47 protein-coding genes (1 of these 47 running past the window's edge) are annotated in these 57,671 nt (G+C 58.3%); 21 read left to right on the top strand and 26 right to left on the bottom strand.

Annotated features, from left to right (window positions below; translation table 11 throughout):
* Positions 1–146: 146 nt before the first annotated feature.
* Together JN279_RS22830 and JN279_RS22825 are read right to left on the bottom strand one after the other, a co-directional pair.
* Positions 147–899, bottom strand: a complete 753-nt coding sequence (locus JN279_RS22830; protein ID WP_202350320.1) for an SDR family NAD(P)-dependent oxidoreductase — start codon at positions 897–899, stop codon at positions 147–149.
* 303 nt (positions 900–1,202) lie between these two features.
* Entirely contained in the window at positions 1,203–1,850 is a 648-nt protein-coding gene (locus JN279_RS22825) for a BON domain-containing protein (protein ID WP_202350319.1), read from the bottom strand.
* 243 nt (positions 1,851–2,093) lie between these two features.
* Between JN279_RS22825 and JN279_RS22820 the strand changes: the two genes are divergently transcribed.
* The gene (locus tag JN279_RS22820) at positions 2,094–2,630 is read left to right on the top strand and encodes a host attachment protein (RefSeq protein WP_202350318.1); all 537 of its coding nucleotides are present in this window, start codon (positions 2,094–2,096) and stop codon (positions 2,628–2,630) included.
* Between the two features lie 3 nt (positions 2,631–2,633).
* Here the strand turns inward: JN279_RS22820 and JN279_RS22815 are convergent, their stop codons facing one another.
* On the bottom strand, positions 2,634–3,131 hold the full coding sequence (locus JN279_RS22815) for a CDP-archaeol synthase (protein WP_244734101.1): 498 nt from the start codon (positions 3,129–3,131) through the stop codon (positions 2,634–2,636).
* Between the two features lie 99 nt (positions 3,132–3,230).
* Here JN279_RS22815 and JN279_RS22810 point away from each other — a divergent pair, with 99 nt between their 5' ends.
* Positions 3,231–3,677, top strand: coding sequence for a pyridoxamine 5'-phosphate oxidase family protein (locus tag JN279_RS22810; RefSeq protein ID WP_202350317.1), 447 nt, complete (start codon positions 3,231–3,233; stop codon positions 3,675–3,677).
* 150 nt (positions 3,678–3,827) lie between these two features.
* Here JN279_RS22810 and JN279_RS22805 read toward each other — a convergent pair whose 3' ends face one another.
* Positions 3,828–4,379: a nitroreductase family protein gene (locus tag JN279_RS22805; RefSeq protein ID WP_202350316.1), complete on the bottom strand. Its 552-nt coding sequence runs from the start codon at positions 4,377–4,379 to the stop codon at positions 3,828–3,830.
* A 359-nt stretch (positions 4,380–4,738) separates the two neighbouring features.
* Here JN279_RS22805 and JN279_RS22800 point away from each other — a divergent pair, with 359 nt between their 5' ends.
* A complete protein-coding gene (locus JN279_RS22800) occupies positions 4,739–5,701 on the top strand; it encodes an LOG family protein (RefSeq protein WP_446720357.1) in 963 nt (320 codons plus the stop codon).
* A 74-nt stretch (positions 5,702–5,775) separates the two neighbouring features.
* Here the strand turns inward: JN279_RS22800 and JN279_RS22795 are convergent, their stop codons facing one another.
* The 3 genes from JN279_RS22795 to ftsH all read right to left on the bottom strand — a co-directional run bounded on the left by JN279_RS22795 (position 5,776) and on the right by ftsH (position 9,163).
* Entirely contained in the window at positions 5,776–6,315 is a 540-nt protein-coding gene (locus JN279_RS22795) for a nitroreductase family protein (protein WP_202350314.1), read from the bottom strand.
* Between the two features lie 198 nt (positions 6,316–6,513).
* Positions 6,514–7,161 (bottom strand): BON domain-containing protein, encoded by a 648-nt coding sequence (locus JN279_RS22790; protein WP_202350313.1) that lies wholly within the window; start codon positions 7,159–7,161, stop codon positions 6,514–6,516.
* Positions 7,162–7,342: 181 nt separating this feature from the next.
* The gene (ftsH, locus tag JN279_RS22785) at positions 7,343–9,163 is read right to left on the bottom strand and encodes an ATP-dependent zinc metalloprotease FtsH (protein ID WP_202350312.1); all 1,821 of its coding nucleotides are present in this window, start codon (positions 9,161–9,163) and stop codon (positions 7,343–7,345) included.
* Positions 9,164–9,346: 183 nt separating this feature from the next.
* Between ftsH and JN279_RS22780 the strand changes: the two genes are divergently transcribed.
* The 6 genes from JN279_RS22780 to JN279_RS22755 all read left to right on the top strand — a co-directional run bounded on the left by JN279_RS22780 (position 9,347) and on the right by JN279_RS22755 (position 15,934).
* The gene (locus tag JN279_RS22780) at positions 9,347–10,054 is read left to right on the top strand and encodes a CBS domain-containing protein (RefSeq protein WP_202350311.1); all 708 of its coding nucleotides are present in this window, start codon (positions 9,347–9,349) and stop codon (positions 10,052–10,054) included.
* Positions 10,055–10,197: 143 nt separating this feature from the next.
* On the top strand, positions 10,198–11,469 hold the full coding sequence (locus JN279_RS22775; protein ID WP_202350310.1) for an efflux RND transporter periplasmic adaptor subunit: 1,272 nt from the start codon (positions 10,198–10,200) through the stop codon (positions 11,467–11,469).
* A complete protein-coding gene (locus JN279_RS22770; protein WP_202350309.1) occupies positions 11,466–12,692 on the top strand; it encodes an FtsX-like permease family protein in 1,227 nt (408 codons plus the stop codon). The genes JN279_RS22775 and JN279_RS22770 overlap by 4 nt, the downstream gene beginning before the upstream one ends.
* A complete protein-coding gene (locus JN279_RS22765) occupies positions 12,685–13,398 on the top strand; it encodes an ABC transporter ATP-binding protein (protein ID WP_202350308.1) in 714 nt (237 codons plus the stop codon). Before JN279_RS22770 ends, JN279_RS22765 begins: the two co-directional genes overlap by 8 nt.
* Before the next feature lie 594 nt (positions 13,399–13,992).
* Positions 13,993–14,532, top strand: a complete 540-nt coding sequence (locus JN279_RS22760) for an Hsp20/alpha crystallin family protein (protein ID WP_202350307.1) — start codon at positions 13,993–13,995, stop codon at positions 14,530–14,532.
* A 136-nt stretch (positions 14,533–14,668) separates the two neighbouring features.
* Positions 14,669–15,934 (top strand): MFS transporter, encoded by a 1,266-nt coding sequence (locus JN279_RS22755; RefSeq protein ID WP_202350306.1) that lies wholly within the window; start codon positions 14,669–14,671, stop codon positions 15,932–15,934.
* Between the two features lie 169 nt (positions 15,935–16,103).
* On the opposite strand, the gene JN279_RS22750 is transcribed toward JN279_RS22755, so the two are convergent.
* Both JN279_RS22750 and ppsA read right to left on the bottom strand, forming a co-directional pair.
* The gene (locus JN279_RS22750) at positions 16,104–16,796 is read right to left on the bottom strand and encodes a CBS domain-containing protein (protein ID WP_202350305.1); all 693 of its coding nucleotides are present in this window, start codon (positions 16,794–16,796) and stop codon (positions 16,104–16,106) included.
* Positions 16,793–19,210 (bottom strand): phosphoenolpyruvate synthase, encoded by a 2,418-nt coding sequence (gene ppsA, locus JN279_RS22745; protein ID WP_244734098.1) that lies wholly within the window; start codon positions 19,208–19,210, stop codon positions 16,793–16,795. The genes JN279_RS22750 and ppsA overlap by 4 nt, the downstream gene beginning before the upstream one ends.
* 191 nt (positions 19,211–19,401) lie before the next feature.
* On the opposite strand from ppsA, the gene JN279_RS22740 reads away from it, so the two are divergent.
* Positions 19,402–20,319: a 1-phosphofructokinase family hexose kinase gene (locus JN279_RS22740; protein WP_202350303.1), complete on the top strand. Its 918-nt coding sequence runs from the start codon at positions 19,402–19,404 to the stop codon at positions 20,317–20,319.
* A 51-nt stretch (positions 20,320–20,370) separates the two neighbouring features.
* On the opposite strand, the gene glk is transcribed toward JN279_RS22740, so the two are convergent.
* Both glk and JN279_RS22730 read right to left on the bottom strand, forming a co-directional pair.
* Positions 20,371–21,423 carry a glucokinase gene (gene glk / locus JN279_RS22735; RefSeq protein WP_202350302.1) on the bottom strand — a complete coding sequence of 351 codons (1,053 nt, stop codon included), beginning with the start codon at positions 21,421–21,423 and terminating at the stop codon, positions 20,371–20,373.
* Between the two features lie 297 nt (positions 21,424–21,720).
* Positions 21,721–22,398, bottom strand: coding sequence for a phosphoribosyltransferase (locus tag JN279_RS22730; protein WP_038647147.1), 678 nt, complete (start codon positions 22,396–22,398; stop codon positions 21,721–21,723).
* A 285-nt stretch (positions 22,399–22,683) separates the two neighbouring features.
* On the opposite strand from JN279_RS22730, the gene JN279_RS22725 reads away from it, so the two are divergent.
* A complete protein-coding gene (locus tag JN279_RS22725; RefSeq protein ID WP_244734749.1) occupies positions 22,684–23,751 on the top strand; it encodes a hypothetical protein in 1,068 nt (355 codons plus the stop codon).
* Here the strand turns inward: JN279_RS22725 and JN279_RS22720 are convergent.
* A complete protein-coding gene (locus tag JN279_RS22720; protein WP_202350300.1) occupies positions 23,696–24,676 on the bottom strand; it encodes a ribose-phosphate diphosphokinase in 981 nt (326 codons plus the stop codon). The genes JN279_RS22725 and JN279_RS22720 overlap by 56 nt on opposite strands.
* A gap of 370 nt (positions 24,677–25,046) precedes the next feature.
* On the opposite strand from JN279_RS22720, the gene JN279_RS22715 reads away from it, so the two are divergent.
* Positions 25,047–25,472: a DUF2267 domain-containing protein gene (locus JN279_RS22715; protein ID WP_202350299.1), complete on the top strand. Its 426-nt coding sequence runs from the start codon at positions 25,047–25,049 to the stop codon at positions 25,470–25,472.
* A gap of 2,114 nt (positions 25,473–27,586) precedes the next feature.
* Here JN279_RS22715 and JN279_RS22710 read toward each other — a convergent pair.
* Entirely contained in the window at positions 27,587–28,996 is a 1,410-nt protein-coding gene (locus JN279_RS22710; RefSeq protein ID WP_202350298.1) for a hypothetical protein, read from the bottom strand.
* On the bottom strand, positions 28,959–29,966 hold the full coding sequence (locus JN279_RS22705) for a hypothetical protein (RefSeq protein ID WP_202350297.1): 1,008 nt from the start codon (positions 29,964–29,966) through the stop codon (positions 28,959–28,961). The genes JN279_RS22710 and JN279_RS22705 overlap by 38 nt, the downstream gene beginning before the upstream one ends.
* A gap of 1,532 nt (positions 29,967–31,498) precedes the next feature.
* Between JN279_RS22705 and JN279_RS22700 the strand changes: the two genes are divergently transcribed.
* Complete coding sequence (locus JN279_RS22700; RefSeq protein ID WP_202350296.1) at positions 31,499–31,960, top strand: hypothetical protein; 462 nt, start codon at positions 31,499–31,501, stop codon at positions 31,958–31,960.
* Between the two features lie 650 nt (positions 31,961–32,610).
* On the opposite strand, the gene istB is transcribed toward JN279_RS22700, so the two are convergent.
* The gene (gene istB / locus JN279_RS22695) at positions 32,611–33,351 is read right to left on the bottom strand and encodes an IS21-like element helper ATPase IstB (RefSeq protein WP_202295168.1); all 741 of its coding nucleotides are present in this window, start codon (positions 33,349–33,351) and stop codon (positions 32,611–32,613) included.
* A 10-nt stretch (positions 33,352–33,361) separates the two neighbouring features.
* Positions 33,362–34,888, bottom strand: a complete 1,527-nt coding sequence (istA, locus tag JN279_RS22690; RefSeq protein WP_202350295.1) for an IS21 family transposase — start codon at positions 34,886–34,888, stop codon at positions 33,362–33,364.
* Between the two features lie 185 nt (positions 34,889–35,073).
* Here istA and JN279_RS22685 point away from each other — a divergent pair, with 185 nt between their 5' ends.
* Complete coding sequence (locus JN279_RS22685; RefSeq protein ID WP_202350294.1) at positions 35,074–35,460, top strand: hypothetical protein; 387 nt, start codon at positions 35,074–35,076, stop codon at positions 35,458–35,460.
* A gap of 332 nt (positions 35,461–35,792) precedes the next feature.
* Here the strand turns inward: JN279_RS22685 and JN279_RS22680 are convergent, their stop codons facing one another.
* The 4 genes from JN279_RS22680 to JN279_RS22665 form a co-directional block, all read right to left on the bottom strand.
* Positions 35,793–36,761, bottom strand: coding sequence for a hypothetical protein (locus JN279_RS22680; protein WP_202350293.1), 969 nt, complete (start codon positions 36,759–36,761; stop codon positions 35,793–35,795).
* A gap of 506 nt (positions 36,762–37,267) precedes the next feature.
* Positions 37,268–38,221 carry an alkaline phosphatase family protein gene (locus tag JN279_RS22675; RefSeq protein WP_202350292.1) on the bottom strand — a complete coding sequence of 318 codons (954 nt, stop codon included), beginning with the start codon at positions 38,219–38,221 and terminating at the stop codon, positions 37,268–37,270.
* A 275-nt stretch (positions 38,222–38,496) separates the two neighbouring features.
* Positions 38,497–39,576 carry a glycoside hydrolase family 19 protein gene (locus JN279_RS22670; protein ID WP_202350291.1) on the bottom strand — a complete coding sequence of 360 codons (1,080 nt, stop codon included), beginning with the start codon at positions 39,574–39,576 and terminating at the stop codon, positions 38,497–38,499.
* A gap of 146 nt (positions 39,577–39,722) precedes the next feature.
* Positions 39,723–42,368: a lipase family protein gene (locus JN279_RS22665; protein WP_274608579.1), complete on the bottom strand. Its 2,646-nt coding sequence runs from the start codon at positions 42,366–42,368 to the stop codon at positions 39,723–39,725.
* A 735-nt stretch (positions 42,369–43,103) separates the two neighbouring features.
* Between JN279_RS22665 and JN279_RS22660 the strand changes: the two genes are divergently transcribed.
* The 4 genes from JN279_RS22660 (at position 43,104) to JN279_RS38955 (ending at position 45,245) form a co-directional block, all read left to right on the top strand.
* Positions 43,104–43,463: a hypothetical protein gene (locus tag JN279_RS22660; protein WP_202350289.1), complete on the top strand. Its 360-nt coding sequence runs from the start codon at positions 43,104–43,106 to the stop codon at positions 43,461–43,463.
* Positions 43,464–43,865: 402 nt separating this feature from the next.
* Positions 43,866–44,405, top strand: coding sequence for a hypothetical protein (locus tag JN279_RS22655; protein ID WP_202350288.1), 540 nt, complete (start codon positions 43,866–43,868; stop codon positions 44,403–44,405).
* 134 nt (positions 44,406–44,539) lie between these two features.
* Positions 44,540–44,746: a hypothetical protein gene (locus JN279_RS22650; protein ID WP_202350287.1), complete on the top strand. Its 207-nt coding sequence runs from the start codon at positions 44,540–44,542 to the stop codon at positions 44,744–44,746.
* A 160-nt stretch (positions 44,747–44,906) separates the two neighbouring features.
* Positions 44,907–45,245, top strand: coding sequence for a DNA cytosine methyltransferase (locus JN279_RS38955; RefSeq protein WP_202350286.1), 339 nt, complete (start codon positions 44,907–44,909; stop codon positions 45,243–45,245).
* A 182-nt stretch (positions 45,246–45,427) separates the two neighbouring features.
* Here JN279_RS38955 and JN279_RS22640 read toward each other — a convergent pair whose 3' ends face one another.
* The gene (locus JN279_RS22640) at positions 45,428–46,255 is read right to left on the bottom strand and encodes a hypothetical protein (RefSeq protein ID WP_202350285.1); all 828 of its coding nucleotides are present in this window, start codon (positions 46,253–46,255) and stop codon (positions 45,428–45,430) included.
* Positions 46,256–46,326: 71 nt separating this feature from the next.
* Between JN279_RS22640 and JN279_RS22635 the strand changes: the two genes are divergently transcribed.
* From JN279_RS22635 to tnpC, 3 genes are all read left to right on the top strand, one after another.
* Positions 46,327–46,671, top strand: a complete 345-nt coding sequence (locus JN279_RS22635; protein ID WP_244734095.1) for a transposase — start codon at positions 46,327–46,329, stop codon at positions 46,669–46,671.
* A complete protein-coding gene (gene tnpB, locus JN279_RS38950; protein WP_202350284.1) occupies positions 46,668–47,012 on the top strand; it encodes an IS66 family insertion sequence element accessory protein TnpB in 345 nt (114 codons plus the stop codon). The genes JN279_RS22635 and tnpB overlap by 4 nt, the downstream gene beginning before the upstream one ends.
* A 74-nt stretch (positions 47,013–47,086) precedes the next feature.
* Positions 47,087–48,733 (top strand): IS66 family transposase, encoded by a 1,647-nt coding sequence (gene tnpC, locus JN279_RS22625; protein WP_446720356.1) that lies wholly within the window; start codon positions 47,087–47,089, stop codon positions 48,731–48,733.
* Positions 48,734–49,223: 490 nt separating this feature from the next.
* Here the strand turns inward: tnpC and JN279_RS22620 are convergent, their stop codons facing one another.
* The 5 genes from JN279_RS22620 to JN279_RS22600 form a co-directional block, all read right to left on the bottom strand.
* The gene (locus JN279_RS22620; RefSeq protein ID WP_202350282.1) at positions 49,224–50,510 is read right to left on the bottom strand and encodes a hypothetical protein; all 1,287 of its coding nucleotides are present in this window, start codon (positions 50,508–50,510) and stop codon (positions 49,224–49,226) included.
* Positions 50,507–51,256, bottom strand: coding sequence for a hypothetical protein (locus JN279_RS22615; protein ID WP_202350281.1), 750 nt, complete (start codon positions 51,254–51,256; stop codon positions 50,507–50,509). Before JN279_RS22615 ends, JN279_RS22620 begins: the two co-directional genes overlap by 4 nt.
* A gap of 1,673 nt (positions 51,257–52,929) precedes the next feature.
* On the bottom strand, positions 52,930–54,258 hold the full coding sequence (locus JN279_RS22610; RefSeq protein WP_202350280.1) for a glucosaminidase domain-containing protein: 1,329 nt from the start codon (positions 54,256–54,258) through the stop codon (positions 52,930–52,932).
* Between the two features lie 773 nt (positions 54,259–55,031).
* A complete protein-coding gene (locus tag JN279_RS22605) occupies positions 55,032–56,501 on the bottom strand; it encodes an HlyD family type I secretion periplasmic adaptor subunit (RefSeq protein ID WP_244734091.1) in 1,470 nt (489 codons plus the stop codon).
* A gap of 1 nt (position 56,502) precedes the next feature.
* Positions 56,503–57,671, bottom strand: partial view of a type I secretion system permease/ATPase gene (locus JN279_RS22600; protein WP_202350279.1) — the 3' portion only. The gene runs 979 nt beyond the window's last position; only the last 1,169 of its 2,148 coding nucleotides appear in the window; its start codon lies off the right edge, out of view; it ends in the stop codon at positions 56,503–56,505.

Here is a 57,671-nt window from a genome sequence, read left to right as displayed (position 1 = left end):
TGCCATGACTTGCGCGAACGCTGCTGCCAAGTCAGCCGCGCGACTGCCCCCCATCAACAGCGAGAGGGAAGCGATATGCATCGCACCTCCCATTCGGATATAGATCTTAGTACGACTGCAGTGGGCATTTTTCAGTGGCAACTGAATCATTTGGCGGTGTACCCACCATCCACCAGATGGTAGCTGCCGGTGATGAAGCTGGCGTTGGCGGACAACAGGAAGCACGTCAGCGCCGAGACTTCCTCCGATGTCCCCAGGCGACCTACTGGATGCAAGGCCGCCAATTGTCCGATCGTTTCGGCATCGAGGTTTTTCGTCAGCAATGGCGTATCGATGAAGGCGGGACCAACGGCGTTGATGCGAATATTGTCGCCGGCATATTCCATGGCGGCCGTCCTTGTCAGCCCGATGAGCGCGTGCTTGGTCGAGACATAGGCACAGGCATTCTCCCAACCAACCGAGCCTAAAATAGACGACATATTGACGATCGCGCCTCCGCGCGATTTCAGCATGGCGGCGACCTCGTATTTCAGACCGTAGAAAACGCCGTTGAGATTGACATCGATAATCTTGCGCCAGTCATCAAGGGGATAATTGGCCGTCGTCTCGCTTGGCCCGCCGATGCCGGCATTGTTTACGGCGAGTTGGAGCCCGCCAAATGTCTCGACCGCGAACGCCACCATTTGCTCGACCGAGCCCGGATCGGCGACATCGACCCGAAAGGCACGCGCATTGCCAAGCGTCGAAGCAATTTTCGTCACCGTTGTTTCTGCAGCCACTAAATCAATGTCTGCGGCAATGACATGCGCACCGCGTGCCGCCAGTTCAATTGCAATTGCCGCGCCGATGCCTGATCCGGCCCCGGTCACGATCGCGGTCTTCCCTTTGAAATCTCTCATGATGTCACTCCACTACATGTCACTCTAGCGGCAGGCGTGAGAAGAGACTTGATCGTCGTCAAGCTGCGGTCGCGAAGGAACGCCAACGGCCCCGAATCCGAGCCGATAAGATTCTCCGCTCGCGAAACCAGCGGTGGAACACGACGTTGACTTCGATCGTGCCAATCCAGGACTTGGATCGAGGCTGTCGGTTGGCTTCAAGGTTGTGCCGACCTTTCGAGTGGCGACGCTCCACACTGCCGTCAGGCCTGCAAAAGAATAAGGGAAGCGGCATGTTTCGCTTCCCTTAACATCCAAATCACTTCACGCGATCATAATGCGGTCTTCGACCAGGTGAACCCCGGGCGCGGCCCAGGCGGCCCTTACCGTCGCACTCCGCTCGGCCCAGGTATGCACCTTGCCGTCGAGCCGGACTTTGCCGTCGGACACGGTTACATTTATTGCCTTCGCCTCGACTTCGGCATTGCGCTTCAGTGCATCTTCGATGCGCTTCTTGACATCAGACACTGACGCGTGGGGTTTCACCTCGATGTTGTTGTAGACACCGAGTACGCCCGCCAAATATTGAATGGCGTTGGCAGCGCCGGCTTTCTGGTATTGCCAGTCGACCTTTCCAGTCAGGGTTACCCAGCCATTCTGGACCTTGACCTGAACAGCTCCTTCGGGAATTACCGTGTTCCAGGAGATGGTGTGGAGAGCACGCTTGGCGATCTCCTCGTCTGTGGTGACATTTGAACCGTAAGGCCGCACTTCGATTTCCTGCGCAAGGCCCTTCACACCCTTGACGGAAAGTGCCGCATTTTCCGCGGTAGCCTTCTGGGCGAAGGTCGAAACATGACCGGTTAGCGTGACCACGCCGTTGTCGACGGCGACGCCGATATTGGCCGCGTCGATGCTGGGCTCAAACTCCAATTCATCGATAATGTTCTGCCGTAAGATATTGTCGTTCATTGTCGCACCTTTCCAGAACGAAAGCCCTCCGGTTTCAGACTGCCTGGATGAGCTGGTTGTGGCCTTGATGAGGATCAAACAGGCTGACCTGCTCGCGCGCGGATCGAACACGCATGAACGCCCCAACTGCCAAAGCCCGAACCCGACGCAAGCTGCCGTGCGCCTGGGCGAGGCTCGACCTGGCATCGGCTAGAGCCGCTTGGGACGACGCATCAGCGTCAAGAATGCAAGGCGGCATTGACCTTGATCAACAACGAAAGCCTTGGTCACGCTATGATTATGATGGCTGGTTTTCGAACGAGGCTATCCATGAGACGGCAGAGGATCTGGGTTTTGGTCGCGGATGGAGCACGCGCGCGAATACTGCGCGATGTCTTGTCGGCGGGGGAATCGTCAGGCGACGGTGACGATCTGGTTTTTAAGGCGCAGCGACGGCAATTGCGCGAAATCATGGCCGACAAGCCCGGTCGCAGCTTCGCCTCAGTCGGGACGCGCCGATCGGCGATGGAGTACCATTCAGAGCCCGTGCGCGAGGAGGATCGAGCCTTTGCGTCAACGTTGGCCGACACGCTGCAAAATCATCATCTTGCGAAGGATTTTGACCGACTCGTTGTCGTTGCGGCTCCCCAGATGTTAGGCGACCTTCGTCAGGCATTTCCGGAAAGCCTCCGCAAAGTCATCGCCGCAGAGATAGCCAAGGACTTCACCAAGTTGTCGGCGCTCGAGCTTCGCGATGCGATCCGCAAGCTCGAAATCAACCGCCTATCCACCAGCGAGTGAGAACTAATACGGTCTGTCTCTGACATGCAGCATGTAGAGGAACCGGGATACCAGCAGTTCCCCGATCCAAAACACTCCAACACCGATCAGGATGTCCCAGGCCGAAAATCCAACAAGGTTCCTGGCTACTAGGAAAGGCAACAGGGATTCCGGTACTTGATCAAAACCAGAGGCCTGGGCACTGGGAGCCAATCTCAGGCGGCGTTTGAGGAAGCTGGAGAACATGTCGCCGACCATGGCGGTGAAACCCACGAGCATCCCAGTTTCGATGTCGAGCCCGATCATGGGAGCGCCTATCGTCGTTGCGAGAATTGCCAGGACCAATCCGCGAACCGTCTTTGACCGCCCCAGAAGTGGTTGCCCGTCCCAGAAAAGCCAACCGCCATCAATTGGCCAGGCAAGCCAGTCGCCAAGCATTCTCTTGGCGATCACGGGCACGCCGTTCGCGAGGGTCAGCAAAACAAGGAACTGGGCAATTGGCCAGAGGCTAAGCTGTGACACGGTCTCTCCCTCTCAGACGCTTGAAAGGCAGAGCCTGCCGGGACCAAGGCGTCTGTTGACGGTCAAATCCCTCGGTTTTCAACCGTTCTGGAGACAGCAATGTTGATACGCACCCTGAGCAGGAGCGAATGCAGCGAAGTGCTGGCCGGGCATCATCTGGCCCGCTTGGCTTGCGCCAAGGACAGGCGTCCCTATGTCGTGCCGATCTACTATGCCTACGCCGATGACGCATTTTACGCATTCTCCATTCCAGGCAAGAAGATCGACTGGATGCGCACCAATCCGCAAGTGTCGGTGCTTGTCGAGAGTCCGCTACCAGGACGTCAGTGGAAGAGCGTCGTCGCGGATGGACGCTACGAAGAGTTGCCCGAGAGGATCGGTCACAAGCGCCAGCGGGATCGTGCCTGGTCATTGCTGAGTACCCATACCAGCTGGTGGGATCCGGGCGCTCTGAAACCACTTGCACCTCCCCTGGCTGACGATGCCCGGCACATATTCTTCCGGATAGCTATCGAGGATATCTCGGGGCGAGAAGCCAGGCAGTAGGATTCATATTAGCAAGGCTTCAGCGCCCGCGACCGCAGCTGTAGTTCGCCCTGTAAGCCTCAGGTTATAGCGCAACAGGCGCAGAAGCGCCGATTTGGGCAATGCGTTCACATCCCGCTCCGTTCTATTGACCCGTACTGTGCATATGGATCACCGGCTCCATATGATCTTGGCCTTCTGGCGTGGCGTCGGTGATGGAAGCGACCTGCGATGACCCAGAATGATCGGCGCGACGGCGTGCCACTTTGCCGGAATGCCGAGTTCCGCCTTGACTGCCGGATCGTTGAGCCACGGTCGCGACAGACCGATCCAGCATGTCCCGAGACCCTTCGCATGCGCCGCAAGCATGAAATTCTGCCCGGCCAGACAGCAGTCCTCGAATGACTGGCTCTCACCATCAGCAGCGCAGATGATTACGAGTGCGGCCGCGCCGTGAAAAATCTCGAAAGCCGGGTCGGCTGCATGCACCGCCAGCGGGGATCCGGCGGGCAGGTGCAGCTGCAGATAGTGCTTGGCTTCCACCGAAAGTCTGCGCAGACGCTCGGCTCCGAGCACCACCACGAAGCCCCATGGCTGACGGTTGATGGCGCTCGGCGCCAAGATGGCCGCTCCAATCAGATCTTCCACTGCGGTTTGATCCACTGGGTCGTCCGTGAATTCCCGCACGGCACGGCGAGTGCGCAACGCTTCCATAAGTTCCATGACATGCTCCAAAGCTGACTTGCCGCCAATCTAGGAGCCAATACAGGTCGCGCTTTGATGCATCTCAAAGCTTTATCGTCCGCTTTCCCGATGCTGGCCAAGAAAGTGAGCGGAGAGAAATAGCCGCAGAAGGCGGGGAAACCTGCGAAGAGGCACAAGGCCATGGACGGCTTACCGATCAAGGATCTGATCGCCCTGGGGTCGCGATCCAATACGGCTCAGAGCGAGGCTCAATGTGTTGGCGCCTCCAAGGTGCTCGATGGGTCGACGCTGGGGATGCGCTGTTCAGTCTGAATAGGAGAGCCATCAAGATGGCCCGATCCGAGGTTGGAAAATCGAGACGCAGGCCGGAGGCGACCTTGGATGCCATCTCTGTCCCCGCGCCACCCCACCCGCTGCAGCGGCAGCTGCCGTTGCCTGGGCAGACCCGCAAAACTCCGGCAGACGACCCTGGGGCGGCTGGCCGGATTGAGGCCATACTGGCCAGCCCCAGTTATCGATTGCCAGTCGAAGATCCCGCCTTTCTCGAAAACGATGATACGCGTGGGCCGCGACTCGAGATTGACTACCTCAAGCCAGAGATGTTGCTGCGTCAGCACCGCATTCGCGGAACGATTGTTGTCTTCGGCAGTACGCGCATCTGCGAACCAGTTGCGGCCCGGCGCAACCTTCGAGCACTTCGGAAGACGGAGTTGGTGCAACCGCCCGCTGACGTGACCTTGCGTCTCAGGGCGGCCGAACGAATCGTATCTAAGGCCCGCTACTACGATGTAGCACGTCAATTTGGCAGATTGGTCAGCGGCGCCAATCACGATCAGCGGGATAACCAAATCGTCATCATGACCGGTTCAGGTCCCGGGATCATGGAGGCTGCCAACCGCGGCGCTTTCGATCTATCCATGCCTTCGGTAGGGCTCAACATCAGCTTGCCGAATGAGCAATACCCCAATCCGTATGTCAGCCCGGAACTTTGTTTTCAGGTGCACTATTTTGCCATCCGCAAACTTCATTTCCTGCTGCGCGCGAAGGCCCTTGTCGCGTTCCCAGGTGGGTTCGGAACGCTGGACGAGCTGTTCGAAACCCTGACCCTTGTCCAGACCCGCAAGATCAAGCCAATTCCAATCGTCCTGGTCGGCAAGGAGTTCTGGCGCCGTGCGATCGACATGGACTTCCTAGTGGAGGAAGGCGTTATCGATCCGGAGGATCGCGACCTCTTCTGGTTTGCCGAAACGGCGGAGGAAATATGGGAGGGTATACTGAATTGGCATGCCGCGGCCGGAGAGGCGCTCTATCCTGCGCCAACGGCTTCTCATCCGCCGTGACACCCCCATCAGGAGCCCAAGAAAGCGCTTCGGCCGACCGGGCGGCACACTGAGTCAAAATCGAACCGCTACGCTTAGACCGCAGGCTTCGGATATCCGACGGGTTGGACAAACGTGACGATCTGGGACTTGGGCAGCTTGAGAAGTTGGGCCAAACCTCGTTTGTCGACGCTGCTCACCAGGCAAGTGCCAAGACCGACAGAGGCGCAATAGAGATAGACATTCTGTGCCACGATGGCTGTGTCGACGTGCGCAGCCTGGATCTGCTCCTCGGCGCTTGCTTTGTACATTCGAGCGCGGTCGGCGACATAGATCAGCACAACAGGCGCGGTTCCAACGAAGGGCTCGGCACCTGTCCTCATGCGAATATCTTCCGCAAGCACGATGGGAGCCGCCTGGATCATTGGATCGAATTGGCGCACTCCCTGTCCGTCCGCCACGTAGATCACGGTCTCCATCGAGCCGTGCCATGACGGCGCCGTATGACCGCCGGTAGCGGGCCTGTTCAGACCAAAAGCGCACCAAAGCAAGGTCGAAAGGTCCCCCTCTTCGATCGACTTGTCGTCAAAGAGCCGGATCGAGCGCCTAAGGGACAAGGCCTCGAGCAGGGGCATTCCTCCGAACCTCATTGCCTCCGGAAGGGCCGTGGGGCTATCGGCGGATGCCGCCCGGCATGCCAACGCAACGGGAAGCGCAGCCGCTGTGAGAAAGAGACGTCTCGTAAATCGGCGCATGGTTCCGTCGTTTTCTCGATCGACGCCACGTTGAACCGCGGCGACCACTCGGGCCGCCGCTTCAGCCAGGTCGAGCCATCAGACAATCGCAATCCGGTCTTCCACCACCCGGACGCCCGGCGACGACCAGGCGGCGCGTTCCGCTGCCTGGCGCTCGGACCAGGCCTTGACCTTGCCCTCAAGTGTCACCCTGCCATCCTGCACGTTGACGCGGATCGCCTGGGCTTCGATTTCCGCATCACGCTTCAGCGCATCCTCGATGCGCTTCTTGACGTCGGGCACCGAGGCACGTGGGGTGATTTCGATCTGATTGGCAACGCCGACGACGCCGGCCAGCCCGCGCACGGCCTCGGCCGCCGCGTTCTTCTGGTATTGCCATTCAACTTTCCCGGTCAGCGTGATCCAGCCGTCCTGGACCTTGACCTGCACCTTGTCCCTCGGGATGGAGACATTCCAGGTGACCGCATTGACCGCACGCCTGGCGATCTCGTCGTCCGCGGTCCCCTTCTGTCCAACCAGCCGGACTTCGATTTCCTCGGCGATACCCTTCACGCCCTTGACCCGCTTGACCACATTTTCGGCGGTGGTCTTTTCCCAATAGGAAGAAACATGTCCGGTAAGGGTGACGATGCCGTCTTCCACGGCGACGCCGATGTGGGCAGCGTCGATGCTCGGCTCGAACTCCAACTCATCGAGAATATTCTGACGCAATGTTAAATCCATCATTGGTCTGTCTCCTGTTTGTTGAAGCGGACTTCTCGCCCGCAGCGACAACAAAAGCATCCTTGGCGCCCTTGCTCATTGATCTGGCTCAACAGTGGCCGACTTTCGCTCGCCCTGCTGCCCGCAAGGAGGCATTGGGCAGCTGGTATGCTCAGAGGTGACGGGCTTCTGGCTCGCTTCGCCTTCACGCCGCCGGGGCCAGCACCGCGGTTCGCCGCAACGGAGCGAAGTCGTCAGGCGTCAGCGTTTCTTTCTCGAGCAGCATCTTTGCGCCGGCGCGCAGGTCGGTGATCCTTTCGCGAAGCACATCCCTGGCACTGGCAAAGGCCTCATCGATCATGCCGCGGACTGCCAGGTCGACCTCACGCGCCGTGGCCTCCGAATAGTCCTTCTTGTTCGGCTGACCAGGGCCGTCGCCCAGCCATTGCAGGCGCTGTTCTTCGAGCACTGCCTGCCCTACCGTCGGGTCCATGCCGAAACGGGTGACACATTGACGGGCAATGTCCGTGACCTTGGCGAGGTCGTCGGCCGCCCCGGTCGAAACTTCGCCGAATATGACTTCCTCGGCCGCGCGGCCGCCCATGAGGACCACCATGCGGTCCTTCAATTCACTGACCGTGATCAGGAACCGATCCTCGGTCGGACGCTGCATCGTGAAACCGAGAGCGCCGATCGAGCGGGGGATGATGGACACCTTGTGCACCGGATCGGCGCTTCGTGTCGTGACCGCCACCAGGGCATGCCCCATTTCGTGAAAGGCGACACGCTCACGCTCCTGCGGTTTCAGCAATCGGCTTTTGCGTTCTGAACCCGCGACGATTCGTTCGACCGCATTGGTAAAGTCATCCATAGTCACCTTGTCGGCGCCTCGCCGCGTGGCGACGATGGCCGCCTCGTTGACCAGATTGGCAAGATCGGCACCGGTAAAACCTGGCGTTATCGCGGCAATCTCGTCCGCGCTGACGCCAGGCGCGATTGAGACTTTCTCGATGTGAACCTTGACGATTGCCTCCCGGCCCTTGCGGTCGGGCCGGTCCAGCACGACCTGCCGGTCGAAGCGTCCGGCGCGCAGCAGGGCCGGATCCAGGATTTCGGGCCGATTGGTGGCAGCGAGTAGCACGATACCAACACGCGGATCGAAACCGTCGAGTTCCGACAGCAATTGGTTCAATGTCTGCTCTTTCTCGTCACCGCCACCGTAACCCGCGAACGGGCTGCGGGCACGTCCCAGCGCGTCGAGCTCATCGATGAAGATGATGCAGGGCGCAGCCTGCCGGGCCTGCTCGAACAGGTCCCGCACCCGCGCTGCCCCAACGCCGACGAACATCTCGACGAATTCCGAACCGGAGATGGAGAAGAAGGGCACCCCCGCCTCGCCAGCAACGGCGCGCGCCATCAGCGTCTTACCGGTCCCAGGCGGCCCGACCAGCAGGATGCCTTTCGGGATACGCGCGCCGAGGCGGCCGTATTTGTCCTTGTCCTTGAGGAAGGAAACGATTTCCTGCAGTTCGGCCTTGGCTTCGTCGACGCCCGCCACGTCTTCAAAAGTCACTCCGGTCTTGCGCTCCAGATAGACCTTCGCCTTCGACTTGCCGATATTGATCAGGCCGCCCATGCCTTGCCTGTCGGCGAAGCCGCGGAAAAAGAACATCCAGATGCCGACGAAGATCAGCGCGGGCAGAATCCAGGAGAGAATTGTCGTCAGCCAATTACTGTCGGAAGCGCCGCTGATCTTGACGCCGGCCTTCTCGAAAACCGCGACTGCCGCAGGGTCGACGCGATTGGCAAGGAATGTCGTCTTGCCATCCTGCGGCGCCTTGAACGCACCTTCGATCATGGTCTCGGTGAGCGTCACGGACGCAACCTTGCCCTCCTGCGTGAGGCGGATCACGTCGCTGTAGGAAAGCTGTGCGGTATCGCGATAAGCGAGCCAGGACTGAAGCAATCCAATCGCCAGGAACGCGGCCATGACGTAGCCGATGTTGAATTTATGCTTGTTGTCCATCGCTAAGCACTCGAACCAGGTCTCGCAGGATTGAAGTTACAACTTGGAACCTCGGTGGGGCCCCTGCCTTGACGTCGGTCAAAGCGCGCGCCTGCCCAGGGAATAAGATGAGGCCAATTATTCCATGCTGTCGTGGTCGCTCGGCGGCAAGCCGAACAAGTGTAGATTTCGAAGGAGACGAACGTGCAAGCCTCATCGATAATGACCTCCCCCGTCATTGCCGTCGAACCTTCAGCATCGATCGCCGACGCGGCCGGGTTGATGCTGTCGCGGAAGATCAGCGGCCTTCCCGTCATCAGCCGCGATGGCGTGCTGGTCGGGATTGTCAGCGAAGGCGATTTTCTGCGCCGCCGCGAGCTGGGCACGAAACGCAAGCGCGCTCGCTGGCTGGAGTTTCTCGTCAGCCCAGGACGTGTCGCCGAGGAGTATGTCCATGCCAACGGCCGTCGGGTCGACGAGGTGATGTCCGAAAACGTCGTCACGACATCCCCTGAAAGCGCATTGGAGGACGTCGTCGAACTCATGACGCGCCACCAGGTCAAACGCATTCCGGTGGTCGAGGGCGGAAAAGTTGTCGGCATCGTCACACGTTCCGATCTTCTGCGCGCATTGCTTCGCTCTCTTCCAAAGGGCGACTCGACGTTGGCAACCGACGAACAGATCCGTCAGAACATCGTTGCGGAACTTGCCGCCCAGCCATGGGCTGGAACAGACATGATCCATGTCAGGGTCGACAAGGGGATTGCCGAACTGAATGGCGCGATCCTCGACGAGCGCGAGCGCCAGGCCGCGCTTGTCGCGGCAGAAAACGTCGCCGGCGTAAAGGCCGTGACCGACCACCTGTACTGGGTCGAGCCACTGTCCGGGATCGTGGTCGACCCGCCAGCTTGAGAAATCACTGCCTACCTGCCCTTGGCAAGAATGAGTGTCGCGCGACTTGGCGACGGTGATCGAAGGCCCGAGTTGATCTGGCACAAGGTGGCAAGCGCGGCGCCGCCCTAATGAGTTCGGAGATTCCAGTATTCGAGGCCGCCATGCTGCAGATCAACACCGATTTACATCCGGACATCACTCACAAGCGCAGCTTGGCGACTGCACGACATTTCATCTGGCTCCACAAATGGCTGCTTGGCGGGCTGGCCTTGTTGGCGGTCGCTCTTGCTCTGGCGCTGGCGCGCTGGCTTGTTGGCCCCGAAGTCGTCGTCTATCGCGTGATCCGCGGCGATCTCACAAGGACCGTCGTGGCGAGCGGCCACGTCGAGACGCCCTATCGCGTGAATATCGGAACGCAGTACACCGGCACGGTCGCGGAGGTGCTGGTCGAGGAGGGCCAGACCGTCAAACGGGGCCAGCCGCTCATTGTCCTGGAATCCACTGAACTGAAATCCGCGGTCGTCCAGGCGCAGGGCGCCGCCGCGCAGGCGGAGGCGCGGATGCGGCAGCTGCGGGAGTTCACGCTGCCGGCCGCGCAGCAGGCGCTCAAGCAGGCCCAGGCAACGCTGGTCAATGCCCAGGCGGCCTACCACAGAGCTGAACAGCTTTCCAAGGCGGGCTTCGGCACCCGTGAGACGCTCGACGCCGCCACCAGGGATCTTGACGTCGCGCGCACCCAGGTCCGCACGGCCGAGCTTTCGGTCTACACCGCACAGCCCGGCGGCAGTGACTACGTGATGGCGCTGACCCAGCTCAATCAGGCACAGGCCAATGTCGCGACTTCGCAAGCGCGCCTTGGCTATGCGACCATCGCCGCGCCGCGAGACGGCATTCTCATCACCCGCAATGTCGAACGTGGCGCCATTGTTCAGCCAGGAAACGCCCTCCTCGTGCTGGCGCCCGCCGGTGATGTCCAGTTGGTGTTGCAGATCGACGAGAAAAACCTCGGTCTTCTTCGGGTAGGTCAGGACGCACTGGTTTCAGCCGACGCCTATCCAGACCAGCGCTTCGACGCCAAGGTGTCGTACATCAACCCGTCCGTCGACATCACGCGCGCGTCGGTGGAGGTGAAGCTCACCGCAACAGCTCCCCCGCCCTATCTGCGCCAGGACATGACCGTCTCCGTGGACATAGAGATCAACAAGCGCGCCTCGACGCTGGTCGTTCCGGCGCGCGCGGTGCATGACCCGACATCCGCTTCGCCTTGGGTTCTCGTCGTTCGCAACGGCCGCCCACGCGAGCAGGCGGTCAGGCTCGGCCTGCGCACGAGCGACCAGATAGAGGTCCTGGAAGGACTTGCGCAGGATGATCTGGTCGTTCCGGTCGCCGCCGGCGTCAGGGCCGGCCAGCGCATCAGGCCGGTGGCGTCATGAAACCCTGGCTGACATTTGCCTGGATCGCGGCACTGCGGTTTCTCGCCGAAGGCCGCATGCAGTCGGGATTCATCCTCAGCGGCATCGCCATCGGCGTCGGTGTCATCGTGTTCATGTCGGCGATGCTGACCAGCGTGCAGACCAACTTCACCAATCGCGTGCTCACTTCTCAGCCGCAGATCCAGCTCATGGCGCCACAGGAAGTCGCCCGACCGCTGAGATGGCATGATGGGGTGATCGAGGCCGCGATCGTCCAGCAGCCGACGCAGCGTATCCTTTCCATCGATCAGTGGCAGACGATCCTCGCCGCGATGCGCGCTCGGCCGGATGTGGTGATCGCAACGCCGACCGTATCCGGTTCAGCACTTGCCGTACGCGGCGATGCCAGCCGCAGCATCGGCATCTTTGGAATGCAGGCCGACGACTATTTCCGCATCGTTCGTGTGCCGAACTACATCGTCGCCGGCAATTCAGAGCTTGGCTCCGACGACATCCTCGTCGGCCTCGAACTCGCCAAGGATATCGGCGCGACGATCGGCGACAAGATCAACGTAACGACCGCCATTGGCGGCAGCCGCACACTGACAATCAAGGGAATATTCGATCTCGGCAACAAGGGCGCGAACGCGCGCAACGCCTATGTCGCTCTGCGGACGGCTCAGAGCCTGCTCGGGCTGCTCGGCGGCGTGACGACGATCGACCTCACTGTCACCGACGTCTATGCGGCGGAAACCATTGCTCAGGACATTCAGGCGACGCTACCGGTGGAGGCCGACAGCTGGATCAAGACGAACGCCCAGATATTCACTGCGATCCGGGCCCAAAACCTCTCCAGTGCCCTGATCCGCATCTTTGTCGGCCTGTCCGTGGCGTTCGGCATTGCGGCCGTGCTGGTGGTGTCCGTGCTTCAGCGTTCTAAGGACATCGGCATATTGCGCGCCATGGGTTGCGCGCGCGGACAAATCCTGAGGGTCTTCCTGATCCAGGGCGGCGTGCTCGGTTTTGTCGGCTCGTTGGCCGGAGCGCTGGTCGGCGCCGCCGCTCTCATGGTGTGGCACCGCTACGCACGACAGGCCGATGGCTCCGAACTGTTCCCCCTCTATATCCAACCGAGCCTGTTCGTATCTTCGGCGGCCCTTGCCACCATTACCGGGGTGATAGCCGGCATCGTGCCGGCGCTGCGCGCCGCAAGCCTCGATCCGGTGGATGCCATCCATGGCTGATCTGCTCGCTCTCGAAGGCATTCGCAAATCCTACAATGTCGGCACCCCGGTCGAGACCGAAGTGCTGCACGGCATAGACGTCACCATCCACCCGCGCGAATTCGTCGCCCTGATGGGGCCATCCGGATCAGGCAAGAGCACGCTGCTCAATATCATTGGCCTGCTCGATCGCCCGACCTCCGGGCGGCTATCGATCCATGGCGAGGACACGACTCAATTGTCGGAAGCCGCCTTGACCAGCCTGCGCGGCCACACGATCGGTTTCGTGTTCCAGTACCATTATCTGATCTCTGCTTTCACCGCGCGAGAGAATGTCATGATGCCGATGCTGCTGGATCGTGGCCGACCGGACGCCACGATGGAACGGCGCGCCGACGAGCTCCTGGACTGGGTCGACCTCGGAAAGTGGCGCAACAATCGGGCGCTGAACATGTCGGGCGGCCAGCAGCAGCGCGTCGCCATAGCCCGCGCCTTGGCGATGGATCCGTTGCTGGTGCTCGCCGATGAGCCGACCGGCAATCTCGACACGGCCTCAGCCGATGCTGTTTTCGAATTGATGCGGCGCTTCAACAGGCAGCGCGGCACGACCTTTCTGATCGTCACGCACAACCATGATCTCGCCGACCGCTGCGACCGGATCATCCAGGTCGTGGACGGCAGGATTACCGAGGACCGTATCAATGTGCTGGAACGCAATTCGCAGTGATGCTGCAAGCGCGGCTGGTATCTGGGGACTGATCGAGCAAGGATCCGGTCACCCAACCTAACCGCCTCCGATACTTCCGACGCTCGGTCCGCCGCGATCCTGGAGGATCATGCCAACGACCCGGTTCTTGAAGAACAGCAGTCGCTGATTTCCGAGCTTTCGTCCGACGCCATTGCCCGGGGACCATCTTGCCGATCGACTGTCCGCACTCGGTACTCCTGCGCCGGACTTGAGCGCAAGCACCTTTGATCATCGGACTGCCGTGCGGTGCCGAGGGATGGCGTTTCAAATCACCGCGCTATCCTTTGGTGGTCGCGCCTCTCAATTCGAGTTCCGGCGAGCGGCTTTTTCTCGCGCCATTGATCCCGATCAATGAGCGGCCACTCCACAACTGCTTTGATGCAGCTCATGTCAGGCTGGATGTGGCCACGCGGGGCGGTAACGACCCGAGATCGGGAAGTGGTTGGGCGCGTAGCTCCCTCTTACAGCACCTGACAAGCGGGCCCGCTTCTCTCACCGGCTCCCAGGGAAACCTGAGGCGAAAGGGTCGAGACGGCGGGCTCGCATTCAACCCCAAATGCTAGGAGAAGAACCATGGCTGAAGCTGCCACCAAACTCCCCGTCAAGACAGAGAAAGGCACTGCCCCTGCCCGGTCCGACAACTGGACGGCACCGTTCGAAAGCCTGCGTCGCGAAATTGACCGGCTGTTCGACGACTTCCACGCTTTCGATTTCCGGCTGCCCTCGACCCGCTCCCTTTTCGGTCGAGAACTGCCGTCGCTACGCAGCGCGGATTGGCCGGTGGCGCCGGCGATGGACCTCGTCGAAAAGGACAAGGAGTATGAGATCACGGCCGAACTGCCCGGCATCGACGAGAAGAATGTCGAGATCAAGCTCTCCAACAACACGCTGACGATCAAGGGCGAAAAGAAGGAAGAAAAGGAAGAGAAGGACAAGGACTATTATCTGTCCGAGCGCCGCTACGGCTCCTTCCAGCGTTCGTTCCAGCTGCCTGAAGGCGTCGACGCCGACAAGATCGATGCAAGCTTCACCAAGGGCGTGCTGACGGTGAAACTGCCCAAGACCGCCGAAGCCCAGAAGGCCGAGAAGAAGATCACGGTCAAGGCCGCCTGATTGCCGTGGCTAGAGAACCTCAGCGCGCCTGACCGGCGCGCTCTTGGCCTCAGCGTAGCGATTGAAGATGGCGATTGCTTGCGAGCCTGTTGGCAACGGGGGAGGTCCCAGTATCGAGTTGGTGAGATAGGGAGCAATGGAACACCCTGCGACATCAGAATGTGCTCGCACAGGCCTTCGGACCATCTCCTCGGAAATCTGGGCGCTAGGTTTCGTGTCATTGCTGATGGACGTCTCCTCGGAGATGGTCCACGCTTTGCTGCCAATCTATCTCGTGACCGTCATGGGGGCATCGATGGTGGCGATCGGGACGATAGAAGGCGTTGCCGAAGCGACTGCTGCCATTACCAAAGTCTTCTCCGGTGCGCTGTCTGATTGGCTGGGAAAACGCAAGCTACTGGCCATCATCGGCTACGCTCTGGCGGCCGTCACCAAGCCGGTGTTCCCGCTGGCTTCGTCAGTTGGATGGGTTATGGCAGCACGCTTTGTCGACCGGATCGGCAAAGGAATCCGAGACGCCCCCCGTGATGCTCTGATTGCCGATATCGCTCCGCCAGACCTGCGAGGCGCGAGTTTTGGTCTTCGTCAATCTCTCGACACGGTAGGCGCATTTGTCGGGCCGCTCCTGGCAATTGGCTTGATGTGGCTGACCTCCAATCAGTTTCGGATCGTGTTCTGGGTCGCCGTTCTTCCCGGCGCACTCGCGGTTGGCGTCCTTGCTCTTGCCGTTCGTGAGCCGGTTCGACCTGCAGACTTGCGTCAGGTGCGGGCTCCCCTGAGCATGCCAGAGCTGCGACGGCTGGGTTCGTCCTTCTGGCTTGTTGTCTGTGTCGCAACCGTGTTCACCTTGGCCAGGTTCAGTCAGGCCTTTCTCCTAGTGCGCGCACAAGGCATGGGTTTGCCAACAGTTCTCATCCCACTGATATTTGTGGTCATGAATGTAATCTACGCGCTCGCAGCCTATCCGGCGGGCGCGCTCTCAGACCGCGTCAATCGCCTGACAATGATAATTGTCGGCTTCTCGATCCTCATTGCTGCAGACCTTGTGCTGGCGCGCGCCGGAAGCCTTCCCGGTGTTGCGCTCGGCGTGGCCCTCTGGGGTTTGCATCTGGGGTTCACGGAAGGGCTTCTGGCAACGCTCGTCAGTGATACTGCGCCGCCGGAACTCAGAGGCACTGCCTTCGGCATGTTCAACCTTGCGGGTGGCTTCGCGTTGCTGGCGGCGAGCCTGCTGGCAGGCATGCTTTGGGAAATCTTTGGACCGCAAATGACCTTTTTGACGGGCGCAGGTCTTACAGCGCTGGCGCTCGCTGGTCTTGGAGTGGTTCGCTGGCGCGTTCCCACTCTTGGGGGCAATCAAAAAACCCAGACCGAAGAGGATGCAATGTCCAGCCAATCCTAAATGCGGCCAAAGCCATATTGCGGCGGGAGCGCCGACGAAAATCCTCGGCAGCGTTATCGAGATATTAGGTGGCGATCATCAAAACGAAGCTCGTCACTTGATCCAATCAGACGTTCGCATGCGGATCAATTCTGTCTACAAGCCATTTCATTGCACCCCCAAGGAACACTCAAGTATCGTCCGCGGCGGGGGTAACAACGCGGATATTGTCGACGACGCGGACGGCGCCCGACGTGTTTTCGGCTGCGACGCGTATCGCGGCGCGCACATTTTCATCAGCGACCGTACCATTAAGATGGACGACACCGTCGTGAACGACGACGTCGATCGCGACGTCAAGCATCCAGGCCTTGTTTTCAACTTCCTCCATAATGCGCTTGCGGATTTCCAAGTCGCTGACGACCGATAAAGGGATTTCACCAGCATGGCGCGACAGCGCCGACAATAGGTTGGAGCGGCTGACTATGCCGATCACCTTGCCATCGCTGACGACCGGCAGCCGCTTGATGCCACGCTTTTCCATCAGGTCGACGATCTCGCCGACCGGCGCATCCGGGCCGACGCTTGCGACGTCGCGGCTCATGACGTGCTCGACCTCACGCCCATGCTCCTGAGCATACTCTCGCGCGAGCTGACTCCTATTCAGCCAGATCTCCAGCCATCGCGGGCGATGGCGCGCGGTTCCGATCTCCTCCCGACGCAACAGGTCGCGCTCGGTAACGATGCCGAGCAGCTTTCCTTGTGCGTTTACGACCGGCAGGCCGCTGATGCGGTGCTCAAGCATGACGCGCGCCGCATGCTCGATCGTGGTGTCGGGGCGGACCGTGGTCGCCCCCATGGTCATGATGTCGCGGGCTCTCATTGTCTTGCCTCACTTTTTTTGGTCGCAGTTTCCGCCATGGCGACCTTTCGCTTCACCGCGATGAAGCTGTCTGGACTGACCGAGATCGAGTCGATACCGCAGTCGACGAGGAACGTCGCGAATTCGGGATGATCGCTCGGCGCTTGCCCGCAGAGACCGATCTTGGCGCCAGACTTGCGGGCCGCATTGATGACGTTCGAGATCATCCATTTCACCGCCGCATCCTGTTCGTCGAAGAGGTTCGCGAGCTCGGCAGAGTCACGATCGACCCCAAGAGTAAGCTGTGTGAGATCATTCGATCCGATCGAGAAGCCGTCGAAGCGTTTTGCGAATTCCGCCGCTAGAATGACGTTGGACGGGATTTCGCACATGACGAAAACCTGCAGGTCATCTTCGCCGCGCCTTAGTCCGTTCGCCGCCATGACCTCGAGCACCTGGTCGGCCTCATGCGTCGAGCGGCAAAACGGAATCATCACGATGACATTTCGAAATCCCATTTCGTTCCGCAGCCGGCGGATGGCTCGGCACTCAAGCGCGAAGCCCTCTCGGTAAAGCGGGGAGTAATACCGGGATGCGCCCCGGAACCCGATCATCGGGTTTTCCTCTTTTGGCTCGAACTGGGCGCCCCCTATCAGTCCGGCATATTCATTGGTCTTGAAATCGCTCATGCGCACAATGACGGGCTTTGGGTACAGCGCCGCGGCGATGCGCGACAGCCCTCGCGCCAACCTGTCGACAAAATACTCCGTCTTGTCCGCATAGCCGACCGTCAATTCTGTGATTTCGCGCTTGGCAGCTTCGTCCTTGAGCTGGTCGTAGTGCACCAGCGCCATCGGATGAATGCGGATATGGTTGCTTACCACGAACTCCATGCGGGCAAGACCAACCCCGTCGGCTGGAAGACGCCACCAGTGCAGCGCGGCGGCAGGGTTCGCGAGATTGAGCATAATCTCGGTGTGCGTTTGTGGAAGGTTGGTCATGTCGACGATTTCGGTGTCGAAGTCGGCCGTCCCTTCATAGACAAATCCCTGATCGCCTTCGGCGCAGGACACAGTTACGGTCTGCTCACCGTGCAACAATTCGGTCGCGTTGCCGGTGCCGACAATTGCTGGCAAGCCGAGTTCGCGGCTGACAATGGCAGCGTGCGAGGTGCGCCCGCCGTGGTCGGTGACGATCGCTGCCGCCCGCTTCATGATTGGTACCCAGTCAGGGTCGGTGGTTCCCGTGACGAGAATTGCACCGTCGACGAAGTTGGCGATGTCGCGGGCATTTTCGATCAGGCAGACGCGGCCCGTGACGACCGCATCGCCGATCGCAAGTCCTGCGATGAGCTTTCTCCCCTTTCGCGTGATCGTGTAAGATCGGAAAGCTGCCGCTTCGCGACGGGATTGGACCGTCTCTGGCCGAGCCTGGACGATGAAGATATCGCCTGTCTCCCCATCCTTTGCCCATTCCATGTCCATGGGACAGCGGTAGTGGGCCTCGATCGCAGTTGCCCACCTGGCGAGCAACAGGATCTCATGATCTTCAAGCACGAAAGCCGTCCGCTCTATCTTCGAGGTTGGAACGTTTCGGGTTGGGTTGTCGCCGGCGGCATAGATCATCTTCTGCGCCTTGGCGCCGCACTTCTTGCCGATGATGGGCACAAGAGCGGGTGCGGAGAGCAGAGGTTTGAAGACCTGGTATTCGTCGGGATCGACGGCCCCCTGCACAACATTTTCGCCCAGCCCCCAGGCGGCATCGATCACGACGACATCCTTGAAGCCGGTTTCCGTGTCGATCGAGAACATGACGCCCGATCCGCCAAGATCCGAACGGACCATCTGCTGCACGCCAATTGAAAGTGCGACACTCATGTGATCGAACCCTTTTGCCTTGCGATAGCTGATGGCTCGGTCGGTAAAGAGCGATGCGTAGCAACGGCGGCATGCCACCAACAGAGCATTCTCACCACGAATGTTCAGGAAGGTTTCCTGCTGACCGGCGAAGCTCGCGTCGGGCAAATCCTCGGCGGTCGCGCTCGAACGCACGGCGACATCGACCTCTGCTTTTCCAATGCTCCGGCAAAGCGCGCGATAGGCGATCTTGATCTCGGTCGCGGTTTCCTCGGGCCAGTCGCCATGCAGAAACAATTCCCGAATGGCCTTGCCCGTCTCGGCAAGGGATGCCTTTCCAGCAATCATTTCGCCAAGCTGTGCTTGGATCCGCTCTTCCAGGCGGTTCGCGTGCACAAAGTCCCGATAGGCCTTGGCCGTCGTCGCAAAACCAGGCGGTACACGGATGCCTTTTGGTGCCAAGACCTGCACCATCTCGCCCAGCGAAGCATTCTTGCCTCCGACATGGCCGACATCGCCGCGTCCGACCTCGTCAAATCGGGCCGTAAGCCTATCTACAAGTGCAGACCTTGCTTTCACCGGACTCTCCCTACGCATCGGGACACTCTGCGGAATTCATCTGCATAAGCCTTGATCCCAATCAAGAATTTGAGCCGAGTGCGATATCTTTGAGCCACGTCAAAGCGCCGACCGACCAGTTGCGCAACCTGCTTCAGCGCATCGACTTACGTGATTAGGCGTCGGTGGCTGGGTGAGGAAGATCTGGCGAAGTGACACAAATCCTGACCATTACGCTGAACCCAGCGGTCGACATGTCAAGCGAAACGGAAACTGTGCATCCCACTCGCAAGGTGCGAACCACCGACACAAGATTTGATCCCGGCGGTGGTGGCATCAATGTCGCCCGCGTGATCACGGCCTTAGGAGGAGAAGCCGAAGCCTACTTCCTTGCAGGAGGAGAGACAGGCTCGCTACTGGCTCGCCTGCTGCAAAAGGAAGGAGTCCTCGGTCGTCTTGTGCCAATCAAGGGCGATACCAGGATCAGCTTCATGGTTCGCGAGCGCAGCACGGGCCTCGAATATCGCTTTGTTCCCGAAGGGCCTTCGGTGCGCCTCGGAGAATTGAAGCCGTGTCTGGATATAATTTCATCTCACGCAGGGCAGTACGTTATCGCGAGCGGAAGTCTCCCCAAAAACACAGCTTCCGACATTTACGGCCGAATGGCCAAGTTGGCAGCAGCGCGTGGTGCAAGATTTGTTCTCGACAGTTCTGGCACCGGTCTCGGGACGACACTCATGCATTCTCGTGTCTTCCTGGTGAAACCGAGCCTTGGGGAGTTGGAGCAGTTCGTCGGCCACAAACTTGATGAACTGGGTGTCCGCCAAGCAGCGTCCGACATCGTCGCCCGTGGCGCGGCAGAACTGGTCGCGGTTACCATGGGGGCGGACGGCGCACTCCTTGCCAGCGCCCAAGGTGTACTCCGCGTACCTGCGATCAAGGTGCGCGCGCGTTCTACCGTCGGCGCGGGAGACAGCTTCCTAGGAGCGATGATCTGGGCACTTTCGGAAGGTAGGGCCCCTGAGGACGCCCTCAGATTGGGTGTTGCAGCCGGTGCGGCTGCAATTATGAGACCCGGCTTTGAGCTTTGCCGTCGAAAAGATGTGTTCGACCTCAGCGTGGCTGCATAGTCAAAATAGTGGCTGCCACCACCGAACAAAGCTGCCGGATGTCGAGGCCTGTTAGCCAGGCTGTCGAACAAGATCTGACGCGGACCTACCGCCCGAAGCACTGCTAATGCCTTCTGACAGAAATTCGGCTTGAGACAGCGCCACTGCCGCGCCTCGCAATCCTGCATCCAGCGCCTTGATCACAAAGATCGGGATCGGTTCAAGAAATGACGACAGGCGCCCCTTGTATTGAAACTCCCTATGGAAAAATGCCAAACGGAAAGCGGTGGCTTCTGAAGGGTCGAAAACCCTCGCGGGGATGCCTCCGCCAAGATAGACGCCGCCCCGGGCACCGTAGACAAGGGCCATGTCTCCGGCGAAACGGCCGAGCCATCTCTCAAGATATCCGAGAGCCTCAAGGGCGAGACGATTCTCGGCGTGCAGTGCTTGCTCCACGATCTCAGGTGCCGAGGCCAGTACCGCTGCCTCCTCCTGCGTCTCGGCCAGCGCCTTATAGATCTGCACGAGCCCTGGACCCGAAATCAGACGCTCTGCCGACACGTGCTTCTCGTTTTTTGCGATGCGCTTGATGAGTGAGAGCTCATCCGCATCTTCGGCCGCGAAGGAAATGTGGCCTCCTTCGCTGGCAATTGGGATCCATCCTGACGGAGACGGGACAAGACCGGCGACGCCCAGACCCGTGCCAGGTCCAAGCACCACCTTCGGCGCGCGATCCACTGGCTCTCTTCCGCCGATCTTGTGGAGGTCGTGTGGGCCCAAGAAGGGCAGAGACAGGGCGAGCGCCTCGAAATCATTGACCAAATGAACATACTTGGCGCCGCTTGCCGAGCACAGATCCTTGCGCGAGAAGGACCATGGAAGATTTGTCATGCGGACGGTCTCTTCCGCAACGGGACCGGCAATCGCAAAACCAGCGATCGAGGGCCGATGCGGGATGCAATCCATGTAGGCTTTGACCGCGGCCTGGAGCGATGGGAACAGGTCGCACTGGAAACTGGCGAAATGTTTGATTGTGAGCTCATCGATGTCCGCAATCGCGAACCGCGCGTTGGTCCCGCCTATGTCAGCCACAAGAGCGGTGCGAGATTTATCGGGTAGCGTCATGTCTCCAACACTCACTTCAAATGAATAGGCTCAAAGGCAACGCACAACGACGCCGCCACCAAACACCTAACAGTATGAATGTTAGCACAGGCACCCAAAGCCATTTTGATTCACGTCAACGGGCAACCCGTGCCGCTGCTTGAGCTTCAATGATGAGCGCCTCTGGAAAAACGCATGGCCCTCGAAGCATTCAACACAAATGCAGTCGTTAGGCATGCCGATTTTGAAGTCCAAATCGGCCGCTTTCAGCGATGATTGCAATCATGGGCGCTGTCCACCCATCGGGGAGCTGAAGCATTATTCGTCGACCGACGACGAGCGTCCCGCAGATGCCCTGCCCTGTGCAGCGCCCATCAAGGCGATCACGTCCTCGTCTCTCAATTGATGGAAATCGCGATAATAAAGGCCGATTGCCTGGAAAAATTCGGGCTCTTCAAGGCAGATGACATCGTCGGCCTCTTTCCTCAGTTCCTCGATCGTTTCAGGCGGGGCGACAGGAACGGCCACTACGATGCTACAGGGCTTGCGCCGTCGTAGGCCGCGGATCGCAGCCCGAACGGTTGCGCCCGTTGCGATCCCGTCGTCGACTATGATTGCTATCCTGCTCTTGACATCGACATGATGGCGATTGCCGACGTAGAGACGACGTCGGCGCTCGATCTCGGCGAGTTCCCTTTCGCATGACTTGTCAAACTCTGCCGCGGAAACCCAGGCAAGGCGAATGACATCTTCGTTGCGCACAACGATGGGATCATCGCCGTCGATGATCGCGCCCATGGCAAGTTCGGGGTGGGTTGGTACTCCAATCTTACGCACCAGAAGCAGGTCGAGAGGAGCCTTCAGATGGGAGGCGACCTCTGCCGCCACCGGGACGCCGCCGCGGGGCAAGGCCAGTACCACGACATTATCGCCTCGATAGCGATCAAGGGCCTTGCCAAGCCGTTTTCCTGCCTCGGAGCGATCTGCGAACAGCATGGGATCAAGCCTCTCTCGCATTGCGGGCGGCCGCCCGCCACGTCTTCAAAAGTCAGTCCGGTCTTGCCTGCAGATAGACCTACGCTTTCGACTTGCCGATATTGATCAGGCCATGCCTTGCCGGCGAACCCGCGGAAAAACGCCATCCAGATACAGACAAAGATCGACGATGGTGTTGCGCTCCATGACATGCAGCCGGAATTGCACCCAAAATGTCACGGCCAGCGGGCACGTCCTTGACACGCGTCAAAGTACGGATCGCTTCTGGCCACCATTGTGCCGACGATGATGATGATGGGACATCGGCAATTTGCGGAGTTGGCGGCGAAGGTGCGCTTTCTCAGCGATCCGGCGGCATACGGGGTTGGAACGACACATGTGGATGTCCGCGAGACGCATATGTCCTGGGTCTTCCTCACGGACGATCTGGTCTACAAGCTCAAGAAGCCGGTCAGGCATGCGTTCCTCGACTTCAGCACCATCACGAAGCGGCACTTCTACTGTGGCGAGGAATTGCGGCTGAACGCTCGCCTAGCCGCCGAAACCTATCGGCGGGTCGTTCCTCTTCGCCGCGACCTATCAGGCCGACTAACCCTCGGCGGTGGTGGCCGCGTCGTAGACTGGCTGGTCGAAATGAAGCGCCTGCCGCACGGCGACATGCTGGACGAGCGCATCGCCCTCGGACGCCTGGCGGCGACTGAGATAGACGACGTCGCCAAAGCGCTGGCGGCCTTTTATGCGCAACGCCAAGCTGAAATTGACGGCGGCGGCGCCTATCTGCGCCACCTTACTGAAGAGCAGCGCATCAACCGCGCCATTCTGCTCCGGCCCGAATTCGCGTTGGTGGAAATGGTGTCCGGCACTTTGGACACAGTAGACAGTCTGCTGCAGCGATTAAGGTCTCGGATCGAAGCACGAATCTTTCGCGGCGCCATCGTCGAGGGGCATGGTGACCTGCGCCCCGAACACGTCTGCATTGGTCAGCCACCCCAAATCATCGACTGCCTCGAGTTCAACCGATCGATGCGCATCGTCGATCCCTATGACGAGATCAACTATCTCGGCTTGGAATGCGAGATGCTTGGCGCGCCATGGATTCGGCCGCTCCTGGTCAAGGCTCTGGAGGGCCGGCTGCCGGACCGCCCTGATGCCGAATTGCTGGCGCTCTATGGCGGTTTCCGAGCGTTGCTAAAGGCCCGTTTGGGGCTCGCGCATCTCCTTGAGACACCTATCCGTCATCCAGAAAAATGGCGTCCGCTGGCGATCCGCTACATCAGGCAGGCAGACCGCGAGATTTTCAGTCATCAATCCCGATCAGGTCGGAAATCGATCCGGGCGTGTGGAGACGCCTGATCGCCTTGCCGATCAGGCGACCGATCGGCAGAATGTCCAGGGGCGCCTGCGGGTGACGGGCTTTGGCTAGTGCGGCCGAGTCCACGCTGTCAGTGACGGTGATGCGGTCTATCGCCTGGCTGCCGAACAGCATTTCGGCACCTTTGCCAAACAATCCGTGCGTGGCGATCGCATGAACGGTCCGGGCGCCGCGTTCACGACAGGCAAGTGCTGCGCGCAGCATGGTGCCACCGGTGCTAATCATATCGTCGACGATGAAGACGGCATTGTCGACGACGTCGCCAGCGAACAGTTCGCCGGAAACCACGTTCCGGCTGCGGCGCTTTTCCATGAAGCCGAATCCGATTTCTTTATCGCTCTCTGCCTCCAGAACCTCTTTGAGCAGTTGCGCGCGTTTCACGCCACCGCCATCGGGTGAGAAGATGGTCACCGGCAGGTCGCCGGCCAGCTTGCCTATCAGCGGAGCAAACAACTTTCGCGTATCGAGATGCACGCTCTCGCATCGAAAGGCATTCTGGAAAGCCGCGAAATTGTGGACGTCGAGCGTGACAATCCGGTCGGTGCCCATAGCCTCGAAGAGTTGCGCGACATAGCGCGTGGTGACGGGATCGCGCGCCTTGGTTTGCCGGTCCTTGCGCGCATAGGCGAGATAGGGAACGACCGCCGTTGCACGCGCAGCACCGTTCTCCTTGCATGTCGCCAGGAAGAAAAGGAGCTTGCACAGTCTGTCGTTGGCAGAGGCGCTGCCACTTCCAGCGAGACTGTGCAGCACATAGACATCCCTGCCGCGCACGCTGACCAGCGGGCGAGCCTTGTGTTCCCCATCCTCGAAATCTCTCTCTTCATGAGGGTCGAGTTCGATCGAAAGCACTTGCGCTACGGCCGCGCCAAGTTGTTCCGAACCTTTGAGAGCGAAGAAACGCATGTTTCCTTCTAACCGGTTTGGAGAACTGATGGATTGACGCGCGTCAAGGATGCGAGCCGCCGCATGGCCTCGGAATGACTATCGACCATCTTCAACACTTGCGTAGGGGAGAACCGTGCCGGAGCCGCGGCAAAATCGTGAGACCAAGTCCGGGCGTCAGGCCAATGAAATGGCAGACCTTGCAGAGCCTGGCAGCCCAACATCGGGAACTCGCAGCTGATTACTCGGAAGGCATTGTCGTGCCCGGCATGCAGGACCCGCCAGCCCGGCCCGCTCGCCTGGCATGGTCACCACGATGGTTTGATCCGGCTCAATGCGAACATCTCGCTTCATGCGCCAGAATGAGAAGATAAATTGAAGGAGCGATCGTATGACACACACTTCAGTTACGGGTTTTACCCACGCCGCCGAGCAGGCCCAGCAATGGGTGAACGAGTTGGCCCGAGATTTGGGCTGGAGCGAACAAAATACATACCGATTTCTGAAATCCGTCCTGCACGCATTGCGAGACTGGCTCTCGCCAGCGGAGATGGCTGATCTCTCAGCTCAGTTGCCCACACTCATCAGAGGCATGTATTTCGAAGGTTGGAAACCGGACAGCCCGACATGGGAAAGGAAGAAGAGCGACTTCGTTATTTGCGTCAGGAGCAACTTCGGGGACGAGATCGACATCGATATCGATCAGGCGATCAGAGCCGTTTTCAAATTACTCGACCGCCACATATCCCATTGCGAAATCGTCCAGGTTCGGAACTCGATGAAGAAATCGCTCCGTCAACTCTGGCCGGTGGATTGATCCATATTCCGGGATCAACAAGGAGGTGGGAAAAAGGCGTGACGTCGAGGTCGTGAAACTCTGTCTGTATCAGCCGACCGTATTTGCGCAGCCGCGAGGTGATGTCCTTGGCGCGCCGGGTGCTATAATCCAACCAGAATAGTTTGGGCGATCGGCAGCCGTTCGATTGGATTGTGCCCCGGCATCAGAACCGCTCGCCGACCATGCTTCGTTCTGTGCCCACACGGTGGCAACATGTCCAGGAAGATGACGATTTTAGATGTTCTCTATACGGGAGTGCATTTTCGATAATGATCGAAGCCTTGGACCACAAACGGCATTCCCAAGCGGAGGTAAATCGGGTTCAGGCTCAACATGACCCAATACGACCTGACCGACCTCGGGTGGCACGTGAACGAACTGCACCTACCACGGCAGTCTCATCGACTTCCGCTTGGTGTTTGGGTGGGCGGGCTTGGCCGGGGGCTCGCGCCCGGCCCGCCTGGTTCCACAAGGGGTTAACTCCCCGGTGTGGATAGTCCGAAAGGTTTAATCGCGCGATTGCCAATCAGCGATGGCTGGTGCGGGTCCCGCCCCCGCCGGCCTGCCGTGCAGGCCATTCCGCCATCGGCTTGCATCAAGCTGCCTAAGTGGGCATGCCTCTCGAATAGCTTGAGCTTTTCAGGGTAGCCAATTCTGATCGTGCGCCCGCAACCTTCGCATCGATATTTGGACACGACGCGGAACCAACTTCCACGCTTGACGAGAGGGAATTGGCAGCCCGGACATTGGTAGGTCAGATCGACAGAAGTTAAGCTCTCAGAAAGTGTCATCTTCGACCTCTCAGACCAAGCAGCAATCATTCAACTGAGGCAGCAACGATAAATCGCGCAACCATCGACACGCTTGACTCAGATCAACCCGGGTCGATGCGTGCGAAGATAGGCTTCCTCGAAAAGGAGGCCTCTAATGTTGCACGAGCCGTTGCATTTTAGGTTTGCCAGGTCGGTCAACATCCAGTGGCATAGCGAAAACCTGGCGCCACGGGAGCCGACTTCCAACGACGGCCTATCTTGGCATTTGAGGCATGCTATCCGCTGCAATTGCTATCGCCTTCCCGGGGAAGTCGCGCGGGAACTGGAGCGGCGCCAAATCTTCGCCTATATCTCCGACCCTGACTGAGTGCTATGTCAGCAGCCATGGCACGGTCGAAGGCAGCTTTGATCCATAAAGCGAACATCGCCCATTACTGGCGAAGATTGATGGCTGTACAATTAGATCCCCTTAAGCGTCGGCAGATTTCCCGTTTGCTGGATGCGGAATACAAGAGGCTCCAACGAGCCCAACGGGTGGATGGCGCACGTCGCCAAAATAGCAGGATGCCGTCTGGAGGGATTGGTGCTTCAGCGGCAGCAACGGCGGTGGATTCCGCCTCTACGCAGCATCACTCCAGAGCTTGAGAGGGCGCTCCGAGCCTAGCGGCCGCGCAGGAGTTGTCGTAATATGCCTTGACGGTCCCATTATCGCGGGCATCTGGGAAATCTTCAACTTGCAGTGGCCCCTTGCCCCGCTTCTCAAAATCCTGCTTGAGGTCGGCCTTCTTTGGCGCGCGTTCTTTAGCGGGCCAAGATCAACACGCTGAGCAGTCGCGAGCAACCACGCTCCTCAGCCCTGTGGTTGGATGTCGGCTTTGGGGAAGCGGCAAAACTAATCTAAACGTCTGAATTGAGGCGCGAAGCTGCCGTTCAAAACATGATACTTGGAAGTCGTGCCGTCGCGCTTTCGGACGCAACGTGGTCTATCCCTTCCAGAGCCATGCAAAAGCCGAATCTAGTATCCTACTTTGTCCATGAGCACCCGCAATTCGGACTGCGGAGTGACCCAGAAAGTTCGAAAAGCTTCCAGGAACCCCAGGGGAACTGAAGGCCGCATCGGACACTGCGGTGCCACGGAAATCGTGGCGAACGTCTGCGACGAAGCGGCCAATATCGTCGGCAAAAGAGCATCCGAATAGGATTGTCGGCGGCTCTGTCGTGGGAACGAAAAAAGAAGAGAAGCAGAACTTTTGTGTGCGATTTTTGCACACGGCCTCCCACAACTATCTGATATTACTTATCTATCTGCCCCATCCATCATCAAGGTTGCGTACCTGACTTTGTAGAGGGTGACGTCGGAGCATTTTGCACCGGCGGCTGAGCACTCAGAGTGTTGTGCCATCCAGTTTGTGCTCCCGGTTGTTCAATCATGACCTGAAGGGCCAGCCAACCCAGTGCACAAGCTATGAGTACGGCGATGGCGCCAACGAAGTGGTAGGGGCGAGCAGCGGAACGCGTTGGCTTCGTGACCATCCCTTCGTAATCCTCGGCCGGGATAAAGCGATAGAATCTAGTTCGCCATTGCTGACGCAATTGGTTTTGCAAATGGAGATAGGCCCATCCGCTCCCCGCCACAACGATCAAGTATCCAGCAACGACGGCGGCCACAAGCGCCAGCACCCACGGCTGGACAGTAGCGGTCGACCTGGCCGCCACCAAGGTGATCGCCGTGGCGATTGCAACCGCGACGGCGCCCGCCAAAGTACGAGTGCCTTCAGCAGCCTTGGCTGTGTCATCAGCAATGGATTTGCGCAAATCTCCCTGAGCTTTGATGGCTTCGCGACTGAGATCCGACTGGCTCAACTGAAACGCCAGTCTTGCCCCCTCCAGGATATCGCGGCCGGCATCTCGAAAGGCAGCGGCCACCGTCTCCGTACGGGTGACTGATCTAGCGAACTCGGCTGCGAACAGCGCATGCCTTTGCTCTGCTGAAGCGGAATCCTCGAATACCCAAGCCGCTGCGGCCGAGAGATCCTTGAATCCAACATAACCAAGATCATCCACCAGGCGGTCGAATGCCACCACCATGTTTAGCCGTGGTGGGCCCAGAAAAACTACGCTGCCTTGACCCACCACTTCGGATGCCAGGCTCCGGATCAGCGCCGGCGCACTCGCGGCGGCGAAAGCCTTGAAGGCCGTATCATTCCAAATTGCTTCAGTCAGGTCGCCCCGCAGCAGCCATTTGCGAATGTCCGCAGGAACCAAACGCTGTCCGCTTCCCTCACGGACCACGTCGAGCGGGCTCTTCGTTGGCGAGGCAGGCGCGAACACCTCGCCACGGCCCCAAGGATTGAAAGATATCGTACCCGACGCGAAACCTTCCCTGGCGCAAGCTATTTGCCAAATTCCCTGCACTTCCGGTTCAGAAATGGCCTGTCTCAGACCTTCCAGCGTCAGGATGCGCCTGTCGGCGCCCTCGGATGCTTTCTTGATTGTCGCCACGAACGGTCCGAAGTCATCATGAATTTCTTCCGACCGGATCGGCTCCCCGGCCCCATCATGCAGGTCGCAGGTCCACCCAACTCGCAGGACCGCAGCCGCCAGTTTTTGAACGTTGGCGCCGCCAAGGCGGCTTACGGTGACCGCCGATGGTGTCTCCACGACGTTGGCCCAGCGAGAAGCGACCCAGCCGTCAAGCAGGGCGCCGAGTTCGATCGGAGTTGACGTCATCTGTGTAGCCTTGCGTCGTCACGACGAATCTGGTGCGGCCGTCTTCCAGCTTCTCTTCCACAACGGACTGGCCTTCAAGGGCCGTGTTATACTCGAGTCTGACACCTTCCTCGGTCATGATCGTGCGTCTGACGGCCTTTGGCAGCACCGAGGACGCCGGTGCAAATGCCAGTCCGGCGAGCTTCTTTTTGCGCACCAGGCGGTCTACCGAGTTGTCAAAGCGCCCCTTGGTTTCATCATCCGTGGGCTGGCCGGCGCCGACCCAAACAGCTTGCCGGATTACGTGCTCGTTGATTTCGGGCGCGTTGCGCAGCACACCATTGGCGCGCGAGACACACGACGCCATTCCCCCTTTCGGGAGGTATTCCTTGTGATCCGACAGAGCAGTCCGCACGACCTCTCTCACGTCTAAGGTCAATTCCTCATCGCTTCTGTCGCGTGTGACTTGGAGGTACTCACGGAAAAAATCGGTGAGGACCGGAGCAGGCCTTCCCATCCGATCTCTTGTCGACAGGGCTGGCTCAGCACGCCCGCGGCGTGTTCGTATCATCGCTGATTTCTGAATCGCCGATCTATTGCTGACGAAGGCTTCCACGATTCGCCGAAGTCCGGTGGCGCCCTGCCTGTGTACGATCTCGAGCGCTTGGCTGTAGTCGTACTTCACCAGCGCATAAATCTTTACGTCCGCTTCGTCCACGCCAAGCTCGAATACAAAGAAGGCGCCGTCCTTTACGCCGCCGCGGTGTAGCCGGCAGAAATCCGAAGCCAATGCCTGTGCACCCTCTTGGAAACCGACTTGTCTAGTCGAAATAGCCTCGACATTGGATCGAGTTGTCGAAATCTCGGCAAAGCGGTAGACAGCATCCGACGAAATATCTCGCAGGATCTGGAGCAGGAAATCGTCGTGCTCGACTGACAGCTCTGGTTGTGGCTCAAAATCCTCATCACCGCCAACGATGTGAAGACTCATTCTTGCCAGACGCAACGTACTGGACTCTAGGTCCGTAAGAAAGCTCATAATTCTGCCCCCGAATAACGCTTAGCACAATTCATATTTTTCTATCGCACGTCAATATTGATACTTCTGACTTCCGACCTCTTGGACCAGCGCTCGAAAAGGAGGAAGACGATCGAGGTCATCCTCCCTCGCGATCTGTGGCGCGGTAGATGCCATAGCCAACCTTGATGAGTAATCCTTCGTCGCATATGCGGGCCAGATAGCATCGGGGAATTCCGATTCCCGTCAGCTCGCGCGTTCGTACTTCACTCTTTTCGCGGGCAAATGCGACCGCGCGTTCTCGGAGAGATGGTTGAGGCCCGCCGGCCAATTGGATGCGCTTCGCGCGATCGCGGTCGCGCTTGCGAATCCTGACAGGAGGCTCCGGCGTAGTTTCGAGGGAGATCGGCAGCTCGTAGTTCGCGGTTTCTTCGGCCCGGGGAGCCAACATTTTCAAAGACTTAGCCGATCCTGGCAAGCTCCGGAAAACGGCTGATCCACAGCATATCTACAGAATCTGGTTTCGCTATGGGCCTGTTCTGATGATTGCCGCGTTCAGCATGACGGAAGGCTTTGGACGAACTTCACTATCGCCCAACGCCCTTTCACGGCCGTAACAGGGGTTCGATTCCCCTTGGGCGTACCATCTTTTCGCATCCCTCCTATCATTTCAGTCGGAGCCATTGGGTTAAGGTCGCCGCACAGCCCCGATGGCCCACAAGCCCGGCAACTTCTGCCCTAGAGTTCCGCCGTCTGGCGCCGCCAGCCACCTCCGCATGGACCCTCACCACCAAGCCCGCGAATGCACCGCGCTGCTCGGACGGATCTAAACTCACTTGCATCCCCACCCAAGCACCTTGCTTGACTGCGGACTGCCGCCAACACTAACATCCAGTATGCGTGGCAAATCCGTGATTTGCCCGCCCCTTAAATCCATTTCCCCGAAATGCTGCCTCGTCTCAAAAATGAGGGTTGTTGCAGCAGCAAACTTCAGATCGTTAATCGGCTCAGTGAAGCTAAGAGGCCTTTGACTCGCGGCGTAATAGGCCCCTCGCGACCAACTTAGGACAGCCAGCCTCGCTCCAACGTTAGTTGGCTCGGCAAACGCAACGCTAGCTCCTAGCGGCTTCCATGCGATCGCACGATAGAACTCGTTGGCGTCAGGCTCCTTAATAAACGTATCGACTTTGACGGTGCCATTTCTTGAACGGGGAACCGTTGGGACAAAGTAAAATGCTCCATACGGTGGACGACGGGCTCACCGTCGAGGTATTGAAGAAGCTGCTGCAGTAGAGCGGGGTTGCCCTTCAATTGGCTACGCTGCGGGAGCGGCCTCCTTGCCGCACGATGGCGACACGGTGCAGGCAAATGCGAAACGACTAGCCAAGAAGACGTTGATGCAAAAGAATACGGTGTTGCGTCGACGCTCAAAAAATTCCCCCGATCAACACGCCAGTTGACGCAGTTAGGGCAGCTATCGTGGCGGTGCAAAAGAGGTTGGATGTATGAATAACTTCGATCTTTGGTTCCAACGTTTGTATTGGTTATCCCAAATTGCCTTACCCATTGTTGCTGTCGTGACGGGGTGGATCGTCTGGACGCAATACCGTACGGCCAAGATTTTCGAAATGATTAAGCACCTAGAAGACCCCGCAATTCGAGAAGCACGCCGCATCTTATATAAAGGGATTATTGCTAGCTCACCCCCGAGGGATTGGTGGAACCGCGACGACGAACTTGAAAATGTAGCGGCCACAGTGTGCGCTCGCTATGCCGTCGTCGGCGTTATCACCGATACCGATAAATGGGTTCGGACGTTTGTGGCCCGGGAATGGGCAGATAATATTTGTTGGACCCACGAAGCTCTCGCCGATTACCTCGAACATCGTCGCCACAGTAGTCCCGGAGCTTATTTAGGGTACACCCGTCTTTACGACGCAGCCAAGCCCTTCCGTAAATCAAATTAGGACGCTACCCAGAAGCGCGCACATCTCGACTGCAGGCGCTAGATAGAAGTTCGAAAAGCTTCCAAGAACCCCAAGGGTGCCACGCCCTTTGGGTCGCAAGCCACGCCAGACATTTCAGAACCTTTAAACGCAAAACCGGCTCGGTTGGACCGAGACAGTTAGCGTACTATGAGAGAACTGATTGCTGGGAATGGCAGCGAGGATATCGAGCAGCATCGCCTTGATGGCATTGAACATATGCTCGGTGAAGGGCCCACGGCCTTCAGCAGCATGCGCGAGGTCGGCAAGTCCGGCGCCACGGCCTTGCCCTCCGATCCTCGAGCCCACACCCAAAAGAGACTCGGTGACCGGACGTTTCAACACAACGCCATGGCAGAGCCTTTAATCAGCAGACTACCCCTGAGGAGGACGATCCAATGAGAGAAGACGAGCGCATTTCTATCGTTAAGGAACTTCTCTTTGCCTACGTGAAGAGCCCGTCCTTGCGCCACATCCGCGACCCCTATTCGCTGATCAGATTGGCGCAGGAGTGCGGATTCCGACGATGGCGCGCATGTATTCCGATCTGATGCCGCGCAGCGTTCCGATCTGATCGCGCGCAGGTGGAGCACCTGATCGTCGGGGAAGATGTCACTGCATTTGCGGTTCGGTCAAGCGGCAGCGGAGATGATGGATCTGCGCATGGATTCGCCGTTGAGTTCGAGCCGGTGAGCGTTGTGTACGAGGCGGTCGAGGATGGCATCGGCGTAGGTGGGATCTCCGATCAGATCGAACCAGCGGGCCACCGGGAGTTGGCTGGTCACCAGCGTTGAGCGACGCCCGTACCGGTCTTCGAGGATTTCGAGCAGGTGGTGACGGGCATTGCCGTCGAGCGGTTCGAGGCCCCAATCGTCGAGGATAAGGAGATCGACCCTGGCCAGGCTTTTCATGCGCGCGGCGATGCGGCCGTCGCCCTTGGCCAGGGACAGGTCATCGATGAGCCGCGGCAGTCGGGTGTAGAGGACCGAACGGTTGTCACGGCAGGCCTTGTGACCGATGGCGCAGGCCAACCAGCTCTTCCCGACCCCGGCCGGCCCGACGATGGCCAAGCTCTCATGGGCGGCGATCCAGTCGCCCTTGAGCAGCTTGTCGAACAGCCGGCGATCGAGACCGCGCGCAGCACGGTAATCGACATCCTCGGGCACGGCATGGTGGCGTAGCCGCGCATGACGAAGGCGGAGCGCAAGGCGCCGGTCATTACGGTATGTCGCCTCGTGATCGAGCAGCAGGGCAAGCCATTCGGCGTGGCTGAGGTTGTCGGCATCGCTGTTGCTTTCCAATTCGATGAACGCATGGGCCATGCCGGCCAGGCCGAGTTGCCCCAGCAGTTCGAGTGTCGGATGTTTGAGCATTGTAGTCCTTTCAGTTGTAATATCCGGAGCCCCGGATGTTGGTGTGGAAGATCGGCGTGTGGTCCGAGGCTTCGCGCGCCGGAACCTTGTCGAGCCCCTTCTCGAGGATCGATTTGACCGAGGGATAGTTGCGCGCCTGGATCTCCAGCGCGCGCCGCGCGGCCGCTTCCAGGCGTTCGGCGCCGAAGCGCTTCGCTAGCCCGATGATGCCGAGGCATGAACGGTAACCCTGCTCGGGATGCGGCCGATCCTCGATGATCTTTTCAACCAGCAACGACAGCATCGGCCCGATCCGCGCCGCTTCCTCCCGGATCTTCACGGGCGTCCATTCACGGTAGCGCCGATGGCTCGAGGGCATATGTTCGGGGATCGTCGTATGCCGCCCGTTGCCGCTGCCACGCATGTGCGCGGCGATGCGTTCGCCATCGAGGAAGATTTCGACGGTGCGTGTGGTAATTCGAGCCTCGACCTCGCGGCGGGCGAAGCGCCAGGGCACCGAGTAATGGTGGTGCTCAATCGCGATGTGATAATCGAGTCCGACTCGGCAACGCTTCCACTCAGCGTGGACCCACCGTTCCGCCGGCAGCGGCTTGAGGTTCGGCGCGTCGATCTCCTCGAACAGCTGGCGCCGCGTTTTGCTGAACTGGCGAAGCACCCGTGTGTCGTTGAGATCGGTGATGCATTCGGCGACCGCCGCGTTCACCTCGGCCAGGCTGTAGAAGATCCGGTTGCGCAAGCGGCCCAGGACCCAGCGTTCGACAATGCCGACACAGGCCTCGACTTTCGCCTTATCGCGTGGCTTCCTCGGTCTTGCCGGGAGCACCGCCGTGCCGTAATGACGCGCCATGTCGGTGTAGCTGCGGTTGACCATCGGATCGAAGTGACACGCCTTAATCACCGCGACCTTCGCGTTGTCCGGGACCAGAAGATGGGCCACGCCGCCGAAGAAGGCGAAGGCGCCATTGTGCGCCTCGATCCAGTCCGCGAACTGCTCGGTCCACGTCGCGCAGGCAAATGACAAGCTCGATCCGCCGAGCACCGCCACAAACAGATGGGCATCGCGCACCTCACCGGTCCGGCGGTCGACCACAACCGGCACCGTGTCGCCGGCGTAATCGACAAACATCTTCTCACCGCCCGCGTGGCTCTGCCGCATCGTCAGAGGCAGGCGGCCCTCCCAGCGCCGGAACAGGTCACACCAACGGCTGTAGCGATAGCCATCCGGGTGGGCGGCGACATACTCTTCCCACAGAACCTGCAGCGTCACATGCTTGCGCTTCAGCTCACGTGCTACCGCCGACCAGTCCGGTTCCGGCTGTTTGCGCCGGCCGGGCTTCATCCCAGGTAAGCCGTATAGGCAAGCTTCCAGGTCGGCATCGCTCATCTCGGCCGGGACCGGCCAGTTCAGCCCGGAGCGTGCAAACCGCTTCAGCATATCCCGGACCGTCGTCGGCCCGACCCCGGCACGCTCGCCAGCCATCCGCGTCGATAGCCCCGCTTCCAAGCTCAGACGTAAAATCTCGCGCACGTGGCGCATCCTAACCCTCCTCGTCGGCATCCATTCCTCCGGTCGTTGCCCGACCGGAACATGCCCCAAGGATCACGTTCTCCTAACTCCGAACTGCGCGCGATCGTGTCGGAATCCCGCGCGGGTAATTCTCGGAATGCTGCGCGCCATCAGTTCGGAATGCCGCGCGCGATCAAATCGGAACGGTGCGCGCGATGATCTCGGAATCCGCAGCGCAGGAGATCGTTAGCAGCGTTGACCGGGGTAATTCGATCTGGAGGAAGAGGGACGGGCAACGCGAAGTCCTTCTCGAATCCGCCCTGGGTTGCTGGATACCAGTCGAGGCTCTGCGCGATTTCATCAATGAGATGCCGGGGCCACAGGTTACGACGACAGATGTCAGCCAACGTCTGAGAGCGTTTGAGGACGATGAATACTTCTCATACCCAAAAGAGGAGCTTCGCCCCGGGTGTCTAACCCTCTGCGGGAAAGAAAGGGCCGAGGGTACAGAGCTCCCGGCCATCATCGGCCTGCTCAGGGACCACGTGGAACGAGAAGAGGAGCGGCTTCGGGTTGAGCAGGAGGAACACCATAAGCGATAGCGTGAAGAGGACCGAGTGGCTCGCGAACAGCGGCTCCTGTCAGGCGCTGACTGCAAGTGGACGGCGCTCCAGAAGTCTTCTCATTGGTATTGCCGCGCCAACGGCAGGACGTACCGTCTCTCACCAACGAAGGACAAAATGTGGAACCTCTACCGAGTTGATTCGGTCTCGGAGGAAGACGAGAGAGCCTTGATCGGGAAGTACCGAGGGCGTGGCGACGCGACGAAAGTGGTTTCCCAGACGGCCTACCAGCCAGAGCCAAAGTGGTAACTGGGCAGGAACGGAAACGATATGACCTTTCCGGCGGCTCACACTGAATTCCTCTATGCGGATCAGACTTTGGGTTTGCGAATCTTGCGACCCATTTTCTCCACAATGGGAATTGGGCCCAACAGCTTCCCTGGCGCTACGGAATAGTGCACGTCGAGGTAGGGGCGGTCATCGTGGGTGAAACCTGCTACGACCTGTCCGTCGTCCACGGCTAGCTCAAGGCGTTGAAGCACGCCGCCTATGCTGCCGAAGAACTCGGATTCGATTTCCTCGAGCATTTGCTCTTCGGTTGATTTTCGTTCCGCGAGATCGTGGCGCGCCAGTTCAAGAGTGCGGTCGAAGGCCCCGTCAGGCGTTTCGGAGATCGGCTTTTGAGAGACGCTCTTCCTGTGCCTCTGGATGCGCGTCCGCCAGTCCTGCGCGCGCTGCTGAAAGAGAGCGTCTTGGCCGATAGTCTCCAGACTATCGTCATCCGCCCAGAGCGTTGTCGACTTTACTCCCTGCGCCGTGTCGTAAGTGACTCGGCCGATCCAGGGCTTGTCGCCGTCAAAGCCAAAAGCGAGCAACAGCAGCAAGGGATCGCCGTCCCCGCTATGCTGGCTGAAATAACTCTCGCAGAGTTTCTCAATCAGATTCACGACGCCGTCGCGCGTAGGTATCGGCTCGTCTCCGTTAGGCGCAACCAGCGTGGATAGCTTCTGGCTAATGAGCGCAATGACGGTGAGCGCCTCGAAGCAGGACCCCGAAAATCCAATCCCAACGGTCGTTTCGAAATAGGGGCTCTTCCACGCGCCGACAACGGGAGTGATCCCATCGAGATGGTAACACCGAACTGGAAGGGCGAAGAGCTTCACCGTCGTGTCTGCTAGCGTTTTGAAGCTGCCGTCAATCCGCCGTGTTGAGGCGCGTGAGTCGGCTAGTGCCGCGATCCGCGGCACGCCAAAGGTCTTTTCTAGGCGGATGCAAACCAGCGTCACGGATTTCTGTGCCTCGTAGTTCGCAGAAGAAGGACTGGCCACTGACCACGTCAACAATCTCAACTCCAGATACGCGGTTGGCAAGTGGGCCGACAGAGCGCGGCGAGGCGTCTTTGTTCACCAAAAGACCGCCTCGATCAGATCGAGACGGCCAGTGAGTTATGATGAAAGTGGTTGCGGGGACATGATTTAAGGCTGCAAACCACCCGATAACTTGCAGAGGAGCCGAGCTAGCAAACGCGAGTCGTTGCCAAGCGTAAGGTCACGAACCACGGTTCAAGTCCGCTGCGCTATTCGCTCGACATGCTTACTGTGCGGCGCACCGTTGAGATGGCGAAGACAAGTGCCCGCGCCTTTCAGGGCCATCGAGCATCATGGCCAATTGAGTGGGGCTGCCGCTTCCTACCTCATCGTCGTCATTGGCCGCAAAAATGATCTGAATGCCGGTAGTTCTCGATAAGTTAAGCTTGGAGTTGCATTGCCCGTTTGTCAGGCCGCCTCGATTTGGCTCGCTGCGTCTCGTGGCGCTCACGTGCGATCCGGCGCCTATTTTTTGGGTCTCACGGAAAGGATCCCGGTTTGAATAGATCGGACAAGTCGTTGTTCGAGGTTACCGAGGCAAGGATAGGAAGACCGAATATTTCTTCGATCGACTTTAGCATGGAACCATGGTTGTAAGTTGCGCTTCCGGCATATCCAGCCTTCACGCCAGAACCGATGGCGATGAATGGCATTTTATTCGTTCCTGATCCTTCGTCCCAGGTGATGAAAATTATCCCATCATTTTTGTTCGCCCATTCAATGATCGGCGGCAACTGCGTCTTCAGCCAGTTGTCGCCGCGCGTGATAGGGTGACCCTTGATGCAGCCTGGTGCGCCGTGCATATCATTGCACAGGTTAGGGGTGATGAAGACATAGCTGGAAACGTTGCCACCACTCAAATCGGCTGCCAAGCTAGTATATGCTTTGGTGTGTAGAATGCACAGCGCGGCGGTCTTGGAGGGCGGATCGCCAGCTATGTCCTTGAAGAAAACAAACGGATTGTGTTTCGCGGCATAAAAGGTACGGCTACTGCTAGCGACCGGGCATGAACCGGTCCGCTGCGCATCCAGTCCTTCCTGATAGCTTGTCCAGGATACACCAGCAGTCTCCATCTGGCGTACCAGGTGATTACCATTCCTCGTGGCGTTCTTGCCGTGTGATGCGATCGGGTCAGCATCCGACTTGAATGTATGGTCCGCAAAGCTGTTGGTACCGGCCTCCATCCAGACATAGTGGGGCTCGCTGTCTAGACCAGGCAGCTCGTCGATAAAGTTGGTGGCGTGTGAATACTTTGGCAGAAGATCGTCATGGATAAACGGAGCTCTGTGAGAGTCATCATAAATGACTTTCGCATCGCGGTTTTCCATGGCAATCACAAACACATGTTTGATGGTGCCGGCGTGTCCCGGCGCGCTAAAGAGCGACGCAGCCACGCAAGCAGACAGAACTACGTTTCTCAGCGCAGAAGTCATCGCCCCTCCTCGCCGGCATATGGTTGAGGCCGCCGGAGCCAAACGGCTTTATTCGTGACCCTGTCGGGTCACCACTAGCACACAATACTATCGTTGCGACAATAACCAGCCGATGCGCCGCGTCCAACGCCTTTCGAGCATGTCATTGGCGAGGAACGCCGCAACCGCGCCCAACTCGCGGACGTGGCGAAGATTTTCGGGATCGCGATCGATGCCGATCGCCCGGCCGCCTGTCCGCGCGCGATCTGGACCTGAGTTGTCTCCATTGATTTTGGCTAGATACCTCCCAGCGCCTTGAGCATTGAATTCGAATATGAAAGACGCTGGTTAGCGCCGACCATCGCCGAGCCATTGACGCGTCGGGTGATGTTATTGATCAACCAGCTATCGGCGAGCACGAGGCATCCGCGAGACGAAAGATACCAACTCCCCGACATCGCAGCGCCTTCTATGCTCTCGCAGTAGGTTGCTGCCTCTTCGGGTGTGATGCCAAGAATATCGCCAAGCTCCTTATATTCATCACGACCGGTGATCTGGATAAGGCCCCTACCCCGAAACCGCCAACCGTCGCCGGACGATTCGTCGCCATTGCCCAGACGATCGGCATAGACACGGTTACCAATCGCCTCGGGCTTGCCCACATACGGCTCTGCCGCAGCAACGGTTGCAAACTTGCTGGGGAATATCTCAACCAAACGCTCGGCGCTGGTGTAATTCAGGTTCTCGACGAGTTCTTGGAACCCGGCACCCGCTTCGACCAAGAACTGGCCTACTGCGGCAGCCATCCGGCGATCCGTACTGATGTCAAACTTGCTAAAGGCAGCAGTTAGAGCTGGCCCCCACGCAACAGTATTGACCCTTGGCGCTGCAATCTTCAGCGCAGCAACGAGCCCAGCAAAGGGCGATGGAGTAGCGTTGTCGGTTACGGGAGAACTCGTCGACAGGCCTTCTGTGCGAGCACTGGACTGCAACGCGATGCGACTCTGGGCGCCACCTTGACCCGATGCCGAGCCCGTTGAAGTAGAAAGCCTTGGGATGACGTTTGTAAAGGCGTTTTCAATGAAGTCGGTGCCCGCATAGCCAGAGGCAGCAAGTCCTACGAGCAGTTTTGGGTCAGACGGATCAATCTTGATAAGAGTATTAAGTCCCAAGACAATTCCCGCCAGAACCCCGGCGATGAAACCTATCATCAAACTCAGCGCAAAATAGGCAGCGTCGAATTGAGCTTGCTGCCCAGGATTCTGGGCAGAGAGCGTGGCACTGCTTTTAAGCCCCACGGCCGCACGGATACCCTGGCCAAGCATTCCCATTAAGCCGCACATAACGAGCGTAGTTAGTATCGACGAGCTTTCCATGAGTTCCTCCCAGCGTTTCTCTTTAACGCGCTACCCCATTACAACAGGCAGTGTCACTGCATCTCTTCTCGAGAGTTTTTGAGAGCGGGCAGGCTAGTTTTTGCGTCTCGAAGTCTATCGTGGTCTAGCTCCGCACGGCGGCGCATTTATTTGCCTCCCCCTTGGATGTTGATCGTCAAGTTCAGTGTCAACGGTCCCACGTCCGTTGTCGTCACCACGTCGAAACTGGCGCCCGCAACCTGGCGCTTTGCAAGGGCCATCGCATCTACCTGACAGTCCGTACGTGGCGTCAGACTTGGATCCAGGAGGCTCAGATAGGTGGCCATCGCATGCCAGCAGGACTCGTTCGGCTTGACCTTCGAGAGAGCACTGAACTGCTGCAGACTGTTGATATGATGAAAACCCAGAAACTCGGGCGGAAGGTAGCACACAAGATCCGGCAAGTTGACGATCCGCCACGACGTAATGTCCAGTGCGTTGAACGCCAATGCAAAAGTCCGGTCGCCAACAAGGGGAGAGGCGAAGGTGCAGAGCAAAGGATTCTCAAGTTGGTCCGTCTTGGCATTTTCCATCACGTAGAGGGTCGCTAGTGCAGAGCCGAGACTATGGGCGCTGACTTGCAGCGTCGCCGTCTTGTCGAGCCCGGCCAGTTTTGAGGATACCGCCGTATGGCGGCCGATGAGCGCCGTCACCTGCTTTGAGAAGCTGCCAGTCGTCCTTAGGGATACCGATGCAGAGGCGGCTGCCGAGGCACCAGTAGGCACAGCTATGACTTCCAACGTTTCGTAAATGCGGGCCCAGCCCTCACCGACTTGACCGCAGCCTGGAACGCTGAAGGCAACTTTGCGGACCGACAATGCATCGTCAATCCACTCCGTGGGCGTTTCGGTACCTCGTAGCGCCAGCACGAATTGTGTCGGATCGGCACGGCTTTTGGCGACATATCCGTAGAAAAGCGGTGCCGTCCGGCCGAACAGAAAGTCCTGCATCCGAATCCAAGCCACAAGATCATAGCCAGCCGGAAAATCGGCGCCGGGCTGAGGCGTGGTGATCGCGGGATTGGCTCTGTACATGGTGTAGGCTGCATCGACGCACCGCCCAAGAAACAGCGCCTGCTTCGCATCAAAGGTGGTAGCCGTGCTCTGCGCCAACTTAATTTCTGGGCTTGGGTCCGCCTCCAGATCAAGGTCGGAGACGGGGGTAATGGAGCCTGCGGCAACGCCTCCCGAGCTGGCGGCAAGCAGTCCTAGAATTTTGTCGCCCTTTGGTGTTCCGAGACCGGTGCAGGCGTTCCAATCCGCACCTGCCGAGAACCCTTTCACCCCATATGCGTCATTGTCGCCCTTTGTAATTTGGCTTACTGCACCTCGGTTGTCGTACAGGAGGGGCAAAAAAAATCCGGGCTTGTGGCCAAGCCTCTGTCCCAGCAAAGCGGTGAGCGCGGCCCACTGCGGCGCCACTGCACTGGTGCCTCCCAGCGTCGTGTCCGCGCCATAATACCGGACTCGAATGCCCGTTTCTGGATCGGCATCACCCGCAATATCGGGGACGCCTCGCATCGCGAGCGGTAGGCCTCCCTCAGCAGAAATGCCCTTTTGCCAACTTGGTTGTTGAAAATACGTGCTGATACCGCCGCCGGTCGCACCGCCGCGGCCATCGTTCCAGACGCTTTCGCTTGCGACGCCCCCCGCGTCAGCACGTAGGCTAGTCCCACCACAGGAGGCGATGCCGTTTGCGCACGATCCCGGGAAATCGACGTGGCGCATACCATCGAACCTAGGGTCGGTCGGTAGGCGGTCGGCGCAGCCACTGTCGCCAGCCGCCGCGAAGATCGCCACATCGAGTAGGATCGCCTTTTGACCTAGGAGATTCCAGCTATCCATCGACTGGTAGGACCATGTGTCTTCTGGACCGCCCCAACTTATCGAAACTGCCGTAGTCGCGGGATCGTAAACTGCATCGGAGACCGCCTGATAAAAGTCCTGATCGGTATTGTCCGCGAAGTAGACGACGATCGAAGCGCGCGGCGCTATAGCGGCCACCACCTCAATATCAAGCATAACCTCTCCGTCGCTGTCCGGATCGGAGCCATAGGGGACAGGTAGAACAGAGTTGACCTGCTTTCGTTGAATTCTTAACGATCCACCCACGCCAGCAGCAGCGAGATAGGCATTCAAGTCTTCCTCATCGTAATTTCCGCCGAGCTCAATGATAGCGACGACCTGCCCTTCGCCATCGCCATCCGGAAAGCCATAGAGTTTCGCGAGCTCATTTGGATAGAAAGCGGCGGAGCTCGCGGCGGCGCGGTACCTAGGCCTTGCCACGCGTCGATTGTCGAGGCCGAGCACCGATCGAATGAAGGGGTATGCCGCTTGCGGGACAGACAACGCTCCTTCGCGCAACCGTTCGACGACTGCACCAACCTGATAGTCTGTCAGGGTCGTATCGAACGCAAGCTCCATGTTAGCCACCGTGCCTCTTGCCCGCATGGCTTGCTGCTCAGGATCCTGCTTTGTCACTTCGATGCCGAAGCTCTGAAGGAACGCACGCGTCTCTTTGACTGCTTCATCGGTGGCTGCCAGCGAAGCCTTCAAAGCGCCAATCTCGCGCGGGGCGCGCTGACCAGCGGGTCGAGAGAGATGGTGCGCTATCTGTTGATCGGAGATGTCACGGGCACCCTCAAGGAGGATAGTGATGTCGATCACGGCCGTAGGATCGGTAGGGCCAATCAACACTGCCCCCGGGGGAATAGCGCGAAAGCTGCCCGGGATTACTTTTCTTGTGCCTATCATCGATTGCGCCCCTCTCGCAACTCAGACGCCTCCCTGCGAAGCCCTCGGCTCAAAGAACCTTGATTGTACAGCAAAACAAAAACTACGAAGCAGCGCTGCCTTCCCAACTGTCTAAGCCTCCGTAAAGATTACTCCTCAAAGCGACCAAAAGAACGAATACCGACTTTCATAATTAGAGTACGTATCGATCCATATAAAGCTCATTCACGGCAAACTCACGGAAAAACAGCCAAAATTCGGCAAGGATAGTCCAGGCGACACCGGTACCATTACTTACGCGTCGCGTGCGATAGCGGCGACGTGGAAGTCAACATATTTCCTATGCTTCCACAAGTTTGCATTTTTTTTCACGGATGTCTATTGACTTTCCACCATGCATTTGCGGCTCTAGTAATCTACTTACGCAAGGAGCATTCCAATGCCGACCTTCGAGAATGCCGCAGCCTAGATGGAGGCTTTCATAACTCGTTTGGGCGGCTATGATCTGCAGACCGTCGATCACGGGGCGATACAGGTGACGACGTGGGAAAATTTTCCGACACGATTGTGGGAATACTCCAAGACGGATGATAACGGGACAGAAAAGCAAGGTTTGGCAGCAATGTTAGACCCTGCGCCGAATCAAGTCGCTCGCTGGATCGTAACCGCGATTGTCAAAGCGTGCGGTTCGTACAATGAAATCATTCGCGCAAGAATTGGCATCCGAAGCGAACGAGGCCTGGCTTTCAATTCCTGGTGCGCGGCATCCATCTTGAGGAAATGTCGCCGCCAGCGAATAAAGCCTATCCATTTTTCGATGGCGTGACCGTCAAACTGGACACCATGCCAGACGGATACCCCACCCGCGTCCTCTCATATCAGGAGTTGACTTCGGCGATCAATGCGACTTTTGCTAACGTTAGCGCGGTCGGCCAGTATGCGCGAATACAATCTAAGATTTCCGAGCAGTATCACGACGCTGGTGGAAATGATGACACATCCGGTGCAAACTGGCTGAAGGTCGTTCGCAAACTGTATCAAGACGCTTGGGGGACCGACGAGTATTTTCTCATGACCGCAACTGCTCTCGCCAAGAAGTCTGAATGGGGATTTTGATCACCCTGGCTTGAGCCGCAACTTCCCCTTGGGCCGAAGGGCTCAACTCCAATCGAGAACCTTGGTGAGAGCATCGGACGCTTTGGCTGTCGGACCAACTGGCCCGCCCCTTACGTCTTCGCTGAATCACCTGCTGGACTTCAACAAGCCTATTTTTCGATTCGTATTGACAACCTTTTCTTTTAGTAAGAGTGTTTTGTGGGGCGCATGTCAAGTCGAGGGGAGGCAGCAATTCTCATTGATGACCTTTGGTTTGTTTGCTTAATTGCCGGTGGGACTGTGTTGAGTGGCTGTGTTGCGACCGTAACAGAGCCGCCTGTTGCGAGTGTTGTTCAACGCGCTTCATCGCTTCAGGCCGCAAGAAGACTCGGGCTCACGCCACGGGGCTATGCGGTCGGCGGAATGCGGGAAGTTGACGGGGCATGTGCCGCCTTCTTCGACAACATCGCCCAGCTTCGGCAGGGGAGCAATTTTGGCCACGATATTCTTCAGATGGCTCTTCCGGCCTCTAATGGGGCCTTTGCAGCAGCGAAGGCGTCTGCTCGGGTGATCGCCACGTGGACCGCGGGAATTTCGGTGACGGATGCCGCAGTCCAAGCATTTGCCCGAGACTATGCTTACTCTCAATCCCTTTTTCAAATAAAGACAGCCGTAGAAACCAGCATGCGAAATTCGCAAACTGCCCTTCTTGCACCCTTGTCGAGCACCCCGGACGATAACATCGATGCCTATGCAGCCGCAGACTTCGGATTGAGGCAGTACGCAAGCTATTGTTCAATCTCAAGTATAGAAGCTCTTGCCGCAAGTGCGCTTGTCAATGCTAAGCCGACGGACGTATCAACTCCTACGCCGCCAGCGAAAACTCCGAGATTCCGTGCAAACGTCGCCGCGCCAGCAACAGGAGTTCCCTTGATGCCGGTTTATAGCGTGCCGGGCAAATAGCGAACTGGCGTCAAGGCCAGGACAGTTTCTGTGGCTACTGCGCCGACCAGCCTGCGGACTCGCTCTGTACTGCCGTGATGACGGCGCGCGAAGCTACGCTGCGGCGGCCGTAAATTTGTCTCTGGACTTCGCCGATGGCCCTCCAAGTGATCCGATTCAGCCTGCCGCAGAGCGTGCAATTCCTTGCGGTGGTCGACTGCAGCGGCATCAGAATCCCCAACAAGTTTTGCAATGGGTCCTTGCAGACGCGCGCCGCCACGTGCACGGTCTTCGGCGATCGCTGCTTCAGCATCGCTGATTTCTCGGCGGATCTCGGTGATGCGGGTGTTCAGGGCCACTGAGCGTTCGACTAGTGCTTTGTATTCAGCGTCGACGCGTGATGAGCGACCGGATTCCGATCTGTGCCTTTGCCATTTGGATTTCTTTTGATGAGCTCGATGATGTCGCTGAGAGCGATAGGCAGGTTCATGGGCAGACTGGTTGCGCGACGAGGGCCGCGGAGTGCAACCGCGTGGTTGTCGATGGGCTCGGCGGTCACGCGCCCAGACCTTCCCGGACGGATTCGAAGTTCTGGGCTCGATCAACGATGTACAACGTCAACTTGGGAACGCTGTCCCAGCTCTACTAGTTGAGGTACTGGCAACGGAAATTCGAACGCAACTCCCACGCAGTCCAGCGCAGTCCGATCAAATGAAACGGACGATCGCATCGACGGACAGCTCTCCTATCCCCACTTTGGCACAGCCCGTGCCGGCCTCTTCTCTAAAACTTCGTGGAACTCACGCCGCGCAAAGCCTATCAGGCTGCCATAGGGCCGAGCAGGTTACAAGAGGCATCTGAGTGACGCATCTGGTAACAAAGCCGGAGGTCTTGCCGCTACCGACGCCGGCTACTTTTACCCTTGACCTCGTCGCCTGCGAGTACCGTTACCCTGCGGTCCGCTACCTGTCAGTTTGAGGCGTGACGATCTCTGTCCAACGGTCGCCTAGTCATCAAATACGCGCACAATGATCACCAGCCGCCTAAATCGCTTCGGCGAAGCCTATATAGGAAAGCACGTCAGCAATAGTTCTGACGCCTTTCCCCGAAAATGGCACCTTCGTCGTAGCCGCCCGCCTTAAGCAATTGCTAAATCGTTTAATTGTACTTATATCTTCAGTTCTTAAACAAACAAAAATAGTAGAAATTTCTACAGCTTTACCAAATAGATTAACAGACTGCGGGCCATCAAACAATTCGTCGCAGCCTATCGTCTTTAGCAACGTACTCGATGCGGGTCGTCTCCGAGGAAATCTTCCGTTGGAAGCCGAATCAAACGGGATAATCTCCACCAGAGGCGCTCCCTGCAAAGAGACTATCTGAGAAAGATGATTTCCAGCTACCCGAATGAACCGGATATGCTCGAAGTCCAAAAGCAACGGCATGATGGCGGGGCTAGTCCGATAAGCGCACTGTACATTAATCAAATCAAAAACGGCCGGAATCGATATCCCCTCTTGGGCGCATAGTCCGCCCAAACCTATCACGAGATTCTCCGGAGGAACTACGCTCCCCGCCGTGCCGACGTATGGCAGATTCCCTCCCCCGCTGATTGTAAGACTATTATTCGGATTGCAGGTCGTAAGGCTGAATCGCCGTAAAAACTGCTCGATCATAAAGTTGTCTCGAACCTGACGGGTGCCAGGCACCGCAAACTCGGGAAAAACCTCGCGGCGAGGATAGTGCTGTCGAATTAGCAGCGCCTGAGGTATCGACACTCCTGACCACTGGTCGTTTAAGCGAATGGGCAATTGAATGGTAAGCGGCAAGGGAACCCCACGTAGCGGCGGGTAGCTGAATTTGAGATTCATCGGCTTTCTGTTTGGAGCTGATGATGGGAATTTCTATAAGCACGCCTATGCCTGATGATAGAAACAGTCAGGTGATCGAGCATCTTGATATCCGTCCCCTTCGGGCCCGGCGCCAATGGTCGGAGGAGGCGAAGGCTCGGCTTGTGGCGGAAACGCTTGTGCCTGGCGCAAACATCTCGGCGATCGCGCGCGGTGTCGGCGTTGCGCCATCGCAGTTGTTCAACTGGCGGCGGAAGGCTCTTGGAAAGGACCAGCCGGCATCGGGTGGCGGTGATCCGGCGCTTCAGTTCACCCGGTTTGAGCCGCTCTACAGCGCGCCCGTGGAAATTGTCGTTGGCGACTTGATTGTGCGGGTGGGCAGCAGCGTGGACGCGGATCATCTTGCACGGGTGATCCGAGCGGTACGGGCGGCATGATCCCTTCGGGCGTGACGGTTTATGTTGCAAGTTCGCCGGTCGACTTCCGCAAGGGACCGGTCTCCTTAATGGCGCTTGTTCGCGACGGCGGTGTGGACCCTTTCGATGGTTCCCTTTATGTCTTCCGTTCGAAAAGAGCTGACCGGGTGAAGATCGTCTGGTGGGATGGATCAGGGGTTTGTCTCTATGCAAAAACGCTCGAGAAATCGCAGTTTTGCTGGCCGCGGATCGGGCCCGCGCGTGTCCGACTAAACCATGCGCAACTCTTGGCCCTGGTCGACGGCCTGGACTGGAAGCGGGTCCGGCCGGTAGCGGTAAAGCGGCCTCGGAGCGTGGGCTGAAACGCCTGAGGCAAAGTGAATCATGACTCTGAAATGATTGGGAAAAAGGTCACTCTTGTGCTGTGATGTCAGCCATGGAGACGGCTGCCGCAGACCTTCCCGACGACGTTGATGCGCTAAAGGCGATGGTTCTGGCGCTGACCGAAAAGGCGGCGCTTCTGGAGAACCAGGCTGCGCGAAACGAACGCCATGCGGCCGAGAGGATCGCGATCTCTGATAGCCGAGCGGAAGCGGCTGAGGCACGCATCAAGGCAGCCGACGAACGTATCGCCACCCTGACGGCGATTGTGAAGATGCTGGAGCGGTCGCGCTATGGCAGGAGCTCGGAGCGACTGGGCATTGGCGGACTGAGCGACGAGCAATGTGCCTTCGTGTTCGAGGAGATCGAGAGCGGCGTCGCCGAGGCGGTTGCGGATCTGGAAGCTGTAGCCCCGGATCGTGCGAGGCGCGCACCCCGTCCGCGCAAGGGATTTGCCGCCCATCTTGAGCGGGTGGAGCAGATCATCGAGCCGGAGGTGCCCGAGGATTGCGAGGGCTTGGATCGGCTGCTGATCGGCGAGGATGTGTCGGAACGTCTGGACGTCACGCCGGCGAAGTTCCGGGTGATCGTCACTCGCCGCCCGAAATATGCCTACAGAAACCATGACGGCGTATTCCAGGCGCAGGCACCTGCCCACATCATCGAGAGCGGCATTCCCACCGAGCGGCTTCTGGCCCAGGTCGCAGTCTCCAAATATGCCGATGGGCTGCCGCTCTATCGACAGGAAACTATCTATGCCCGCGATGGCGTCGAACTCAGCCGCGCGCTGATGGCGCAATGGATGGGCAAGGTCGGCTTCGAGCTTCAGCCGCTGGCCGATTATGTGCTGGAGCGCATCCGCCAGGCTGAAAGGGTGTTTGCGGACGAGACGTCGTTACCAACGCTTGCGCCGGGCAGCGGCAAAGTCCGGAAGGCATGGTTATGGGCATATGCCCGCGATGATCGGCCGTATGGCGGAACAGCGCCGCCCATGGTGGCGTATCGCTTCGAAGACAGTCGCGGCAGCGAGTGTGTCGCACGGCACGTCGCGGGCTTCACGGGCATTCTGCAGGTTGACGGCTACTCCGCCTACACCAAGCTCGCCAAGGCAAGTGCTGGAGCCAATGATGCCATGACGCTCGCAGGATGCTGGGCGCATTTACGCCGGCGCTTCTATGAGTTGCACATCAGCGGCGCCTCGCGTCTGGCATCACAGACGGTCGCAACGATGGCCGGCTTGTGGAAGGTAGAGGATGAGATCCGGGGCCATAGTCCGGTGGCTCGCATGGCTGCACGCCAGGATCGGTCCGCGGCGATCGTTGCCGACCTGTTCAGGCTATGGGAAAAGGAATTGCCTCGCATCTCCGGAAAGTCAAAACTGGCCGAGGCGATCCGGTATGCCACGTCACGTCGCGCAGCGCTCGAACACTTCCTCATCGACGGCCGGGCCGAAATCGACTCCAATATCGTCGAGCGCGCCATCAGGCCGCAAACAATAATCAGAAAAAATAGTCTCTTCGCTGGCTCCGAAGGCGGTGGACGCGTATGGGCGACCATAGCCACCATGTTGCAGACGGCAAAAATGAACGGCGTCGATCCACTCGCCTGGCTCCAGCAAACCCTTGAGCGCATCGCCAAGGGCTGGACAATCTCCCGCATCGATCAGCTCATGCCGTGGAACTTCAGTCCGGATACGCTGTGAGCTAACCGCTTACATTGAATGACACCCAAGCATTCCACAACGTCGAAATTCGACGTTTCGGCTCGCAGATAACCTTCAATCAAAGATTGCGTAAACAACTCGCCCAGCGCTGTGGGCAGCGATAAAAGCCCACTCCCGTAGGGCTCCTGAGTTGGATGGGCGTCCAAGCGTAAGCCGACACCCTTTATCTCAAATAGATGACCTAGGCATTCGACAATCACAGTGCGACCATAAGTCGGGGGTCTAACGGCACGCACACTACGCGCGTCGATCCAAATCGGGTCATGTAGTGCGTTAGCCTGCGTGTGGGGATAAGAGATTAAAGCGAACTGTGCTAACAGCCACTGCTCTATATCCGAGCAACTCGCATTCGCGAGGTCCCAATTCATATTTCGCCAAAAGGCGTAGTTTACCCATACTGCATTGCAGCCCTTAACACCAAAAACATCCTCTTGCCAACCCGGCTGCTGAAGTACCGACTGAGTAGTCGTCACGGGCACCCGCTCGAGGTAAACGAGACAGGTATGCTTAGCCGCGATCCTTTCTTTACATTTTTCACCATAACCACTCTGGTGTTACTTGTATTAGACACCTCATCGTCTCCCAGTATCCGCTTTCCTCCTGGCTGATCGAGTACTACCTCTGGGTTCTTTCCGCACAGGTCAATGCCCCCCTCCGCAGTTATCATACCCGTGGCAAATATCGCCCCATAATCGTACCCAATGGTGATTGGATCACTCCCGCTAAGTATGGGTTCCAAATCTCGAACCGCAACTACTTGAACTGCAACGCCTTCCCCAGGCATTATCGGTGGGTCAAATGAAGCGCGAGGAGAAGGGGCAAAAAGAATCGAAGCTGAGCCATCCCTCACAACAACCGGCACCGCGCCTTGGGATTGGGCTGCCCTCCACTCTACCTGCCCCGACTCCGATGCGTTCATGAAGATCCTGGTCGCAGAGTCAATCAAACGCTGATTGTCGACCTTCACCTGTGATCTCATCTCAGAAAAGTCGCTGGCGATAAATTTTGACATGGCGGCCTGGCTTATGCGACGGGTGACCATGGACATCGACTTGAGGCCGAGTAGACCCCAAGAGCCAAATCGAATGTTTGGCAGGCTCGTATTGGTCCCGTTTCGAAATAAGAACAATTTTCTACTGACGTTCTCGTCGGAGGATTTCGAGATACGTTCAGCCTGTAGATCAACCAAGGAGGTCCAGTCGTTCAATAATTCATCCGCTATGACAACTTTCACCGCCAAGTTGTCCGACAGAGGAACCTTCTGATCAAAAAGCGATACTGAGCTACTTCCCCTTAACTCTAGAGACACGGCAGCTCCAAAGTCAGAATGCAGGAATTCCAAAGCCCCCGAAGACTCGATGGATTCCTTCTTCGGATCTTCCTTGAATCCGCCGACGTAGTATTTCGTTCCATTTTTGGCCTGAACACCTAATTGTAATGTATCGACTCTTACTTTTGTCCAATTTACATCTTCGTACGATAATATTTCCCCCGCGCTGTTTGCGGGCAGGATTCGGAAGGTTACAGCGATGGCTTCGCTGCGATTGATTATGAAGAACGCAGTTACGGCCATTACCACAATCACAACGTAAGTGGCAATACTTCCACCAAGATCAAGCCGCAGGTCTTTAAATAAAAATAAGCTACCACCAACCTTTGCGTCACCCGCAACTGGCTTTATAATGTAAAATACAAGCGCTGCAGGGATAAATGGAACTATAAATATCATCAGAAACCAAACTTGTCCAGATGTCATGGCGCAGCGTCCGGGTCGAAATTGTTCGCAATTCTGATCATATGATCGTATATTGAATCCAGAGATTGCTCAGACGCGCAAATTTCGGGCGATAGCAACGTTGACGGTTGGCAGTTTAGGCAATAAACAGGGCATTTGCTTTTTTCGGTAACTGCAAGAATGCCGTCGCGTTTCTCGAAGGCAAAAACAGACTGTGCGAATTCCTCAGTTCGTACCGGATACCTAAGCTGATCACGACTTATGACCAATGAAGCGCGCAACGCCGGGTCGCTGTACTCAAATGCTTCAGCGCTCATTTCATACCATGGCATGTATACCAGCCCGAAGAAGGCGGCTAGATCGCTCTGCTTTAGACATTCCATAATCGACTCGACCACCACCGTGCTGGGATAATCTTCATCGTTTCCGTCGAACCGAGCATACTCAATCCCAAATATTTGGGAACTATCCAAATCAAACGCCCATGAGACAGGTCGATATCGGTCGGCGGCGTCGAACTTCCGCGGGATTGAGAGAAAGCATTTATCATGCCTTGAGCGGACCAAAATTTCATCGGGAAGGAGGTGAAAATGTTTGTGCAGAACACAGATCCCAATGATATTTTCGCACCTATGCGCCAACAAGATGTCACCTGCTCGAATTATATTATAGTTGTTTCTTTCGACACTCGACTTGATGTTGCAGAAATCTTCAAGGCTATTGTGAAAATCTGATGCAGATCGTTCTGCTATAAACTTCTCTACCACCTTCCCCTCCTCTTCGCACCACTCTGGTTGTTATACATTAGCAAACAAGCATATCACTCCGTTCTATTGATGTCATCACGATAGGCGAAGCCGTCGGGAAATGGTTGCCAATGCCATGAACAGAGCCGGTTCAAGTGGCTGGTCGACGGCGTCAAAGTGATGATTTTCCGGTAATGTCGACGCGTTGACAACGAGTTGGTCAAGCCAACTTCAATCGGCGCCGAACTTTGACCCCTGATCGGCGTCCAATTGCACGCCGAAACGCACGCGGACGCAAAAGCAACCCCGGTTAGTCCGAGACGGTAATCGTACTATGACAGAAGTGTTTGCGGGGCGCGATTTAAGGCTGCGAAACCGCCCCTTAACTTGCGGAGGCGTCGAGTTAGCAAGCGAATTCAGTGCCCGCACTGTATTGGCCGGTATCCCTCTTCCGACTTGCCCCGACGAGCGAAGGCGCCTAATGCCTTAAGTAGGCCCGGCTGCGGACGGCTTCGCCGAGGACGCTCCGGTTTGGCGTTGCGGGACGGGCCGATGGTCGCCCGCCTCGACGAGCCCTCCGTGTTTCGAACGATTGCGTCCAATGCGCGCTCAAGGGCCGTCCTGGCAATTCGCAACGCATCATCATCCAGGCCGCATTAAATGCCGATTTCTTGCCAATCATAGCTGCGGAGTTTTCGCGGCGGGGTTTGAGCGCGGGAGATGAGGTTGAGCAGAAATTCTCTGATGCGCCCGCCTTCTTGAGGAGGGAGCACAGGGTCGAAACGGAGACGGCAGAAATCAGTGATCTTTCGGGCGAGTAGTTTTGTATGCGAGATTTCAGTCATTCAGGTAGGCTGTGTGGTTTCTCAGTGACGGCGGTGAAAGAGTGGGCGCACATACCTCGATTCTTGCCGCTTGGTAGACCCAAAGCGCATGACGCCCACCAGGAATGTCGTTTACAAGTGAAACGATCTGAACACGGCACGCCTGCCCTCCTCCGACGTGAACCCCACCGCCAGATGTCAACGAAGATTATCAGATGGGAAACTCTCAGAACCCAGCCTCCTTCGCGCGCGCGCTATTCGGCTGGAGGTGCAAGACAAAAAGTTGGAAAAGCTTCCAGGAAACCAGTCGACGTCCAATTATAGAACCGCTCGTCGTCCGCTTTGGGGGCGAAATGGCGCCTTTTAGGTCGGTAAAGGGGGTAGACGCACGTTGCGTGTCAGACTGCTTGCCAAAGATGGGCCACCTTAGGGGCTGTCTTGCGAATTTTGGTTCGAGATCCCACTTACGTGCACCGAGATTCACGGACTTTCTCAACCCATGACTCAGCGCCCGCCCATTCGCCGCATCGATCGTCGGCTCAGGGCCGAGTTCCTCACGTTTCGACGAAATCCACGAGCTTGCCCCGTATCGCCACCTCATCCTGGCGCAGAGAGAGCAACTCGACGCGTCGACTTTCGCCCCGGTGTTCGCCAACCAGAACCGTACGATCGGTGATCGTGTGGAGTTCACCAACGAACGCCCATCTGCGTCGACATTGATCGAGCCGCTGCGGGACGACGAGATCAGGTACTCGAGGTTCTCAACTTCACCGTGCGCGACGCAGACATGGCTATTTGCGATGTGCCTGATGTTATAGGTCCGTCGTTGGACGCAATTGCCCGCCGGGAAGCAGCCGGTGGCGTCGTATCCTATGGGTCTTTATCCGCGGGACACGCGCCTTTCGCCAGGGTTTTCGGGTGGGCGGCAACCCATGCTGTCAGCAAGCGGTTTTCAGGTTTAGAGAGGGCATCGAGCAATTCCTTCTTTGCGACGTCGAGCCACTGCTGCCGCTCTGCGGCAGTTTTCAAACTCGCCGGCGCACCCTCGGTGGGAAACTGCTTCGCGAACTGTTGCGACGTAGTGCGCCAAAACCTTGTGACACCCGATGGGATGGACTTGACGGCGGAGTCCGGCATCTTCGTAAGGTCGATTTGCCGCGCGTCGCTAATTTGATTGGTGCCTCCGTTTTCCTGCGACTCAAACGTGACGGTCATACCGTTACGGAAGAAATAATTCTTCCAGCGGACGCCATCCATGTCTTCCATCATGTTGCCACTGACCGGGACCATCATGCCGGAATTGCCCTTCGCACACCCCAAGAGCACCTCGAAGCACCCGGATAACCCCGGCAATTGCTTGGCACACGCCGTCTCTATCCACGCGACAGTTCGTTCGGACGGCACATCGAGCAGCACGACATGCGCGCTGCGCGGTTTTGCCTTGGAGCCGACTTTGTAATCGCACGCTTTGAGCTTCTGGGCGGGCCAGCCGAGGAGATCGGTGTCAGGTGACGGGCAGTTGTTGGTGGCCCGGGTCATCGCATAGGAGGCCAGCTGCGCCTTCTTGACTGCCGCCAAATGGTCCTGGATCCCGTCGCCCTTTTTGGTGTCTGTCGGCTTGGTAGCATTCGTGACGGCAGCAAGACTCCACAAGGTGGTCTTGGGGTCGCGTTTGCCCGACGTGACGTCGATCGGGTTGTCTGCGGCATTCAACACTTTGGCGATGTAGGCTTGGGAATGGTAGGGGTTGTAGGTCGGCGCGATCGTGCGGAACCAGGTCTTTGCGCTTTTCTCCCTATCGGCTCCCGAGGCTATGGCTTTCTGGTAAGCGCGCGTCGCAGCCTTGTAGTATTTCGACGTCGCGAGCATGTTTGCGACAAAATCGGCGGCGTCCGCGCGGTCCTTGAAGATAACGTAGACATTGCCTTTGTCATGCCTGTCCTGACAGCTCAGTGTGAAAAGCGCGCGCTCGCCCGGTCCGGATTTGCCGCCCCATTTATAGGAAAGCACGTTGTGGGTGGCAATCGCCAGCTGGGTTGTACCATAGCCGCTTTCGTCGATCGACATGGCTGCGAGGATTGGAGCGGGGATGCCATGATCATGCTCAGCCTTGATAGCCAGAGCGCTGACTTCCTCGACAAACGCCGCCTTCAACTCGGGCGTTAGAGCCTTCGTGGGACCATAGCATTGGCCGCTCATGTCCGGTTCTGTCGCAAAAGCGGATCCAAGCCCAATTAGGCAGGACGTAAGAAAAACAGCTAGACTGCAGAATATTTTCACAACTGCCCCCGTCCGAGTAAATTTCGACCAGCTCCAGAGATATACTAATAAGCGTTTGTTGCCAGCCCCGGTCGTCAGAAAATTTGCAGTCGGCCATTGGATCGATGAGCTTCATGACAGTGAAAGCTCCCAGCAACACTTGGACGTTCGCCGCGTGAGCACGGCAGATGACCCTATGGCAAACGTCGCTGCCCAAGTGGCAGAGCTGGACGCCCACCAGATGCAATGATCGGTTACAGGATCTGGAGCGTCGTCAGCGCAATGGCGCGTTTAGGCGCAAAGCGGTGGTTGCGAACGTGGCGAAATTGGAGGTGCGTACAGCCGCGCACTATCAGGGTGGCGCAGTGAGATAAGTCGCCCTTTCCCAAATTATCCAAAAACCGAATTTAGCGTCCCACTTTGTCCATGAGCACCCGCAGTTCGAGCTGAGGCGCGACGCAGAAAGTTCGAAAACCTTCCAGGAACCCCAGGGGAACTGAAGGCCGCATCGGACACTGCGGTGCCACGGAAATCGTGGCGAACGTCTGCGACGAAGCGGCCAATATCGTCGGCAAAAGAACATCCGAATAGGATTGTCGGCGGCTCTGTCGTGGGAACGAAAAAAGAAGAGAAGCAGAACTTTTGTGTGCGATTTTTGCACACGGCCTCCCACAACTATCTGATATTACTTATCTATCTGCCCGATCCATCAATTATCTTTCTTTAAACGCCTCCGACGTCACCTCCACAATCGGCGAGAACACATATCCCAGAATTCGCCGGCTATCGGTCTTGATTTCCACCGTGGCGGCCATGCCTGGTGTGAGGGGCACGTCGTGGCCGTCCGCGCTCATGACCGTCTTGTCCGGCGTGAGCGTGACCGGAAAAACCAGGTTCTGTGTGCGCTCGGCGCCGGCAAAGGTCGCATTGGAGATCTGCGCCGCCGGATTGCCTTCGAGCTGCGTGGCATCGGGCTCCGGAATGGCATCGGTGGCGACGTTGGCCACTTTGGCGGTGATGGTGCCATAGCGCGTGAAGGGGAAAGACTGGATCTTCACCACGGCCTCCTGCCCTGCCTTGACGAAGCCGATGTCGGTGTTGAGGACATAGACCCGCAGTTCGAGCTTGGAGTCGTCAGGCACGATGCGCATGACTTCCTGGCCCATGGTGACGACCTGGCCGACATTGGTGATCACGGACTCCTCAACCATGCCCGAGATCGGGCTGACGATGGTCTTGCGCTCACGCTCGGCGGTGGCTTTGGCCAGCTTCTGAGTGAGATCATCGACCTGCCTTTCGGCATCGCCAAGTCTTTGCGTGTTGTCGCTGATGAATGCCTCGAGCGCTTTGTCGATCTCGCGCTCCTGAACCAAGGCCGCCGCTTCGGCGTCGGCCAGTTGACCTTGCTGGATGGCCAGTTGCGTGACCTGATACTTGAGGGTCTCCGTGGCATCGATCACACTGGACTTTGTATCCGCATCCTTGGCTTGCGCAGCAGCTCGCATGGTGACGCGAGCCTGGAGCGTCGAGATCAGGGATTCCTGTGTCTCGATGGTCTGGGCCAGATGATCACGCTCAATTAGCTTTTCCTGGCGCTGGGCTTTGAGCGAATCCAGGTTTGACGCGAGCTGACCGAGATCGCCATTGAGAATATTCTGCTCGCGGCTGCGTAACAGATCAGGAACGTCATCGCCCCATGCGATGGTTGCCTTGGACGGGAGCTTCTGTTCGCGAGCCGCATCAATGGCTGTGCGCCGGCGCGTCGCTTCCGCCTGAGAGGAGACGAGATCGCGCTTGAACCCGGCCTCATCGGCGATCTCCTCGGTTGCGTCGAGTTCAAGCAGCACATCGCCTTGGCTGACATGCGTGCCTTCCACCGGCGGCAGCGCTTTGACCCGACCGGTTTCCAGTGGCTGGATGATCTTGACCTTGCCGGTCGGTTCGAACTTGCCCTGGGCCGAGGCAATGATGTCGATACGCCCAAAGTAAGCCCAGACGAGAGTGGTGGCGACAAAGGCGCAGATGATCAGGATCAATGCCATGCGCACCGGCGAAGGCGGCGTTTCCAGGATTTCCAGCGCCGGCGCCAGGAACTCCTGATCCGAGCGCCTGGGGCGGGGCTTGCGGGAAGGCAGCGGGGGTATCGGCTGGCCGGCAGAGGGCGGCGGGGTTCTGGCGTTCATCTCAGGCGGTCACCTGATCGTTCTGAAGTGCCCAAAGACGGGAATAGACGCCGTTAGGCTGGGCGATCAGTTCGGCATGACTGCCGATCTCGACGATACGGCCGTCGGCCATGCCGACGATGCGGTGGCAAGGCCGCACGGCCGCGAGGCGGTGGGCGATGATGATGACTGTGCGCCCCTGCACGATGTGATGCATATTGGTCTGGATGACTCGCTCGCTCTCGTAGTCGAGCGCCGAGGTGGCTTCGTCGAAGATCAGGATCGGCGGATTTGTGGCAAGCGCCCGGGCAATGGCGATACGCTGGCGCTGGCCGCCCGAGAGGTTGGCGCCACGCTCTTCGATCATGGTGTCATAGCCCGCCGGCAGCCTGGCGATGAACTCGTCGGCGCCGGCGAGCCTGGCGATGGCGATGACCGTGGCCCGGGGCAAAGTCGGGTTGGCAAAGGCGATGTTGTCGTGGATGGTCCGGTTGAACAGCAGATTCTCCTGCAGCACCACGCCGATCTGGCTGCGCAACCACGCTGGGTCGACCTGGGAAAGGTCGGCCCCGTCCAGCAGAACCTGCCCTTCCTCGGCCGAGTACAGGCGCTGGATCAGCTTGGTCAGTGTCGACTTGCCCGAGCCGGAGGCGCCAACAATTCCGATCACCTCGCCAGGCTGGATCGACAGCGATATCGATTTGAGCACCTCAGGAGAACCCGGCCGGTAGCGGAAGGTGATGTTGCGCAAGTCGATTGCGCCCTTTGGAGGCGGCAGCACCAGGCTGGTCTGTGGCGCCCGCTCCATGGGCGTGTTGAGGATATCGCCAAGCCGGTCGACGGAGATCTGCACTTGCTGGAAATCCTGCCATAGTTGCGAGAGCCGAAGCACCGGCTGGACCGTCTGGTTGGCGATCATGTTGAAGGCAACCAGCGCGCCAACCGACATTTCGCCATCGATCACCGCCTTGGCCCCGAAGAGCAGCAGCAAGGCCGTCGAGAGCTTTGAGACATACTGTATGGCGTTCTGGCCACCGGCGCTCAGCATCGTTGCATCGAAGGAGGTGCGGACATAGGCGGCCAGACGCTCGGCCCATTGCGCCTGCATCACAGGCTCCACCGCACCAGCCTTGACCGTCTGGATGCCGACGATGGCCTCGACCAGGAATTGCTGGCTGACGGCGCCGCGGT

The organism is Mesorhizobium sp. 113-1-2, assembly GCF_016756475.1.
In the GTDB taxonomy this organism is placed as follows: Bacteria; Pseudomonadota; Alphaproteobacteria; order Rhizobiales; family Rhizobiaceae; genus Mesorhizobium; species Mesorhizobium loti_C.
The sequence above is the reverse complement of the archived record's forward strand: the minus strand, read 5'-3'. Positions and strand labels throughout refer to the sequence as shown.

What these genes read in the sequence shown, in the direction of transcription:
- JN279_RS22790 (WP_202350313.1), bottom strand. Translation starts at nt 7,161, where the DNA reads ATGATGGATTTAACATTGCGTCAGAATATTCTCGATGAGTTGGAGTTC.
- ftsH (WP_202350312.1), bottom strand. Translation starts at nt 9,163, where the DNA reads ATGGACAACAAGCATAAATTCAACATCGGCTACGTCATGGCCGCGTTC.
- JN279_RS22830 (WP_202350320.1), bottom strand. Translation starts at nt 899, where the DNA reads ATGAGAGATTTCAAAGGGAAGACCGCGATCGTGACCGGGGCCGGATCA.
- istA (WP_202350295.1), bottom strand. Translation starts at nt 34,888, where the DNA reads ATGCGCCACGTGCGCGAGATTTTACGTCTGAGCTTGGAAGCGGGGCTA.
- JN279_RS22685 (WP_202350294.1), top strand. Translation starts at nt 35,074, where the DNA reads ATGATCTCGGAATCCGCAGCGCAGGAGATCGTTAGCAGCGTTGACCGG.
- JN279_RS22765 (WP_202350308.1), top strand. Translation starts at nt 12,685, where the DNA reads ATGGCTGATCTGCTCGCTCTCGAAGGCATTCGCAAATCCTACAATGTC.
- JN279_RS22805 (WP_202350316.1), bottom strand. Translation starts at nt 4,379, where the DNA reads ATGGAACTTATGGAAGCGTTGCGCACTCGCCGTGCCGTGCGGGAATTC.
- JN279_RS22725 (WP_244734749.1), top strand. Translation starts at nt 22,684, where the DNA reads ATGATGATGATGGGACATCGGCAATTTGCGGAGTTGGCGGCGAAGGTG.
- JN279_RS22810 (WP_202350317.1), top strand. Translation starts at nt 3,231, where the DNA reads ATGTTGATACGCACCCTGAGCAGGAGCGAATGCAGCGAAGTGCTGGCC.
- JN279_RS22770 (WP_202350309.1), top strand. Translation starts at nt 11,466, where the DNA reads ATGAAACCCTGGCTGACATTTGCCTGGATCGCGGCACTGCGGTTTCTC.
- istB (WP_202295168.1), bottom strand. Translation starts at nt 33,351, where the DNA reads ATGCTCAAACATCCGACACTCGAACTGCTGGGGCAACTCGGCCTGGCC.
- tnpC (WP_446720356.1), top strand. Translation starts at nt 47,087, where the DNA reads ATGGAGACGGCTGCCGCAGACCTTCCCGACGACGTTGATGCGCTAAAG.
- JN279_RS22610 (WP_202350280.1), bottom strand. Translation starts at nt 54,258, where the DNA reads ATGAGCGGCCAATGCTATGGTCCCACGAAGGCTCTAACGCCCGAGTTG.
- tnpB (WP_202350284.1), top strand. Translation starts at nt 46,668, where the DNA reads ATGATCCCTTCGGGCGTGACGGTTTATGTTGCAAGTTCGCCGGTCGAC.
- JN279_RS22665 (WP_274608579.1), bottom strand. Translation starts at nt 42,368, where the DNA reads ATGATAGGCACAAGAAAAGTAATCCCGGGCAGCTTTCGCGCTATTCCC.
- JN279_RS22700 (WP_202350296.1), top strand. Translation starts at nt 31,499, where the DNA reads ATGAATAACTTCGATCTTTGGTTCCAACGTTTGTATTGGTTATCCCAA.
- JN279_RS22620 (WP_202350282.1), bottom strand. Translation starts at nt 50,510, where the DNA reads ATGACATCTGGACAAGTTTGGTTTCTGATGATATTTATAGTTCCATTT.
- JN279_RS22710 (WP_202350298.1), bottom strand. Translation starts at nt 28,996, where the DNA reads ATGACGTCAACTCCGATCGAACTCGGCGCCCTGCTTGACGGCTGGGTC.
- JN279_RS22795 (WP_202350314.1), bottom strand. Translation starts at nt 6,315, where the DNA reads ATGCCCCTGCTCGAGGCCTTGTCCCTTAGGCGCTCGATCCGGCTCTTT.
- JN279_RS22705 (WP_202350297.1), bottom strand. Translation starts at nt 29,966, where the DNA reads ATGAGTCTTCACATCGTTGGCGGTGATGAGGATTTTGAGCCACAACCA.
- JN279_RS22605 (WP_244734091.1), bottom strand. Translation starts at nt 56,501, where the DNA reads ATGAACGCCAGAACCCCGCCGCCCTCTGCCGGCCAGCCGATACCCCCG.
- JN279_RS22670 (WP_202350291.1), bottom strand. Translation starts at nt 39,576, where the DNA reads ATGGAAAGCTCGTCGATACTAACTACGCTCGTTATGTGCGGCTTAATG.
- JN279_RS22720 (WP_202350300.1), bottom strand. Translation starts at nt 24,676, where the DNA reads ATGCGTTTCTTCGCTCTCAAAGGTTCGGAACAACTTGGCGCGGCCGTA.
- JN279_RS22775 (WP_202350310.1), top strand. Translation starts at nt 10,198, where the DNA reads ATGCTGCAGATCAACACCGATTTACATCCGGACATCACTCACAAGCGC.
- glk (WP_202350302.1), bottom strand. Translation starts at nt 21,423, where the DNA reads ATGACGCTACCCGATAAATCTCGCACCGCTCTTGTGGCTGACATAGGC.
- JN279_RS22730 (WP_038647147.1), bottom strand. Translation starts at nt 22,398, where the DNA reads ATGCTGTTCGCAGATCGCTCCGAGGCAGGAAAACGGCTTGGCAAGGCC.
- JN279_RS22715 (WP_202350299.1), top strand. Translation starts at nt 25,047, where the DNA reads ATGACACACACTTCAGTTACGGGTTTTACCCACGCCGCCGAGCAGGCC.
- JN279_RS22675 (WP_202350292.1), bottom strand. Translation starts at nt 38,221, where the DNA reads ATGACTTCTGCGCTGAGAAACGTAGTTCTGTCTGCTTGCGTGGCTGCG.
- JN279_RS22755 (WP_202350306.1), top strand. Translation starts at nt 14,669, where the DNA reads ATGGAACACCCTGCGACATCAGAATGTGCTCGCACAGGCCTTCGGACC.
- JN279_RS22750 (WP_202350305.1), bottom strand. Translation starts at nt 16,796, where the DNA reads ATGAGAGCCCGCGACATCATGACCATGGGGGCGACCACGGTCCGCCCC.
- JN279_RS22655 (WP_202350288.1), top strand. Translation starts at nt 43,866, where the DNA reads ATGCGGGAAGTTGACGGGGCATGTGCCGCCTTCTTCGACAACATCGCC.
- JN279_RS22760 (WP_202350307.1), top strand. Translation starts at nt 13,993, where the DNA reads ATGGCTGAAGCTGCCACCAAACTCCCCGTCAAGACAGAGAAAGGCACT.
- JN279_RS22825 (WP_202350319.1), bottom strand. Translation starts at nt 1,850, where the DNA reads ATGAACGACAATATCTTACGGCAGAACATTATCGATGAATTGGAGTTT.
- JN279_RS22650 (WP_202350287.1), top strand. Translation starts at nt 44,540, where the DNA reads ATGGCCCTCCAAGTGATCCGATTCAGCCTGCCGCAGAGCGTGCAATTC.
- JN279_RS22640 (WP_202350285.1), bottom strand. Translation starts at nt 46,255, where the DNA reads ATGAATCTCAAATTCAGCTACCCGCCGCTACGTGGGGTTCCCTTGCCG.